Source organism: Ruegeria sp. CG3 (genome assembly GCF_056537205.1).
Genome location: NZ_JBQFRC010000001.1, coordinates 1,517,926 through 1,573,137, shown reverse-complemented (window position 1 = coordinate 1,573,137; position 55,212 = coordinate 1,517,926). Strand labels below are relative to the sequence as shown.

The 55,212-nt window shown below is 58.4% G+C and carries 55 protein-coding genes and 1 tRNA gene (1 of these 56 only partly in view); 36 read left to right on the top strand and 20 right to left on the bottom strand.

All coding sequences use genetic code 11. The features are described from left to right. The 16 genes from nuoF to ACR0NB_RS07715 form a co-directional block, all read left to right on the top strand. A protein-coding gene (nuoF, locus tag ACR0NB_RS07790) for an NADH-quinone oxidoreductase subunit NuoF (protein ID WP_093964909.1) crosses the window boundary here: on the top strand, nt 1-1,293 show its 3' portion. 6 nt of this gene lie to the left of the window's left edge; the window shows 1,293 of its 1,299 coding nt (coding positions 7-1,299); its start codon lies beyond the left edge, outside the window; it ends in the stop codon at nt 1,291-1,293. A gap of 5 nt (nt 1,294-1,298) precedes the next feature. After that, the gene (locus ACR0NB_RS07785; RefSeq protein WP_093964910.1) at nt 1,299-1,715 is read left to right on the top strand and encodes an MAPEG family protein; all 417 of its coding nucleotides are present in this window, start codon (nt 1,299-1,301) and stop codon (nt 1,713-1,715) included. Then, on the top strand, nt 1,715-2,092 hold the full coding sequence (locus ACR0NB_RS07780) for a hypothetical protein (RefSeq protein ID WP_480752873.1): 378 nt from the start codon (nt 1,715-1,717) through the stop codon (nt 2,090-2,092). The genes ACR0NB_RS07785 and ACR0NB_RS07780 overlap by 1 nt, the downstream gene beginning before the upstream one ends. 98 nt (nt 2,093-2,190) lie before the next feature. Then, nucleotides 2,191-2,595, top strand: a complete 405-nt coding sequence (locus ACR0NB_RS07775; RefSeq protein WP_170585849.1) for a DUF5333 domain-containing protein — start codon at nt 2,191-2,193, stop codon at nt 2,593-2,595. Between the two features lie 3 nt (nt 2,596-2,598). Continuing rightward, complete coding sequence (gene nuoG, locus ACR0NB_RS07770; protein WP_480775339.1) at nt 2,599-4,584, top strand: NADH-quinone oxidoreductase subunit NuoG; 1,986 nt, start codon at nt 2,599-2,601, stop codon at nt 4,582-4,584. A gap of 240 nt (nt 4,585-4,824) precedes the next feature. Further along, nucleotides 4,825-5,862 carry an NADH-quinone oxidoreductase subunit NuoH gene (gene nuoH / locus ACR0NB_RS07765; protein ID WP_170340401.1) on the top strand — a complete coding sequence of 346 codons (1,038 nt, stop codon included), beginning with the start codon at nt 4,825-4,827 and terminating at the stop codon, nt 5,860-5,862. A gap of 2 nt (nt 5,863-5,864) precedes the next feature. Then, entirely contained in the window at nt 5,865-6,359 is a 495-nt protein-coding gene (gene nuoI, locus ACR0NB_RS07760; protein WP_170341017.1) for an NADH-quinone oxidoreductase subunit NuoI, read from the top strand. Next, complete coding sequence (locus ACR0NB_RS07755) at nt 6,356-6,778, top strand: carboxymuconolactone decarboxylase family protein (RefSeq protein WP_480775338.1); 423 nt, start codon at nt 6,356-6,358, stop codon at nt 6,776-6,778. Before nuoI ends, ACR0NB_RS07755 begins: the two co-directional genes overlap by 4 nt. Further along, the gene (locus ACR0NB_RS07750; RefSeq protein WP_480775337.1) at nt 6,775-7,377 is read left to right on the top strand and encodes an NADH-quinone oxidoreductase subunit J; all 603 of its coding nucleotides are present in this window, start codon (nt 6,775-6,777) and stop codon (nt 7,375-7,377) included. The genes ACR0NB_RS07755 and ACR0NB_RS07750 overlap by 4 nt, the downstream gene beginning before the upstream one ends. A gap of 4 nt (nt 7,378-7,381) precedes the next feature. Then, the gene (gene nuoK, locus ACR0NB_RS07745) at nt 7,382-7,687 is read left to right on the top strand and encodes an NADH-quinone oxidoreductase subunit NuoK (RefSeq protein ID WP_005984024.1); all 306 of its coding nucleotides are present in this window, start codon (nt 7,382-7,384) and stop codon (nt 7,685-7,687) included. 6 nt (nt 7,688-7,693) lie between these two features. Then, on the top strand, nt 7,694-9,820 hold the full coding sequence (nuoL, locus tag ACR0NB_RS07740; RefSeq protein ID WP_480775336.1) for an NADH-quinone oxidoreductase subunit L: 2,127 nt from the start codon (nt 7,694-7,696) through the stop codon (nt 9,818-9,820). Further along, a complete protein-coding gene (locus tag ACR0NB_RS07735) occupies nt 9,820-11,361 on the top strand; it encodes an NADH-quinone oxidoreductase subunit M (RefSeq protein WP_170340407.1) in 1,542 nt (513 codons plus the stop codon). Before nuoL ends, ACR0NB_RS07735 begins: the two co-directional genes overlap by 1 nt. A gap of 15 nt (nt 11,362-11,376) precedes the next feature. Continuing rightward, nucleotides 11,377-12,819 (top strand): NADH-quinone oxidoreductase subunit NuoN, encoded by a 1,443-nt coding sequence (nuoN, locus tag ACR0NB_RS07730; protein ID WP_093964920.1) that lies wholly within the window; start codon nt 11,377-11,379, stop codon nt 12,817-12,819. A gap of 54 nt (nt 12,820-12,873) precedes the next feature. Further along, complete coding sequence (locus ACR0NB_RS07725) at nt 12,874-13,623, top strand: biotin--[acetyl-CoA-carboxylase] ligase (RefSeq protein WP_170434742.1); 750 nt, start codon at nt 12,874-12,876, stop codon at nt 13,621-13,623. Nucleotides 13,624-13,634: 11 nt separating this feature from the next. Then, nucleotides 13,635-14,414, top strand: coding sequence for a type III pantothenate kinase (locus ACR0NB_RS07720; protein WP_170434744.1), 780 nt, complete (start codon nt 13,635-13,637; stop codon nt 14,412-14,414). Then, nucleotides 14,411-16,078 (top strand): ribonuclease J, encoded by a 1,668-nt coding sequence (locus tag ACR0NB_RS07715; RefSeq protein WP_480775335.1) that lies wholly within the window; start codon nt 14,411-14,413, stop codon nt 16,076-16,078. Before ACR0NB_RS07720 ends, ACR0NB_RS07715 begins: the two co-directional genes overlap by 4 nt. 6 nt (nt 16,079-16,084) lie before the next feature. On the opposite strand, the gene ACR0NB_RS07710 is transcribed toward ACR0NB_RS07715, so the two are convergent. After that, nucleotides 16,085-16,786 (bottom strand): NUDIX hydrolase, encoded by a 702-nt coding sequence (locus tag ACR0NB_RS07710; protein WP_170341028.1) that lies wholly within the window; start codon nt 16,784-16,786, stop codon nt 16,085-16,087. Between the two features lie 24 nt (nt 16,787-16,810). Then, complete coding sequence (locus tag ACR0NB_RS07705) at nt 16,811-17,209, bottom strand: DUF983 domain-containing protein (RefSeq protein WP_170341030.1); 399 nt, start codon at nt 17,207-17,209, stop codon at nt 16,811-16,813. A 218-nt stretch (nt 17,210-17,427) separates the two neighbouring features. Between ACR0NB_RS07705 and ACR0NB_RS07700 the strand changes: the two genes are divergently transcribed. The 4 genes from ACR0NB_RS07700 to ACR0NB_RS07685 are packed head-to-tail and all read left to right on the top strand — an operon-like array spanning nt 17,428 to nt 19,329. After that, nucleotides 17,428-17,895: an EF-hand domain-containing protein gene (locus tag ACR0NB_RS07700; RefSeq protein ID WP_170340413.1), complete on the top strand. Its 468-nt coding sequence runs from the start codon at nt 17,428-17,430 to the stop codon at nt 17,893-17,895. 6 nt (nt 17,896-17,901) lie between these two features. Continuing rightward, nucleotides 17,902-18,516 carry an RNA polymerase sigma factor gene (locus tag ACR0NB_RS07695; RefSeq protein ID WP_480775334.1) on the top strand — a complete coding sequence of 205 codons (615 nt, stop codon included), beginning with the start codon at nt 17,902-17,904 and terminating at the stop codon, nt 18,514-18,516. Further along, nucleotides 18,509-18,862 (top strand): hypothetical protein, encoded by a 354-nt coding sequence (locus tag ACR0NB_RS07690; RefSeq protein ID WP_480775333.1) that lies wholly within the window; start codon nt 18,509-18,511, stop codon nt 18,860-18,862. The genes ACR0NB_RS07695 and ACR0NB_RS07690 overlap by 8 nt, the downstream gene beginning before the upstream one ends. Continuing rightward, nucleotides 18,859-19,329: a periplasmic heavy metal sensor gene (locus ACR0NB_RS07685; RefSeq protein WP_170341035.1), complete on the top strand. Its 471-nt coding sequence runs from the start codon at nt 18,859-18,861 to the stop codon at nt 19,327-19,329. The genes ACR0NB_RS07690 and ACR0NB_RS07685 overlap by 4 nt, the downstream gene beginning before the upstream one ends. A gap of 5 nt (nt 19,330-19,334) precedes the next feature. On the opposite strand, the gene ACR0NB_RS07680 is transcribed toward ACR0NB_RS07685, so the two are convergent. Further along, on the bottom strand, nt 19,335-20,735 hold the full coding sequence (locus ACR0NB_RS07680; protein ID WP_480775332.1) for a diguanylate cyclase: 1,401 nt from the start codon (nt 20,733-20,735) through the stop codon (nt 19,335-19,337). Between the two features lie 88 nt (nt 20,736-20,823). Here ACR0NB_RS07680 and ACR0NB_RS07675 point away from each other — a divergent pair, with 88 nt between their 5' ends. The 5 genes from ACR0NB_RS07675 (at nt 20,824) to ACR0NB_RS07655 (ending at nt 25,228) form a co-directional block, all read left to right on the top strand. Continuing rightward, complete coding sequence (locus tag ACR0NB_RS07675; RefSeq protein WP_093964931.1) at nt 20,824-21,108, top strand: DUF3572 domain-containing protein; 285 nt, start codon at nt 20,824-20,826, stop codon at nt 21,106-21,108. A gap of 26 nt (nt 21,109-21,134) precedes the next feature. Then, on the top strand, nt 21,135-21,827 hold the full coding sequence (locus ACR0NB_RS07670) for an HAD family hydrolase (protein ID WP_170341039.1): 693 nt from the start codon (nt 21,135-21,137) through the stop codon (nt 21,825-21,827). Between the two features lie 119 nt (nt 21,828-21,946). Then, nucleotides 21,947-23,506, top strand: coding sequence for a trimethylamine methyltransferase family protein (locus ACR0NB_RS07665; RefSeq protein ID WP_480775331.1), 1,560 nt, complete (start codon nt 21,947-21,949; stop codon nt 23,504-23,506). Nucleotides 23,507-23,651: 145 nt separating this feature from the next. Beyond that, nucleotides 23,652-24,236, top strand: coding sequence for a heme NO-binding domain-containing protein (locus ACR0NB_RS07660; RefSeq protein ID WP_480752887.1), 585 nt, complete (start codon nt 23,652-23,654; stop codon nt 24,234-24,236). Further along, nucleotides 24,236-25,228: a diguanylate cyclase domain-containing protein gene (locus ACR0NB_RS07655; RefSeq protein ID WP_480775330.1), complete on the top strand. Its 993-nt coding sequence runs from the start codon at nt 24,236-24,238 to the stop codon at nt 25,226-25,228. The genes ACR0NB_RS07660 and ACR0NB_RS07655 overlap by 1 nt, the downstream gene beginning before the upstream one ends. Before the next feature lie 29 nt (nt 25,229-25,257). Here ACR0NB_RS07655 and ACR0NB_RS07650 read toward each other — a convergent pair whose 3' ends face one another. From ACR0NB_RS07650 to ACR0NB_RS07615, 8 genes are all read right to left on the bottom strand, one after another. Then, nucleotides 25,258-25,953 (bottom strand): CbiX/SirB N-terminal domain-containing protein, encoded by a 696-nt coding sequence (locus ACR0NB_RS07650; RefSeq protein ID WP_480775329.1) that lies wholly within the window; start codon nt 25,951-25,953, stop codon nt 25,258-25,260. Nucleotides 25,954-26,016: 63 nt separating this feature from the next. Beyond that, nucleotides 26,017-26,949, bottom strand: a complete 933-nt coding sequence (locus ACR0NB_RS07645; RefSeq protein WP_480775328.1) for an AEC family transporter — start codon at nt 26,947-26,949, stop codon at nt 26,017-26,019. Between the two features lie 61 nt (nt 26,950-27,010). After that, complete coding sequence (locus ACR0NB_RS07640; protein WP_170434760.1) at nt 27,011-27,808, bottom strand: MBL fold metallo-hydrolase; 798 nt, start codon at nt 27,806-27,808, stop codon at nt 27,011-27,013. Beyond that, a complete protein-coding gene (locus ACR0NB_RS07635; protein WP_170368190.1) occupies nt 27,805-28,620 on the bottom strand; it encodes a TatD family hydrolase in 816 nt (271 codons plus the stop codon). Before ACR0NB_RS07635 ends, ACR0NB_RS07640 begins: the two co-directional genes overlap by 4 nt. Next, nucleotides 28,617-29,738: a DNA polymerase III subunit delta' gene (locus ACR0NB_RS07630; protein ID WP_170368191.1), complete on the bottom strand. Its 1,122-nt coding sequence runs from the start codon at nt 29,736-29,738 to the stop codon at nt 28,617-28,619. The genes ACR0NB_RS07635 and ACR0NB_RS07630 overlap by 4 nt, the downstream gene beginning before the upstream one ends. A 7-nt stretch (nt 29,739-29,745) precedes the next feature. Next, nucleotides 29,746-30,372: a dTMP kinase gene (gene tmk, locus ACR0NB_RS07625; RefSeq protein WP_170368192.1), complete on the bottom strand. Its 627-nt coding sequence runs from the start codon at nt 30,370-30,372 to the stop codon at nt 29,746-29,748. After that, a complete protein-coding gene (locus ACR0NB_RS07620; RefSeq protein WP_170364444.1) occupies nt 30,369-31,535 on the bottom strand; it encodes a D-alanyl-D-alanine carboxypeptidase family protein in 1,167 nt (388 codons plus the stop codon). The genes tmk and ACR0NB_RS07620 overlap by 4 nt, the downstream gene beginning before the upstream one ends. A gap of 13 nt (nt 31,536-31,548) precedes the next feature. Beyond that, the gene (locus tag ACR0NB_RS07615; RefSeq protein WP_480775327.1) at nt 31,549-32,712 is read right to left on the bottom strand and encodes an SPOR domain-containing protein; all 1,164 of its coding nucleotides are present in this window, start codon (nt 32,710-32,712) and stop codon (nt 31,549-31,551) included. A gap of 205 nt (nt 32,713-32,917) precedes the next feature. On the opposite strand from ACR0NB_RS07615, the gene ACR0NB_RS07610 reads away from it, so the two are divergent. Then, a tRNA-Ser gene (locus ACR0NB_RS07610) sits at nt 32,918-33,007 on the top strand. A gap of 375 nt (nt 33,008-33,382) precedes the next feature. Here the strand turns inward: ACR0NB_RS07610 and ACR0NB_RS07605 are convergent. From ACR0NB_RS07605 to ACR0NB_RS07595, 3 genes are read right to left on the bottom strand one after another with little or no spacing between them, the layout of a single operon-like run. Beyond that, nucleotides 33,383-35,062, bottom strand: a complete 1,680-nt coding sequence (locus ACR0NB_RS07605) for a recombinase family protein (protein ID WP_480775326.1) — start codon at nt 35,060-35,062, stop codon at nt 33,383-33,385. Then, a complete protein-coding gene (locus ACR0NB_RS07600; RefSeq protein WP_093964944.1) occupies nt 35,059-35,475 on the bottom strand; it encodes a DUF2924 domain-containing protein in 417 nt (138 codons plus the stop codon). Before ACR0NB_RS07600 ends, ACR0NB_RS07605 begins: the two co-directional genes overlap by 4 nt. Beyond that, entirely contained in the window at nt 35,472-35,702 is a 231-nt protein-coding gene (locus ACR0NB_RS07595; RefSeq protein ID WP_093964945.1) for a DUF3489 domain-containing protein, read from the bottom strand. The genes ACR0NB_RS07600 and ACR0NB_RS07595 overlap by 4 nt, the downstream gene beginning before the upstream one ends. 449 nt (nt 35,703-36,151) lie before the next feature. Between ACR0NB_RS07595 and ACR0NB_RS07590 the strand changes: the two genes are divergently transcribed. Genes ACR0NB_RS07590 through terL form a run of 3 tightly spaced genes read left to right on the top strand, consistent with a single transcriptional unit; the run spans nt 36,152 to nt 39,435 of the window. Next, nucleotides 36,152-37,546: a site-specific DNA-methyltransferase gene (locus ACR0NB_RS07590; RefSeq protein WP_480775325.1), complete on the top strand. Its 1,395-nt coding sequence runs from the start codon at nt 36,152-36,154 to the stop codon at nt 37,544-37,546. Continuing rightward, nucleotides 37,539-37,970, top strand: coding sequence for a DUF5681 domain-containing protein (locus ACR0NB_RS07585; protein WP_093964947.1), 432 nt, complete (start codon nt 37,539-37,541; stop codon nt 37,968-37,970). The genes ACR0NB_RS07590 and ACR0NB_RS07585 overlap by 8 nt, the downstream gene beginning before the upstream one ends. Next, nucleotides 37,957-39,435: a phage terminase large subunit gene (gene terL, locus ACR0NB_RS07580; protein WP_480775324.1), complete on the top strand. Its 1,479-nt coding sequence runs from the start codon at nt 37,957-37,959 to the stop codon at nt 39,433-39,435. The genes ACR0NB_RS07585 and terL overlap by 14 nt, the downstream gene beginning before the upstream one ends. A 270-nt stretch (nt 39,436-39,705) precedes the next feature. Here the strand turns inward: terL and ACR0NB_RS07575 are convergent, their stop codons facing one another. Continuing rightward, entirely contained in the window at nt 39,706-40,929 is a 1,224-nt protein-coding gene (locus ACR0NB_RS07575) for a tetratricopeptide repeat protein (RefSeq protein ID WP_480775323.1), read from the bottom strand. 251 nt (nt 40,930-41,180) lie between these two features. Between ACR0NB_RS07575 and ACR0NB_RS07570 the strand changes: the two genes are divergently transcribed. The 3 genes from ACR0NB_RS07570 (at nt 41,181) to ACR0NB_RS07560 (ending at nt 43,902) form a co-directional block, all read left to right on the top strand. Beyond that, a complete protein-coding gene (locus ACR0NB_RS07570; protein WP_170436799.1) occupies nt 41,181-41,423 on the top strand; it encodes a hypothetical protein in 243 nt (80 codons plus the stop codon). A gap of 35 nt (nt 41,424-41,458) precedes the next feature. Continuing rightward, nucleotides 41,459-43,087 carry a sulfatase-like hydrolase/transferase gene (locus tag ACR0NB_RS07565; protein ID WP_480775322.1) on the top strand — a complete coding sequence of 543 codons (1,629 nt, stop codon included), beginning with the start codon at nt 41,459-41,461 and terminating at the stop codon, nt 43,085-43,087. Nucleotides 43,088-43,155: 68 nt separating this feature from the next. After that, the gene (locus ACR0NB_RS07560; RefSeq protein ID WP_480752911.1) at nt 43,156-43,902 is read left to right on the top strand and encodes a hypothetical protein; all 747 of its coding nucleotides are present in this window, start codon (nt 43,156-43,158) and stop codon (nt 43,900-43,902) included. Between the two features lie 716 nt (nt 43,903-44,618). Here the strand turns inward: ACR0NB_RS07560 and ACR0NB_RS07555 are convergent. From ACR0NB_RS07555 to ACR0NB_RS07535, 5 genes are all read right to left on the bottom strand, one after another. Further along, on the bottom strand, nt 44,619-46,121 hold the full coding sequence (locus tag ACR0NB_RS07555) for a HoxN/HupN/NixA family nickel/cobalt transporter (RefSeq protein WP_480775321.1): 1,503 nt from the start codon (nt 46,119-46,121) through the stop codon (nt 44,619-44,621). A gap of 121 nt (nt 46,122-46,242) precedes the next feature. After that, entirely contained in the window at nt 46,243-46,389 is a 147-nt protein-coding gene (locus ACR0NB_RS07550) for a hypothetical protein (protein WP_170371463.1), read from the bottom strand. Between the two features lie 129 nt (nt 46,390-46,518). Next, nucleotides 46,519-47,913, bottom strand: a complete 1,395-nt coding sequence (locus ACR0NB_RS07545) for a metal-dependent hydrolase family protein (RefSeq protein ID WP_480775320.1) — start codon at nt 47,911-47,913, stop codon at nt 46,519-46,521. A 204-nt stretch (nt 47,914-48,117) separates the two neighbouring features. After that, complete coding sequence (locus ACR0NB_RS07540; protein WP_170369649.1) at nt 48,118-48,972, bottom strand: hypothetical protein; 855 nt, start codon at nt 48,970-48,972, stop codon at nt 48,118-48,120. A 932-nt stretch (nt 48,973-49,904) separates the two neighbouring features. After that, nucleotides 49,905-50,912 (bottom strand): helix-turn-helix domain-containing protein, encoded by a 1,008-nt coding sequence (locus ACR0NB_RS07535; RefSeq protein WP_170357373.1) that lies wholly within the window; start codon nt 50,910-50,912, stop codon nt 49,905-49,907. A gap of 132 nt (nt 50,913-51,044) precedes the next feature. Between ACR0NB_RS07535 and ACR0NB_RS07530 the strand changes: the two genes are divergently transcribed. The 4 genes from ACR0NB_RS07530 (at nt 51,045) to ACR0NB_RS07515 (ending at nt 54,903) form a co-directional block, all read left to right on the top strand. After that, nucleotides 51,045-52,442 (top strand): amidohydrolase family protein, encoded by a 1,398-nt coding sequence (locus ACR0NB_RS07530; RefSeq protein ID WP_170343535.1) that lies wholly within the window; start codon nt 51,045-51,047, stop codon nt 52,440-52,442. Nucleotides 52,443-52,468: 26 nt separating this feature from the next. After that, entirely contained in the window at nt 52,469-53,233 is a 765-nt protein-coding gene (locus tag ACR0NB_RS07525; protein WP_480775319.1) for a DUF3299 domain-containing protein, read from the top strand. Continuing rightward, nucleotides 53,230-54,408, top strand: a complete 1,179-nt coding sequence (locus ACR0NB_RS07520; protein ID WP_170357375.1) for a carbohydrate porin — start codon at nt 53,230-53,232, stop codon at nt 54,406-54,408. The genes ACR0NB_RS07525 and ACR0NB_RS07520 overlap by 4 nt, the downstream gene beginning before the upstream one ends. A 114-nt stretch (nt 54,409-54,522) precedes the next feature. Then, the gene (locus ACR0NB_RS07515) at nt 54,523-54,903 is read left to right on the top strand and encodes a hypothetical protein (protein WP_170337130.1); all 381 of its coding nucleotides are present in this window, start codon (nt 54,523-54,525) and stop codon (nt 54,901-54,903) included. Nucleotides 54,904-55,212 lie beyond the last annotated feature (309 nt).

The window sequence follows — 55,212 nt, the reverse complement described above, 5'->3', positions numbered from 1 at the left end:
AAGGATCAGGACCGGATCTTTACCAACATCTACGGGATGCACGAGCGCACCTTGAAGGGCGCTCAGGCCCGGGGGCATTGGGACGGCACTGCTGGCCTGATGGAGAAGGGTCGCGACTGGATCATCCAGACTATGAAAGACTCAGGGTTGCGCGGGCGCGGCGGTGCGGGCTTCCCGACCGGCCTGAAATGGTCGTTCATGCCGAAGGAAAGCGATGGCCGCCCGTCCTATCTGGTCGTAAACGCCGACGAATCCGAACCGGGCACCTGCAAGGACCGCGAGATCATGCGCCACGATCCGCACACGCTGATCGAAGGCTGCCTGATTGCGTCTTTCGCGATGAATGCGCACACCTGCTACATCTACCTGCGCGGCGAGTACATTCGTGAGCGCGAGGCGCTGCAGGCTGCAATCGACGAGGCCTATGATGCGGGCCTGCTGGGCAAGAACGCCGCTGGATCAGGATGGGATTTCGACCTGTTCCTGCATCACGGGGCAGGCGCCTATATCTGTGGCGAGGAAACCGCGCTCATTGAAAGCCTGGAAGGCAAGAAGGGCATGCCGCGCATGAAGCCGCCGTTCCCGGCGGGGGCGGGCCTGTATGGCTGCCCGACCACGGTGAACAACGTGGAATCCATCGCCGTCGTGCCCACGATCCTGCGCCGCGGTGCCGACTGGTTCGCCGGTTTTGGTCGCCAGAACAATGCGGGTACCAAGCTGTTTGCCGTCTCGGGTCACGTCAACACCCCCTGCGTCGTCGAAGAGGCGATGTCGATCAGCTTTGAAGAATTGATTGAGACCCATTGCGGTGGCATCCGCGGCGGGTGGGACAACCTGTTGGCCGTGATCCCCGGTGGCTCGTCCGTGCCTTGCGTGCGCGGCGAGAACATGCGCGACGCGATCATGGATTTCGACTATCTGCGCAACGATCTGGGCTCGGGGCTTGGCACGGCGGCGGTGATCGTGATGGACAAGTCCACCGACATCATCAAGGCGATCTGGCGCCTGTCGAAATTCTACAAGCACGAAAGCTGTGGCCAGTGCACGCCCTGCCGTGAAGGTACCGGCTGGATGATGCGTGTGATGGACCGCCTGGTGCGCGGCGAGGCCGAACTGGAAGAGATCGACATGCTGTTCGAGGTGACCAAGCAGGTCGAAGGCCATACGATCTGTGCGCTGGGTGACGCGGCCGCATGGCCGATTCAGGGCCTGATCCGCAACTTCCGCGAAGAAATCGAAGACCGCATCAAGGCTCAGAAATCGGGCCGTATGGGTGCGATGGCGGCGGAGTGACAATGATGGAAGCTTATGCAGAGTATTCCCACGCGATTGCGTCTTTGGTGATTTTCACACTGGTCGTTTTGTTCCTGTCGCCGTTTTCGGCACTGGCGAAACAGGGCAAAGGGCTGGCTCCCGGCGCGACCCCCGACCAGGACTATGCCGACAAGGCCTATCGCTTGAACCGTGCCTATCTGAACGGCACTGAGACTTTGCCCGCGTTTCTGACCGTTACTGTGGCGGCCATTCTGTTGGGCGCCAGCCCGTTCTGGGTGAACTGGCTGGCCGCGATTGCCTTGGTCGCGCGACTGGTGATGCTTGTCGTACACATTCAGGGCGTCGGCAAACCGCATAGCGGTATTCGTTCAGTCCTGTATGTGGTGGCTTGGGCCTGCATGTTCGTGCTTGGGATCCTTGCATTGGTGGCTGCATTCTGATGGCCGTCACACTTGTTGATATCACCGCGAACCTGCGTCGTCCGGCTTTCGGTGTGCTTGTTCTGCTGACGCTGCTTTCGGCCTGCGGGACAGCGCCAACAAGCGACCGGATTCTGTTTGACGGCAAGTCGTTTCGGGCGAAGGCAAAGCCGGTCGACAAGAAACGGTCGCCTGCGGATTTCACCGTGACGATCAAAGGTGTGTCGGCTTCGCTGGACGGCGCGCGCGAGGCTGGTCGGTACGAGGGCACCCGGTTCTGCATTCAGAATTTCGGTTCCTCCCGCATTGCGTGGAAGGTTGGTCCTGACACCGAACCGCAGAACCTGCGCGTCGAAAATGACAGCCTGACATTTGCCGGAGCCTGTCAACGACCATGAGCTTCGCTATTGCATATCCTGCGCTGATCGGACGGCTGTTATTGCATAACAGCCGTGCCGTGGGACGTCTTGGGGAACCCAAGACGAAAGGATATGTCATGAAACATGTGAAACTTGCCGCAATTGCCTGTGCGATGGCGTTGCCCGTCTCGGCGGACGCCAAACCGCCCTTGCGCGAAGTCAAGGAAATCGACAACGAACTCTACTACATCGCCATCGCAAATGAGATCTCGGAATACTGCCCGTCGATCAGTGGGCGGCGTATGAAGGCAATCGGCGTGATGTGGAGCCTGCGGTCCAAGGCCAACAGCCTGGGTTATTCGGACGGAGAGATCCGGGCCTATGTCGAGTCGGATTCCGAAAAGGCGCGGATGCGGGCCAAAGGCGAAAAATACCTCGCGCAGAACGGCGTGAGCTACGGAAAAGCTGAAACATTCTGTGCCCTGGGGCGCAAGGAAATCGAACGAAACAGCGCCATTGGCGTGTATTTGAGGGCGAACTAGACCATGTCTGACCTCCGCAAGATCGTAATCGACGACAAGGAAATCGAAGTCGATGGCGCGATGACCCTGATCCAGGCCTGCGAACAGGCCGGGGTCGAGGTGCCACGGTTCTGCTATCATGAGCGCCTGTCGATTGCCGGTAACTGCCGCATGTGCCTGGTCGAGGTCGTGGGCGGGCCGCCCAAGCCCGCCGCTTCGTGCGCGATGCAGGTCCGCGATCTGCGCCCTGGGCCGGAGGGTCAACCGCCCGTGGTCAAGACCAACTCTCCCATGGTCAAGAAGGCCCGGGAAGGCGTCATGGAGTTTCTGCTGATCAACCACCCCTTGGATTGCCCGATCTGTGACCAGGGCGGTGAATGCGATCTGCAGGACCAGGCAATGGCCTACGGTATGTCGGCCAGCCGGTTCAAAGAAGCCAAGCGGGCCGTGGATGATCTGGATCTGGGTCCGCTAGTTGGCACGGCGATGACCCGCTGTATCAGCTGCACCCGCTGTGTGCGTTTCACGACCGAGATCGCGGGTATCGACCAGATGGGCCAGACGGGCCGGGGCGAGGATGCGGAAATTACCTCGTACCTGAACCAGACGCTGGATTCGAACCTGCAGGGCAACATCATTGACCTGTGCCCGGTGGGGGCGCTGACTTCCAAGCCTTATGCCTTTACCGCACGCCCGTGGGAACTGACCAAGACCGAAACCATCGACGTGCTGGATGCGCTGGGATCGAATATTCGTGTCGATACCAAGGGCCGCGAAGTGATGCGCATTCTGCCGCGAAACCATGATAGCGTGAACGAAGAGTGGATCTCGGACAAGACGCGTTTTGTCTGGGACGGTTTGCGCCGTCAACGTCTGGACACGCCCTATATCCGTGAAAACGGTCGCCTGCGTGCTGCCAGCTGGCCCGAGGCTTTGGCCACCGCCGCAGCGGCGATGAAGGGCAAGAAGGTTGCAGGTCTGATCGGCGATCTGGTTCCTGTCGAAGCCGCCTTTGCGTTGAAGCAGATGATCGAGGGGCTGGGTGGCAAGGTCGAATGCCGAACCGACAATGCCCGCCTGCCTATCGGTAACCGTTCGGGCTATGTCGGCAATGTGACGATCGAGGAGATCGACACGGCGAAAGAGATCATCCTGATCGGCACCAACCCGCGGGACGAGGCCCCGGTGCTGAATGCGCGCATCCGCAAGGCGTGGCTGGCGGGCGCCGATGTCAAATTGATCGGCCCGGCCGTTGATCTGACTTATGACTACGAGCATCTTGGCACCGACCGCGATGCGCTGGCCAAGGCTAAGGCAAGCAGCGAAGCCGTTGTGATCGTCGGACAGGGCGCCGTGTCCGAGGCAGACGGTCTGGCCGTTTTGGCCGCTGCGCGCGCGCTGTCGGGTCGGATGCTTGTTCTGCACACTGCGGCGGCCCGCGTTGGTGCGATGGATGTGGGTGCAGCGACGGAGGGTGGCCTTGAGGCTGCAATCGACGGCGCCGAGGTGATCTTCAACCTTGGCGCGGACGAGGTCGATATCGATGCGGGTCCATTCGTCATTTACCAGGGCAGCCACGGTGACCGCGGCGCACACCGCGCCGACGTTATCCTGCCAAGCGCGGCCTATACCGAGGAAAACGGTCTGTTCGTCAACACCGAGGGTCGCCCTCAATTGGCGATGCGGGCCGGATTTGCACCGGGTGAAGCCAAGGAAAACTGGGCGATCCTGCGGGCGCTTTCGGCGGAGTTGGGCGAGAAACTTCCTTATGACACGTTGGCCCAGCTACGGCAAAAGCTGATCGAAGCAGTGCCGCATCTGGCCGGGATCGACCAAGTGCCCGAGAACGAAGAACAGGCAATCGAGGCCGGACCTTTGGGACAGGCCGATTTCCGGACCGTGATCAAGGACTTCTATCTGACCAACCCGATTGCACGTGCCTCACAGTTGATGGCCGAGCTTTCGGCGCTGGCCAAGGCGCGCGGTGACCAAAAGATTGCCGCGGAATGAGGCTTGCAACGACCATAAACCGCAAAGCGGGCGGAAGCCCGAGCTCGTTTTTCCCAGAGGAGATACGAGGGGCGTGGTCGTGTGTTTTGCCGAATGAAATGAAGGAAAAAGGTGGCGTGCGGGCAGCGGATGCTGTTTACACCAACTCGCCAAACCAATCGCGAGCGACGCGAGTCTCCGACCGGCCGGTCGGGCCTCGCGATGGCAGCGGAAAACGGAATACCCACGGTGTGAGGACCAATGGCTGAATTCTTTGACACCCCAGGCGGAATAGCCCTGATCATATTGGCGCAGGTGCTGGCCGTCGTGGCCTTCGTGATGATCTCGCTGCTGTTTCTGGTCTATGGCGACCGCAAGATCTGGGCCGCGGTCCAGATGCGTCGCGGTCCCAACGTGGTTGGCGTTTACGGCCTGCTGCAATCGGTGGCGGACGCGCTGAAATACGTCGTCAAAGAGGTGGTGATCCCTGCAGGCGCGGACCGGACTGTGTTCATCCTGGCGCCGCTGACGTCCTTCGTGCTGGCCATGATCGCCTGGGCGGTCATTCCGTTCAATGACGGCTGGGTCTTGTCTGACATCAACGTGGCCATCTTGTACGTGTTCGCAGTGTCCTCTCTCGAGGTTTACGGCGTGATCATGGGCGGATGGGCGTCGAACTCGAAATACCCGTTCCTGGGCTCGCTGCGCTCGGCCGCGCAGATGATTTCTTATGAGGTTTCGATCGGCCTGATCATCATTGGGGTGATCATTTCGACCGGGTCGATGAATTTTGGTGACATCGTGCGGGCGCAGGATGGCTCGTTCGGGTTCTTCAGCTGGTACTGGCTGCCGCATTTCCCGATGGTCTTCCTGTTCTTCATCTCGGCCCTGGCCGAGACCAACCGCCCGCCGTTCGACCTGCCCGAAGCGGAATCGGAACTGGTCGCCGGTTATCAAGTCGAATACTCGGCAACGCCCTTCCTGCTGTTCATGGCGGGCGAATACATCGCCATCTTCCTGATGTGCGCGCTGACCACGCTGTTGTTCTTCGGTGGCTGGCTGTCGCCGATCCCCGGCCTGCCCGATGGCGTGCTGTGGATGGTCGCCAAGATGGCGTTCTTCTTCTTCCTCTTCGCGATGGTCAAGGCGATCACGCCCCGCTACCGCTATGACCAGCTGATGCGGCTGGGCTGGAAAGTGTTCCTGCCGTTCAGCCTGGTGTGGGTGGTCTTCGTGGCCTTTGCGGCGAAGTTCGACTGGTTCTGGGGGGCATTCGCCCGTTGGAGCGTAGGAGGCTGACAATGGCAAATATCGACTATACCCGCGCGGCCAAATACTTCCTTCTGCAGGATTTCTGGGTCGGAATGAAGCTGGGGCTGAAGTATTTCTTCGCGCCCAAGGCCACCGTGAACTACCCGCACGAAAAGGGCCCGCTGTCGCCACGGTTCCGCGGTGAACACGCCCTGCGCCGTTACCCCAACGGCGAGGAGCGCTGCATCGCCTGCAAATTGTGCGAAGCTGTGTGCCCCGCGCAGGCCATCACAATCGACGCCGAACCGCGCCAGGACGGCAGCCGCCGTACCACGCGATATGACATCGACATGACCAAGTGCATCTACTGCGGCTTCTGCCAAGAGGCCTGCCCGGTCGATGCCATCGTCGAAGGACCTAATTTCGAATTCGCCACGGAAACCCGCGAAGAGCTGTTCTATGACAAGCAGAAGCTGCTGGACAACGGTGAACGCTGGGAAGCCGAGATCGCCCGCAATCTGGAACTGGACGCGCCCTACCGATGAGCGATCCGACGAAAAACCCATTCGAGCAGATGCTCAGACAGGCGCATGACATGGCCAAGGCGTTCAACCCGGCGCTGGAGAGCTATTCGCCCGTCGACGCGATGCGCGGCTTCGAGGCGCTGTGGCCGACCGTGCCCAAAGAGGTCATGGAGATGATGTTCGGCAACACCGTCAATCCGGGCGGACTGGATGCCAAGACCCGCCTGTTGCTGACGCTGGCCGGGCTGACCTGTCAGGGCGCACAGGCCGACACGGCCCTGCGCCAGACGGTACGCCATGCCATCGAGGCAGGGGCCAAGAAACAAGAGATCGTGGAAACGATCGGTCAGATGTCGGTCTTTGCCGGCATCCCGGCCATGACCCGGGCGCTGGAACTGGCGCAGGAGGCCATGGGCGAAAACGAGGAAGATGACCAATGAGCGTATTTGCCTTTTACCTCTTTGCCATCAGCGCCATCACCGGCGGGCTGTTCACCGTGATCAGCCGTCAGCCGGTGCATTCGGTGCTGTGGCTTATCCTGTCTTTCCTGTCCTCGGCTGGGCTGTTCGTACTGCTGGGGGCCGAGTTCGTGGCGATGCTGCTGATCATCGTCTACGTGGGTGCGGTCGCGGTGCTGTTCCTGTTCGTGGTGATGATGCTGGACGTGGACTTTGCCGAGCTCAAGGCCGAGATGGCGCGGTACATGCCTCTGGCCCTGCTGATAGGTCTGGTCATTCTGATGCAGTTCATCATGGCCTTTGGGGCTTGGGACAGCGCCCAAGGCATTGAGGTCAATCTGGCCCAACCGGTCCCGGCGGACCGCCACAACACCGAGGCGCTGGGTGTAATCCTTTACGATCAATACTTCCTTCTGTTCCAACTTGCGGGTCTGATCCTGCTGGTGGCCATGATCGGCGCCATCGTGCTGACGCTGCGCCACCGCAAGGACATCAAGCGTCAGGACATCGTCGGCCAGATGATGCGCGACCCGGCCAAGGCGATGGAGTTGAAGGACGTGAAACCGGGGCAGGGACTTTGAGAAGATGATCGGACTTGAACACTATCTTACAGTCGCGGCGACGCTGTTCGTCATCGGCATCTTTGGTCTCTTCCTGAACCGCAAGAATGTCATCATCCTGCTCATGAGCATCGAATTGATGCTGCTGGCGGTGAATATCAACCTTGTGGCGTTTTCCAGCTTCCTCGGCGATCTGGTCGGGCAGGTTTTCACGCTGTTCGTGCTGACCGTGGCCGCGGCCGAGGCTGCGATCGGGCTGGCCATTCTGGTCTGCTTCTTCCGCAACCGCGGCACCATCGCGGTTGAAGACGTTAACATGATGAAGGGGTAAGGGATCATGGAAACCACAATCCTCTTTGCCCCGCTCGTGGGCGCGCTGATCTGCGGCTTTGGCTGGAAGTTCATCGGCGAAAAGGCCGCGCTGTGGACGGCGACGGGCCTGCTGTTCCTAGCCTGTCTGCTGTCGTGGATCGTGTTCTTCAGCTTTGACGGACAGACCCAGCAGATCGAGATTATGCGCTGGATCGAGAGCGGCTCGCTGTCGACCTCGTGGGCCATTCGTCTGGACCGGCTGACCGCCATCATGTTGATCGTCGTCACCACGGTTTCGGCGCTCGTGCACCTTTATTCGTTCGGCTACATGGATCACGATCCACAGTGGCGCGAGGGCGAAAGCTACAAGCCGCGCTTCTTTGCCTATCTGTCCTTCTTCACCTTCGCCATGCTGATGCTGGTGACGGCCGACAATCTGGTGCAGATGTTCTTCGGCTGGGAAGGCGTGGGCGTCGCATCCTACCTGCTGATCGGGTTTTACTATCGCAAACCTTCGGCCAATGCGGCGGCGATGAAAGCGTTCATCGTCAACCGTGTGGGCGATTTCGGCTTTGCGCTGGGGATATTCGCGCTGTTCTTCCTGACCGACAGCATCAACTTCTCGGATATTTTTGCCGCTGCACCCCAGCTGGCAGAAACGCAACTGACCTTCCTGTGGGGCGAATGGACCGCGATCGAGGTCATCTGCGTGTTGCTGTTCATCGGTGCGATGGGTAAATCTGCGCAGCTGATCCTGCACACCTGGTTGCCGGACGCGATGGAGGGCCCGACGCCCGTGTCGGCGCTGATCCACGCGGCCACCATGGTGACGGCCGGTGTGTTCCTGGTTTGCCGCATGTCGCCGCTGATGGAGTTCGCGCCAGGAGCAACCGGGTTCGTCACCGTGCTGGGGGCTGCCACCGCTTTCTTTGCCGCGACCGTGGGCTTGGTCCAGACAGACATCAAGCGCGTGATCGCCTATTCGACCTGTTCGCAGCTGGGCTACATGTTCGTGGCCGCGGGCGTGGGCATGTATTCGGCGGCGATGTTCCACCTGTTCACGCATGCCTTCTTCAAGGCGCTCTTGTTTCTGGGGGCGGGCTCGGTGATCCACGCCATGCACCACGAACAGGACATGATGAACTATGGCAACCTGCGCAAGAAGATCCCCTATACCTTCTGGGCGATGATGATCGGCACGCTGGCCATCACCGGTGTCGGTATCCCGCTGACCACGATCGGCTTTGCCGGTTTCCTGTCCAAGGATGCCATCATCGAAAGCGCCTATGCCGGCGGATCGGCCTTCGGGTTCTGGGCGCTGGTGATCGCGGCCGCGATGACCTCGTTCTACAGCTGGCGCCTGATCTTCCTGACCTTCTTTGGCGAGGAGCGGGGCGACAAGCACACGCATGAGCACGCGCATGAAAGCCCGATGGTCATGCTGGTGCCGCTGGGTGTTCTGTCGCTGGGCGCCGTGTTCGCGGGCATGATCTGGTACAACAACTTCTTCGGTCACGCCGATCAGGTGGGCAAGTTCTATGGCATTCCGGTTGCCGAGGCGCATGCCGAGGCCGGTGACCATGCCAAGGCCGATGACCATGGCGACGACACGCATGCCACCGAATCCCATGGCGAAGAAGCTGCGCACGACGACAAGGCCAAAGGCGGAGATCACCACTATGCCTTTGTCGGCAAACCCGGCGAGGGCGCGCTGTACATCGCGCCGGACAACCATGTTCTGGACGACGCGCATGCGGCGCCGAAATGGGTCAAGGTCTCGCCGTTCATCGCTATGGTTCTGGGCTTTGGACTGGCTTACCTGTTCTACATCGTGAACCCGGCGCTGCCGGGCCGCTTGGCCGAGAACCAGCGTCCGCTGTACCTGTTCCTCATGAACAAGTGGTACTTTGACGAAATCTACGACGCGATCCTTGTCAAACCGACTGTGGCCCTTGGCCGGTTCCTGTGGAAGGGCGGTGACGGCAAGACGATCGACGGTTTCCTGAACGGAGTAGCAATGGGCGTCGTTCCCTTCTTCACCCGCCTCGCAGGCAAGGCGCAGACGGGCTACATCTTCACTTACGCCTTCTGGATGGTTCTGGGGATCGCCGCCCTGGTCACCTGGATGTCGATCGGCGGAGGCGCAAACTGATGGACAATATCCTATCCATTGTAACGTTCATTCCGGCCATTTCCGCCGGTCTGATGGCGCTGTTCCTGCATGGGAACGATGTGGCCGCACAGCGCAATGCCAAGTGGATCGCGCTGGTTGCGACCACAGTGACCTTCCTTGTTTCGATCGGAATCTATACCGAGTTCGACCCATCGAACACCGGCTTCCAGATGGTGGAAGAGGGTCAGTGGCTGCTGGGCCTGAAGTACAAGATGGGCGTGGATGGCATCAGCGTTCTGTTCGTGCTGCTGACCACCTTCATCATGCCGCTGACCATCTTGGCCAGCTGGAACGTGACCGACCGGGTCAAGGAATACATGATCGCCTTCCTGCTTCTGGAAACGCTGATGCTCGGCGTGTTCATGGCGCTGGATCTGGTGCTGTTCTACCTGTTCTTCGAAGCCGGGCTGATCCCGATGTTCCTGATCATCGGGATCTGGGGCGGCAAGGACCGGATCTACGCCAGCTTCAAGTTCTTCCTCTACACCTTCCTCGGCTCGGTTCTGATGCTGGTGGCGATGGTAGCGATGTATGCGGATGCAGGCACAACGGACATTGCCGCGCTCATGACGCACCAGTTCTCGTCCGAGAGCTTCAGCGTGCTGGGTGTCCACATTGTCGGCGGTATGCAGACGCTGATGTTCCTCGCGTTCTTTGCGTCCTTCGCGGTGAAGATGCCGATGTGGCCCGTGCACACCTGGTTGCCAGACGCGCACGTTCAGGCACCGACGGCGGGCTCGGTCGTGCTGGCGGCAATTCTGCTGAAGATGGGTGGCTATGGTTTCCTGCGTTTCAGCTTGCCCATGTTCCCTGTCGGGTCGGCCGTGATGACCGATCTGGTGCTGTGGCTGTCGGCAATCGCCGTGGTCTATACCTCGTTGGTGGCGCTGGTGCAGGAGGACATGAAAAAGCTGATCGCCTATTCTTCGGTCGCGCATATGGGTTTTGTGACCATGGGCATCTTTGCCGCCAACCAGCAGGGCATCGACGGGGCGATTTTCCAGATGCTCAGCCACGGGTTCATCTCGGCCGCGCTGTTCCTTTGTGTTGGCGTGATCTACGACCGGATGCACACCCGCGACATCGAGGCCTATGGCGGCCTGGTGATCCGGATGCCGGCCTATGCGTTGGTGTTCATGCTGTTCACCATGGCCAATGTGGGCCTGCCGGGCACCAGCGGGTTCATCGGCGAATTCCTGACGCTTATGGGCACCTTCCAGGTCAACACCTGGGTGACCGCAGTGGCGGCCAGCGGTGTGATCTTCTCGGCGGCTTATGCGCTTTGGTTGTATCGCCGCGTGGTCTTTGGCGACCTGATCAAGGAAAGCCTCAAGTCGATCACCGACATGAGCACACGCGAGCGTCTGATCTTTGCGCCGCTGATCGTCATGACCATCCTGCTGGGCGTCTATCCGTCGCTGGTCACCGACGTGATCGGCAATTCGACCGCCGCGCTGATTTCGAACTATGACACGGCTCTGGCCGCGGCCGAGGCCGCGACCCAGGTCGCCTCGCACTAAGGGAGCTTTGGAGACATGATCCAGGCTGATCTCACTGTAATTCTGCCGGAAATCATTCTGGCGATCTATGCGATGGCGGCGCTGATCGGAGCTGTCTACACCAGCAAGGATGCGCTGGCTCCGGTTCTGGTCTGGACGACGGCCGGACTGATGGCGGCGCTGTCGTTCTGGATCGCGTCGAACGGCTCGGGAACCAACGTGGCGTTCAACGGCATGTTCATCGACGACGGGTTCGCCCGATTTGCAAAGGTCGCAATTCTGCTATCTGCCGCAGCGGTTCTGGTTATGAGCCAGGAATACATGGCGCGCCGGAACCTGCTGCGTTTCGAGTATCCATTGCTGGTGGCTTTGGCAGCGGTCGGCATGATGATGATGGTCAGCGCCGGCGATCTGATGTCGCTCTATATGGGTCTCGAGCTGCAGTCGCTGTCTCTGTATGTCGTGGCGGCCCTGCGCCGTGACAGCGCCAAATCGACCGAGGCAGGGCTGAAGTATTTCGTTCTGGGTGCGCTCAGTTCGGGATTGCTGCTGTTCGGCGCATCTCTGGTCTATGGGTTCACCGGTACGACGCTGTTCTCGGGCATCATCAACACGGTGCATCACGGCGATGTCTCGGTTGGGCTTCTGTTTGGCCTTGTTCTGCTGATCTCGGGTTTGGCATTCAAGATTTCGGCGGTTCCGTTCCACATGTGGACACCGGACGTTTACGAGGGCTCGCCCACTCCGGTGACGGCTTTCTTTGCAACCGCACCCAAAGTTGCAGCGATGGCCTTGTTCGCGCGCGTTCTGCATGATGCGTTCGGCGGTGCCATCGCGGACTGGCAGCAGGTGATCGTGCTGCTTTCGGTCCTGTCGATGTTGCTGGGGGCCGTGGCTGCCATCGGGCAGCGCGACATCAAACGGCTGATGGCCTATTCGTCAATTGCACATATGGGGTACGCGCTGATCGGTCTGGCCGCAGGCACCGAATTGGGTGTCAAAGCGATGCTGATGTATCTGGCGATCTATGTGACCATGAATATCGGCACCTTCGCCTTCATCCTGATGATGGAGCGCGACGGCAAGCCGGTGACAGACATCGACGCCCTGCGCCAGTATTCCAAGCGGGACCCGGGCAAGGCGCTGGCCGTGCTGATCCTGATGTTCAGCCTTGCCGGCGTACCGCCAATGCTGGGGTTCTTCGCCAAGTTCGGCGTCTGGCAGGCCGGTGTGCAAGCTGACCTGATTGGGTTGGTTATTGCATCGGCAATCGCCTCGGTGATCGGTGCCTTCTACTACCTGCGGATCGTCTTCTACATGTATTTCGGCGACGAAAACGAAGATCCGATCGAAACCCGCTCGACCCCGGTATTGTGGGTTGCTCTGATGGGGTCGGCCGCATTGATGTTGATCGGTGTGGTCTACCAGTTCGGGATCGAGGGCGCAGCGGCAGCCGCGGCGACGACGCTTGTCAACTGACCGTTTCAACAAAATCTGGAAAGGGGCTCGGCCATCAGGCCGGGCCTTTTTGGCATGAGCACCTGGCCCCAAGGATACGGTCTGCATATCCTGCAGGAAGTTGACAGCACCCTGAATGAGGCCGCGCGGATCGCACCCACTGCAACAGGTCCGGTCTGGATCATGGCGCATCATCAAACCGCCGCGCGTGGCAGGCGCGGCCGGGCGTGGTCCAACCCCCAGGGCAACCTGGCAGCAACCTTGTTGCTGCGGCCCGAGGGCAATCCAGAGCAGGCAGCCCTTCGCAGCTTTGTTGCCGCGCTGGCGCTTTTTGATGCCTGTGTTTCGGTCACCGGTCGCGCACAGGGGTTCGCATTGAAATGGCCGAATGACGTGTTGTTGAACGGCGGGAAACTGGCCGGCATCCTGTTGGAAAGCACGGGGCAGGGGCGCGACGTATCCCACCTTGCGATCGGCATCGGGGTGAACCTCGCAGACGCGCCTGATCCTGAGACAGTTGAGCAGGGAGCTCTGCGGCCCGTTTCGTTGTTGTCGGAAACCGGGGCTCAGGTGTCCGCCGAGGATTTTCTGACTGAACTCGCCGATGCCTACGCGAAGCTCGAAAACCAGTTTGTTACCTACGGGTTTGAACCGATCCGCAAAGCGTGGCTGGCCCGGGCCGCGAAGCTGGGCGAGGTGATTACCGCGCGCACAGGTGCTTCGGAAACCGTCGGGACCTTTGAAACGGTGGACGCGGGCGGCAACCTTGTCCTAAACACCGCCAAGGGCCGCGTCAGCATTCCGGCGGCAGACGTCTATTTCTGAAAGGGGCGCATATGCTTCTGGCCATTGACTGCGGCAACACGAACACCGTTTTCTCGATCTGGGATGGCGAGAAATTCCTGTGTACGCTGCGCACCTCGACCCATCATGCCCGCACGGCCGATGCCTATTTCACCTGGTACTCGACACTGGTGAAACATTACGGGATCGAGGCTGACATCACCGACGTCATCATTGCCTCGACGGTGCCGCGGGTGGTGTTCAACCTGCGCGTCTTTGCCGACCGGTTCTTTGGATGCCGGCCGTTGGTGGTGGGCAAGCCCGATTGCGAGTTGCCGCTAGCGCCGCGCGTTGATGAAGGGACGATTCCCGGTCCGGACCGTCTGGCGAATGCGGCCGGTGCCTTTGATCGGCACGGCGGGAATGTCGTGGTGGTGGATTTCGGGACCGCCACGAATTTCGATGTGGTCGCCGCTGATGGCGCCTATGTCGGAGGAGTGATCGCCCCCGGCGTGAACCTCAGTCTCGAGGCCTTGCACCAGGGCGCTGCAGCTCTGCCGCATATCGACGTGACGCGTCCCGAGAAAGTCATCGGCACAAACACGGTTGGATGTATCCAGTCAGGTGTGTATTGGGGGTATTCCGGCCTCATCGAAGGTTTGATCGACAGGATCAAGGCGGAATACGGAATGCCCATGAAGGTCATAGGGACGGGCGGTCTTGCACCGCTGTTCGATCAGGCCGATGTGGGCTTTGATGCAATTGAAGACGATCTGACGATGCACGGGCTTACCGTGATCCATCGCTACAACAAGGATACTGGCTCGGCATGAGCAGCGAAAGACTGATCTACTTGCCGCTCGGCGGCGCGGGCGAAATCGGTATGAACGCCTATGTCTACGGCTATGGCAAACCCGGTCAGGAACGTCTGATCCTGGTCGATCTGGGCGTGACCTTTCCCGACATGGATACAACGCCGGGCGTCGATCTGATCTACGCCGACATTTCGTGGTTGAAGGAACGTGCGGATCGGCTTGAGGCGATCTTCGTCACCCATGCGCACGAGGATCACGTCGGCGCCGTGGCCCATTGTCATGAGGCCCTTGGCGCGCCGGTCTACGCGCGTGCTTTCACCGCAAATATCGCCCGCCGCAAAATGGAAGATGTCGGACATCCGCCCGAAGCCGTGCGCACCGTGTCCGCCTGGCCCGAGCAGATCAAGGCAGGTCCGTTTACGGTCGGATTCCTGCCCGTTTCGCATTCGATCCCCGAGAGTGCGGCGCTGGTGATCGACACGCCGGCTGGCCGTGTCGTGCATACCGGTGATTTCAAACTGGACACCAATCCGGTTGTGGGCGAACCGTTTGATCCCGATCTTTGGGCCGAAGTGGCCAAGTCTGGGGTCAAGGCGTTGGTTTGTGACAGCACCAACGTGTTTTCCTCGCATCCCGGTCGCTCGGAGTCGGAGGTTGGGCCGGCCATCACCCAATTGGTCGAGGACGCGACTGGTATGGTGGTTGCAACGACCTTTGCGTCGAATGTCGCGCGGGTCAAAACGCTGGCCGAGGCCGGGCATCGGGCGGGTCGTTCGGTGGTTCTGTTGGGCCGGGCCATGCGCCGCATGATCGAGGCTGCGACTGAAACCGGTATCCTGTCTGATTTTCCGCGCGTGATCAGCGCTGAGGAAGCCTTGGATCTGCCCCGCCAGAACCTGATGCTGATCGTCACCGGCAGCCAGGGTGAGCGCCGCGCGGCCAGCGCGCAGTTGGCGCGCGGCAAATACCGGGGGATCGAGCTGAAGGATGGCGACCTGTTCCTTTTCTCCTCGAAGACCATTCCGGGGAATGAACGCGGTGTGATCCGCATCATGAACCAACTGAGCGAAAAAGGCGTCGACGTGGTCGATGACAGCGCTGGCTTGTACCACGTTTCCGGCCACGCCAACCGCCCTGATCTTGAGCAGATGCATGCCTTGGTCGATCCTCAGATCGTCGTTCCAATGCACGGTGAACACAGGCATCTGCGGGAACACGCCAAGCTGGCCGAGGCCGCAGGTCGTGCCGGTGTCCTGGCGGTCAATGGCACGATGCTGGATCTGTCGGGGAACGCGCCCGAGGTCGTGGATTATGTCGAGACCGGCCGGACCTACCTGGACGGTTCCGTCAAGATTGGCGCGCTGGACGGTGTGGTGCGGGACCGTATCCGCATGGCTCTGAACGGGCACGTGACCGTAACTGTCATCCTGGACGAAGACGATGAGCCACTGGGCGAACCTTGGTGCGATACCATGGGGCTGCCGGAAACCGGCGTGTCGCGGGCCGGATTGATCGAGGTGCTGGAAGAGGACCTGAACCAGTTCCTGATGCGGGCTGAGGTCAAAACGCTGCGGGACGATGACAAGCTGGAAGAAGCCATGCGTCGCATCGTTCGACAAAGTGCACAGATCGAAATCGGCAAAAAGCCCGAAGTCACAGTTGTAATAAGCCGAATGAAATAAGGCGGCTCAGTCTGTTTCGGGCATCGGGTGGCCCTTGAGACGCTGGAACAGACTGGCTTCTTCGTTGTTCAGAAAGAACGGCACGGAGTCGGGGGGCGTTGTATCTGATACGCGCGCCTCGACTTCCGACAGAACAACCTCGGTGATGAAGGGCAAGTCGAACTCCCGCGCCTGTTCCAGCGGAATCCACTGTAGATGTGACAGTTCATCCGAGGCCTGGCTGAAATCGTCCAGATCACCGGCGATGGCATCTGCGTCCAAAAGAAAAAATCGGGCGTCGAACCGGCGTGGGCGTCCGGGCGGGGTAACCGCGCGGAACACGAACTGCAGCGCTTCGGCCGACGGAATGTAGCCTCTTTCCGCGAAGCCGGTCCAGGCTTGTGGAACCGGACCCGGCCAGGTGTCGCGGACACCGAGGATAAAGCCGGTCTCCTCCCACAACTCGCGAATTGCCGCTGCCGCCAGTGGCACATGCAGTCCGGCAGGAGCCTGATCGCTCAGCCTTTGTTGGCAAATCTCGGGTACCGGAGTGGCCAGCGGAACTTGCGCGTCCTCAGCATCCACGGCACCCCCCGGAAACACGAACTTGTTCGGCATGAAGGCCGCCGCGGCACCACGTTGGCCCATCAGAATCGACGGGCTTCGAAAACGGTCGCGCAAAACGATGATCGTCGCGGCATCGCGAATTGCGGATTTGTCCACGGTCATGAGAAGCTCAGCTGCATTGACGGGTCACTTGCCGTCGTCGAACCCGTGCATCTTCCGGGCCCATTGAAAGCCGACGACCGCTCCTTTGAGCCTGGGAAGAAGGAACAGCGACAGTGCAACGCAAGCTATCGAAAAGCCGATTGCCATGGCCCACGGAGACGGGCGCAGGCCGACGTAAGTGACATGCAGCGCCGGAGCCAAAAGGTGTCCGACCAGCAGAATGGTCAAGTAGGCCGGCCCGTCATCTGCCCTGTGGTGAAACAATTCCTGACCGCAGTCTGCGCAGGTATCATTCACCTTCAGGTAGCTGTGCAACAGCTTGCCTTTGCCGCAATTGGGGCATTTGCACCGGAACCCTTTCACGATGGCGGGCCACGTGGGGCGTTCCTCCTGAGAGAGGGTGTCGATGGTTTGATCTGTCATCTTGATACTCGCGCTCGGATTTCGGGGATATTGCGCTTGTTTCATCCCGCAGAAAAGGGGGGTGCGTCGCTTTGCACCGACCCTCTCGAAAATATTGCCCGAAAATGCAGGTTTCAATGCCGGAAAAAAATTCGCGGACAGCGACGGAAACTTTGCCGGGCTGCGTTTGAATGAATGTAAGCAGCGGCACAGGGCCGCGACAACAAAGGAAACGAGCAATGAAGAGCGCAAAATTTATCTCGGCCATCATTCTGTCTGCAGTTGCCGTCACCGGGACGGCTGCGCTGGCCAAAGGACCTCGCGACCGTGAACCGGTCAGCTTTCAGGAGCTGGATGCCAACGGGGACGGCCAGGTGACCAAGGCCGAGATGGAGGCCCATCGCCTGCAGAAGTTCACCTCGGCCGATACCGACGGTGACGGAAAGATCAGCGTCGAAGAAATGCAAGCCGAGGCCCAGAAGAAGGCAAACGACCGCGTTTCCGACATGTTCGAGCGTCATGATGCAGACAAAGACGGCTTTCTGACTGCGGACGAGTTGCCGAAACCGCGCCGGGCTGACAAGATGTTTGACCGCCTTGATGCGGATGGAAACGGATCTCTGTCCGAGCAGGAGTTCGCCAATGCACGGGATGGAATGGGTCGGCACCACAAGAAGGGTGGCCGCCCGGACCCAGACAACAACTGACGCAGGATGAAGGACGTGCCGTCCTCTGCGCATACTGTCCGCGGCGACACGGTCGCCGCGGATGCCTGCAGCGACGACGTGTTGCTGAAGCGGTTTGCCGAAGGCGACGCCCAGGCAGCACGCCTGTTGACCGATCGGTTGGGGCCGCGGTGCTATTCGGTTGCTCTGCGCATGTTGAACAACACGGCAGAGGCCGAAGACGTAACCCAGGAAGCGATGCTTCGGCTGTGGAAAGTGGCGGCGGACTGGGTTCCGGGGCAGGCCAAGATCTCGACCTGGTTGTACCGCGTGGTCTTGAACCTGTGTGTCGATCTGCGGCGGAAGAAAACGGCAGGCACATTGGACGATGTGCCAGAGCCTGAGGACGACCAGCCCAGTGTCGTGGACCGAATGCAGCAAAACGCCCGCGTGGATGCGTTGCAAGCGGCCTTGGCACAATTGCCGGAACGGCAGCGCGAAGCTGTCATTCTCAGGCATATCGAGGAGTTGTCCAATCCGGAAATCGCGGGAATCATGAGGATTTCCGTAGAAGCGGTAGAAAGTCTTGTTGCCCGCGGAAAGCGGTCGTTGACGGCCATACTGTCAGGCCGTCAGGAAGAGTTGGGGTATGACCATGTCTGACCAAGATACAGAACTGGATCTCTTGTTTGCCGAGGCACGGCAGGCGCATGTTGATCTGCCCGACGATTTGGCCGTTCGTATCCTGACGGATGCCGAGGCCATCCGGCTTGCGGCGACAAAAACAGCGAAACCCAAGTCACAAGTGTTTCTGGGCAATCTTGTTGCCGGTCTCGGGGGCTGGCAGGCGCTCAGTGGGCTTGCGGCGGCCAGCGTGGTTGGCGCATGGGTCGGCTTTGCCGCGCCGTCCTTTCTTCCGGACCCGGCAAATTACATAATGACCCAGGATGCATCCTACATGGTCGCCAATCTCGGTCTCGAGGCCGCGTTTCTGGAGGAAGCGGAATGAATGAAGACGTTAAACCCCCAAGGCGCTGGGTGCCTGTGCTATTGGTGGTATCCCTTGGCCTGAACCTGCTGGTCGCCGGGGTGATCATCGGGACTGCGCTGCGGTTTCACGGTGTGCGGGACGATGTTCCTCCCGGATTTGGGCCTGCCCTGTACCGCGCTCTTCCTGATCCGGAACGCAAGGCGTTGAGAGGCGATCTGGCCGACAAGCATCGGCGCGGGGCCGAGAAAAGGTCTCGTGATTTCAAGGCGCTTGGCAAAGCGCTGCGGGCCATTCCGTTCGACCGCGATGAAGTCCAGAACCTGCTGGAAGAACAAGCAAGGGCGAATGACGAAATCCAGGCGGCTCTGCAAGAGCAATGGCTGGCTCGGGTTTCGGCCATGTCCGACGAAGAACGAAAAGCTTATGCCGACCGCTTGGAAGACGTGTTGAAGCGGCGCCCGGATCCCAAGAAACGCAAGGACTGACCTGCTTAGGCCGCGTTCTGTTTCATCCACACTTGGTTCCGGCCGGCCTGTTTGGCCGCATAAAGCGCCTTGTCCGCGCATTTGATCAGGCTTTCGGCCGACAGTGAGCCGTCCGGAGGTGGGGAGAAGGGTGGCTCGCACACCTTCAGCCCGATGCTGACCGTCACCGGAAGGCGGGCAGGAATGTCCGGCAGGACGACCGGTACGCTGCTGACGCCGCTGCAGATATCGGCCGCCTTCCTGAGCGCCTTTTCGCGGGTCGCGTTTGGCAGTCCGAACAGGAATTCCTCTCCTCCGATGCGGGCGAGGAAGCCGTCAGGTCCGAAAGCGCGCTTCATCCGTTTTCCGGCCTCGACCAAAACCCTGTCACCGGCACTGTGGCCGTAACGGTCATTGATGGATTTGAAGTGGTCCAGGTCGGCCAGCATGATCGCAAAACCCCGCTGTTTGTGCACCGAACTGTGCAGCAATTGGTCCATCGCGGTCTGTGCGAAACGACGGTTGTTCAGGCCCGTCAGCGTGTCGATCCACGATTCCTCAAGCCCACGGCGCAACGAGTCGCGCATTTGCTCGTCATGCGCCTTGCGTGCAATCAACGCCTCGACCCGAAGCGATACTTCGTCAGGGCAGAACCCTCCGAGGCAAATCGCATCGGCGCCGCGATCCAGGGCCTCGGCGGCAAGAGTGGCGTTGTCATCGGGAATGATTCCGATCAGAGCGGTCCGCCGAGTGCCGGTGCGGGATTTGAGGTCGGCCAACATGTTCAGGCCGGATGGATCGCTGTTCAATTCGACAACAATCGCGTCAGGTATGGTGCCGGACAAGACTCCGCTGAGGTTGGGCAGGGTATGGCTGCACACCGAATGCTGCGTTCGTCCGTTCAGGGCCTTGTGCCACAGCGTGCGAGTACGTGCGGTGTGGGCCAAGACGGCGATCTGACCATGCCGCGCGGGCGTGATCATTGCAGCGGGGGCCTCGGCAAACCCCACGGATTGAGGGTTGCCACTGTTCTTCAGATCCTGAGTTTCCGCACGGGCGCGCAGCAGGCTTCGCACACGCGCCAGCAACAGCGTATCTTTGAACGGATAGGCCAGAACGTCATCCAGCCCCTCGGACAGGTTCCGCAGCCGGGCGGTCCGGTCGTTCCGAGGCGCAATCGCGACCACAGGGACATCCTGCAGGGCCGGAACGGACAGCATCAGTCTTTTGACGTCGCCCGCGTCTCCGTCGGGTAGTGTCTGGGCCGTCAGCACCAGATCCGGCCGGGTCCGCCGCAGCAACGCCCCAAGACCAGCCAGCTTCTCGCCCTGCACGACATGATACCACGCCGCCGTCAGCTGCACCTTCAGCATGATGCGATTGGTCGAGACCCCGTCGAGGACAAGGATGGTTCCCTGCACGGACATTGTTTTCACCGTAGATTGCATGCCTTGCCAAAGTGTTTATGAGTCTGGTTAACAAACCCTTTCCAAATCTTCGAACCGGGGCCTGATCATGCCGATCTCTGCCGAATTCGCCGAAACTCTGGCCTTGAAAGCGCTTGGGTGGCTTGTTGGGAACGATGAATTGTTGCCTGTTTTCCTTGGTTCGACCGGCGCCTCGACGGATGACCTGAGGGACCGCGCCACAGAGCCCGAGTTTCTTGCTTCGGTGCTGGAATTTCTGATGCTTGACGATTCGTGGGTGTTGGCCTTTTGTGACGCAAACGCTGTCCCCTACGATCAACCGGCCCAGGCCCGAAGCGTCCTGTCAGGCGGCGCGGATGTTCATTGGACCTGAACGGGTCCGCGCAGGAGCAAGAATGCATGTCGATTGATGCGCTGGTTTTTGACAAGGACGGAACCCTGTTTGATTTCGCCGCCACGTGGGGGGCGTTCGGCAAGGCGGTGCTGCTGCGTCTGAGCGAGGGCGACAATGCGCGTGCGTCCCTGCTTGGAAAGAGCATTGGCTTTGACTTCGCGACAGAGACCTATTCCGAGGACAGTATCGTGATCGCTGGCACCGTCGACGAGGTCGCAGACGCCTTGTTCCCAGACCTTGACGGCTGGTCCCGCGAGGATCTGGTTCAGACCTTGAATGCGGCTTCTGCCCATGCGCCTCAGGTCGAGGCCGTTGCGCTTGCACCTTTTCTGCAATCCCTGAAAGACGCCGGCAAGAAGCTGGGTGTTGCGACCAATGACGGCGAGATGCCGGCGAAACGGCACCTGGCCTCGGTCGGAATCGAGACCTATTTCGATTTCATTGCGGGGTATGACAGTGGCCACGGGTTCAAGCCTGGGCCCGGCCAGTTGTTGGCTTTTGCCCAACATGTTGGCGTCCCACCGGACCGGATCGCCATGGTCGGCGACAGTCTGCACGATCTGGAGGCCGGTCGCGCCGCCGGCATGACCACGATCGGTGTTCTGACTGGATTGGCAAAGGTTGAGGATCTTGCACCGATGGCTGATGTCGTTCTTCCCGATATCAGCCACATCCCCGGCTGGCTGAACCTTCGTTAAAGCGCCTTGCCTGAAAATCGGCGGTTCATGAGTTGAAACCGACCTTGGCTGTCGCAGACAGAGCGGCCAGAGGCCGGACTTCGGGTCTTGTTTGAGAGTAACAAACGCCGGAGGAACAGATGGCCGACACGAATACTCGCAAGCGCAGGGGTGGTGGACGCGCAGGCGCTGCAGCGCGCCGCGGTGCGGCAGTCATCGACCAGATGCCATGGAATCCGCCTATCAACATCGACCGGCCAACCGAACCGTTGGGCCCCGAGGGCGTCGAAGCCATCCATGACGGTGCCATGCGTATTCTCGAGGAAATCGGCATCGAGTTCTACAACCAAGAAGCCTTGGAGATCCTGCGTGAGGCCGGATGCATCGTCAATGGCGACAACGTGCGCATGGGCCGTGACTTCGTCATGGAAATGGTCGCCAAGGCGCCGTCGACCTTTACCATCACGCCGCGCAACCCGAACCACACGATCGAGATCGGCGGCAAGACGATGTTGTTCGGAAATGTCTCGTCACCGCCGAACTACTGGGACATGGAGATCAGCAAGAAGGTTCCCGGCAACCGGGAAATGTGCCGGAACCTGTTGAAGCTGACGCAGTATTTCAACTGCATCCACTTTGCCGGAGGCTACCCGGTCGAGCCGGTTGACCTGCATGCCAGCGTCCGGCACCTGGATGTCCTGTATGACAAACTCACGCTCACGGACAAGGCGATGCATGCCTATTCGCTGGGCAAAGAGCGCGTCGAGGACGTCATGGAAATGGTGCGCATCGCAGGCGGTCTCAGCCACGAGGAATTCGAGGCGTCGCCGCGCATGTACACCAACATCAACTCGACCTCGCCTCTGAAACACGATCACCCGATGATCGACGGGTGCCTGCGGCTGGCCCGGCGGGGGCAGGCCATCGTCGTCACGCCGTTCACTTTGGCGGGGGCGATGGCCCCGGTGACGATGGCCGGGGCCGTTGCGCAGTCGTTGGCCGAGGCGCTGTGTGCGATTGCCTTGTTCCAGTACGTACGGCCCGGCATCCCATGTGTCATCGGGACATTCACCTCGAATGTCGACATGAAGTCCGGTGCGCCGGCGTTTGGCACGCCTGAATACATCCGGTCGACCCAGATGACCGGCCAGATGGCGCGGTTCTATGGGCTGCCCTTGCGCTCGTCCGGTGTCTGCGCGGCCAATGTGCCGGACGGCCAGGCCGTCTGGGAGACGTCGAATTCACTCTGGGCGGCGGTGCAGTCGGGGACCAATATGGTCTATCACGCAGCCGGATGGCTGGAGGGCGGTCTGATCGCGAGTCCGGAGAAGTTCATCATGGACTGCGAGATATTGCAGCAAATTCAAAGGTATATGCAGCCTGAGATCTGCGCCACAGGCCCAGACGAAATCGCACTGGAAGCCATCCGCGCGGTCGGGAACGATGGGCACTTCTTTGGCATCCAACACACCCAGGATCGCTATACCACCGCGTTCTATCAACCCTTCCTGAGCGATTGGAAAAACTACGAGGGCTGGGAAGTCGCGGGTGGGATCTGGACAGCCGAACGGGCGCATCTGATGTTCAAGGAGATCATCAACAGTTTTGAGGCTCCGCCGATGGATGAAGCCATCCGAGAGGAACTGGCTGACTTCGTCGCACGGCGCAAAGCCGAAGGGGGCGCGCCGACCGATTTCTGATAGCGCCCCACCGGGCAGGCAGCTGGAACGGCAGGATGTCTCAGTCTGAGATTTTGGTTAATTTTCCCCATCTTGAACTTCCGCATTTGGCCTTTGTTAAGATCTTTGAGGTGGGATCGGGCATGAAACCTTTTTGAGGGCATTCATGCACGGATTGATCAACAAGGCAGTTCAATCGTTTGTATGCGCGACGTATGGGCGTGAGCGCTGGCTTCGGGCGACCGAGGCCGCTGAACTTGGGTTCGCCGAGTTCGAAGCGATGCTCGTATACGACCGGGAAAAGTCATATCGCCTGCTGGACGTGGTCTGCGATCAACTGAACCGTTCGCGGGACGAGTTCCTGGAGGATCTCGGAACCTATCTGGTCTCACACCCCAACATGGAAGGGTTGCGGCGCCTTCTGCGCTTTGGCGGCGTCACCTATGTCGAGTTTCTGCAGTCTTTGGATGATCTGGCCGATCGGGTCAAACTGGCGGTCTCTGACCTTGAGTTGCCTGCCCTGGAACTGCAGGAGCGCTCGCCCACCGAATTCGAACTGCACTGCCATCCCGGGCTGGATGGCTATGCCAATGTCATGATCGGGATTTTGCGAGCAATGGCGGACGACTATGGCGCGCTCGTGATTCTGACGCATGCCGGGCATCAAGGCGGGGTGGACGTCATCTCGATGGTTCTGGTCGAAAGCGCCTTTGCCGAGGGGCGTCACTTTGATCTGGGAGCGCGGAACTGATGATGGATCTGGATCAACTGGGCAGGATGTTGGAGACGTTGTGCCCAATGTTCACCTTGGTGGATCAGGATGGGCGTATCCTTCAGGTCGGGCCGACACTGCAAAAACTGCGCCCGGACCAGCCAATGGTTGGCAGCGATTTTCTGGAGATATTTGAACTGGTAAGGCCCAGAACCGTGACGACCCTGCCGGCATTAATGGCGACGGCAGGTACCAAGTTTCATCTCAAGTTTCACGATGAACCGCGCACAGCATTGAAGGGGTTGGTGGCACCGCTGCCTGACGATGCAGGTGCGGTTGTCAACCTGTCCTTCGGGATCTCGATCCTGGACGCCGTACGGGACTATGCCCTGACAAGCGCGGATTTCTCGGGAACCGATCTCGCGATTGAATTGCTTTACCTAGTCGAGGCCAAGTCTGCAGCGATGGAGGCTTCGAGGTCGTTGAACCTGCGGCTTCAGGGGGCAATGCTTGCGGCCGAGGAACAGGCCTATACCGATACTCTGACCGGCCTCAAGAACCGGCGCGCGATGGACCACATTCTCGAGCATTTGGTTTCAACGAAATCCACTTTTGCGTTGATGCATCTGGACCTGGATTTCTTCAAAGCCGTGAACGACGAATTGGGGCATGCCGCGGGCGACTATGTGCTGTCCCAGGCCGCCCGGATCATGCTGGAAGAAACCCGCAGCGACGACACGGTCGCCCGGATCGGCGGCGATGAATTTGTTCTGATATTCAAAAGCCTGTCGAGCAGGGCTCAGCTTGAACGGATCGCCAATCGCCTGATTGGCCGCCTTCAGAAACCGATGGTTTTCGAGGGCGAGACCTGCGCGATTTCGGCGAGCATCGGGACCGCACTTACGTCACAGTTTCTGTCCCCGAAACCGGCTGAGATTCTGCACGCGGCGGATTTGGCCCTTTACGAGGCCAAGCGAAACGGTCGGTCGTGCCATCGCTTCTATTCCGAAGAGGCGCGGGCACCGGAGTAGACCGGTGCGTCGGTAGGCTGGTTGCTTGACTACTCAGCGAAAGCCCCGTCCAATGTCCGCGCGATGTGCGACTGGATTTCATCCAACTCGCCGACCACAGGCAGCACCGGGCCACGAAATGCGGCCTTGCCCAGCTCGGCGGGAATATCATCCAACACGTGGCCCCCGGTGCAGGCAAAGAACGGCAGGCAGATCGCATGGTCCCCGGTCATTTGGGCGGCGTCGCTGATCGATGGGGGTTCTTCGACAAATCCGCAGCGGATTGATTTCAGCGATATCAAACCGGCCAAACGGTCAGCGAATTCGTGGGTGACAGCTGCCGGGTTGCGGCTGCGGCCTGAGCCGTGTGCGGCAATAAGCAGATCCGTGGACGTGGTGCTCCAACCTTGCTCGTCGATCAAGGGTTGCAGGGCGCGCGCCACCAGGTTGGGTAGCTGTGGGTCAACGCCCAGCGGGTCGAGTTGCCGAACTGTGCGCCCTTCAAGGCGCTTGGGAAGCGCAGAAGTCACGAACCACCCTTTCGCCATGAACAATGGATAAATCGCGCTGCCGTCTGGAATGTCATCAAGGACCTTTTCCAACGCGCCTGGCGCGGCGAGGGTCGCCGATCTGACTGTGACCCTATCCGTCAGTTGATCGATCCGAGCGGCCAGTCTGGCCAGGGATGCCTCGGCCGGGTCTGGGTCGGAGGGTTGGCCATGCGCTACGATGACGGCAGTCGGCATGCTGGGGCTTCCTTGTCCTGTTTCGGGATAGGTGTGGCGCCCTCCCGCAAAGTCAATTCGTCTTTATCCGAGCAACGTCAACCACATCCATACCGTAAGAATGGACACGCCTGTGCCAATCAACACCGAAGAGGCGGCAACTCGTTTGGCCCGGCCATACATGTTGGCGAAGATGTAGGCGTTGAAACCGGGCGCCATCGCCGCGTTCAGAACGCCCGAGCGGAAAAGATCTTGCGGCAGGGCGGTCGCTGTACCGAACACCCAGACCAGGCTTGGATGCAGAACAAGTGAAACGCAGCAAACATAACCGATTGTCCGCAGGTCGCCTTCGGGCCTGTACTTGACCAGAACTCCGCCCAGAGCGAATAGGGCGCCGGGCAGTGCTGCGCGGGTCACCAGGCTCAGGGCCTCGTCTGCCACAGCCGGAATTCCGACGCCCGTGAGATTGACGATGAAGCCCAGAGCGATACCGAGGATCAGCGCGTTCTTGAACATTGCCGAAAGCACCGATCGAGCCATGCGCATACCGCCATTGCCTCGGTTGCGGATGACCTCCATCACGGTTATGCCGACGCAGTAGCAGAACGGCGAGTGGAACGCGATGATCGCATAGTTTCCGGTCAGGTTGTCGGGCCCATAGGCGCGTTCGGTGATCGGCAGGCCCAGCAGGACCGAGTTCGAGAACAGACAGCAGAACCCGATTGCGACGCAGTCTTCCCATTCGCGCTTGAATATCAGGCGAGCGCCGAATACCCCCGCAAGGAAACACAAAGCTGCGGCGGTATAGAAACTGCCCAGAAGGCGCGGGTCAAAGCTGGCGCTCAGGTCCAGATGGGCGATGGCCAGAAACAGCAGGCAGGGGATCGCGAACCCCTGCGTGAACTTCATCAACCCATCGATATGAACTTCTTTGAAATAGCCCGTCAGCGTCGAGACATAACCAGCCCCAATCACAAGAAAGACCGGAAGGATGACGTCGATCAGGCTTTGCAACATCTCACGACCTCAATCCAGGCTGTTCGGTCAGAGCTGGGGGAAGCGCGTGCAATCCGATGTCCTACAATGGCTGCCGGATCACCATGCCGTCATAGGCAGGCTCGACATGGTCAGGGGTCTCGGCATCGACGGCTGCATAGTCCAGATCGATGTGCATATTGGTCAGAACCGCCCGAGCCGGCTTTAGCTGTTCGATCCAGCCAAGGGTCTTTTCCAGGTGGGCATGGGTCGGATGTGGGTTCCGGCGCAGCGCGTCGATCACGAGGCAGTCCAATCCCTGAAGCTCGGGCCAGGCATCATCGTAGATTTCCGCAACATCAGGCAGATAGGCCAGGTTGTTCATACGAAAACCAAGCGCATCGATCGATCCGTGGTTCACCTTGAACGGGCGAAACGGGATTGATCCTCCCGGACCGTCTATCTCGAACGGACCGTCAATTGTCTTCAGGTCGAGGATCGGTGGATAGGGTGAGCCTTCGGGTTGAATGAACGCGTAGCCGAACCGCCCCAGCAATGCGTTTTGCGTGTCGCCATCCGCCCAAACGGGCACCCGCGCGCGCATGTTGAAAACGATCATGCGCAGGTCGTCGATGCCGTGGACATGATCGGCATGCGAGTGTGTGTAGACAACGGCGTCGAGGCGTCCGGTTCTGGTGTCCAGCAGTTGGCTGCGCATGTCCGGGGTCGTGTCGATCAGAACCGAGGTCGTGCCGTCCGGCCCGTCCCGTTCAACCAGCATCGAGCACCGGCGGCGGATATTGCGCGGATTTTGCGGGTCACAATCTCCCCAATGCCCACCCAACCGGGGGACACCGCCAGAGGAGCCACAGCCCAGGATCGTGAACCGCAGCATGCTCATGCGGCAACCGGGTAGGCGGCCGCCTTCGCAAACAGTCGATCAAAATTCGCTTGGGTCTGCGCGGCGAAATCCGGGTAGTCCATGCCAAACAGTTCGGCGCCGACCCGGGCGGTGAAAGCGGTATAGCCGGGCTCGTTCCGCTTGCCCCGGTGCGGCGGCGGGGCTAGGTATGGTGCGTCGGTCTCTATCAGAATTCGATCGACAGGCGCTGCCGCAAAGATATCCCTCAGCTCTTGGCTTTTTGGAAAGGCCGCGATGCCGGACATGGAGAGGTAGAACCCCAAATCCAACGCTGCCCGTGCCAGTTCGGCCGAAGACGAGAAGCAATGCATCACACAGGAGTAAGGTGCGTTCCGAAACTCGTCCTGCAGGATCGCCGCCATGTCCTCGTCGGCTGCACGGGCGTGAATGATCAGCGGCAGGCCTGTACTTTGGGCGGCCTGAATGTGAACCCTCAACGAGCGTTTTTGTATTTCGGCGCTGTCGGCGGTGTAGTGATAGTCCAGCCCGGTTTCGCCGATGCCGACAAATTTCGGATGTCGGGACAATGCGACGAGTTCGTCGACGCTCGCCAGTGGCTCTTCGGACGCGCTCATGGGATGGGTGCCCGCAGCGTAGAAAACCGGGGCATGTGTTTCGGCGATCGCGCGCACGGTCGGCTCATTGCGCAGACGTGTGCAGATCGTCACCATGCGTGTCACGCCCGCTTCGACCGCACGAGCGATGATTGCGTCCAACTGGCCCTCGAAATCCGGGAAATCCAGATGGCAATGGCTGTCAGTGATTGCGGGAGGTTGGGGCGTGTCGCTCATCTGCTCGGACCGGCGGTTTCCTGAATCTTGAACACCGTATCTAGGACGACGGCGACAGGGTCAAGGTTCACCGCCTTCCCGTGCCGCGCACGGGCCGTGATGATGGATGCGGCCTCGGCCCAGCCCAAGGCTTGTGGGCGCGAGGATGACAGGCGCAATAGCACTTCGGCTTCGTTTGGCGCAGCTTCGGGCTGCGGAGGCGCGCCGGTCGCACCTGTCAGAGCAAGGCGAGACAGAGCGATGTCAATCAGATTCAAAAGCAGGTCATAGCGCTCGGCTGCTCCGCGCTGCGCGGCCGCTTCGGCCAAAGCCAGCGCGCGCTGGCGGTCGAGGCGGGGCAGGGTACCAAGTATCTGGATCAGCTCGGCATAGATCTCCATTCCGCCCAGATTGATCAGCCGTACCGCGTCGCCTACGGAACCGGCGGCCAAAGCCGCGAGGTGATCGGATTGCGGAGGCAACTCGGCCCCGGTCTGTGCCAGCGCCGATTTCATGTCCTCCGGCGACAGCGGTGACAGGCGCAGGGTACGGCACCGCGAGCGGATCGTCGGCAACAGCCGTGACGGCTGATGCGAAACCAGCAGCAGTGTCGTGCGGGCCGGGGGCTCTTCGAGCATTTTCAACAACGCGTTTGCGGCGCTGACATTCATTTCGTCCGCCGCATCCACGATAACCACGCGGCGCCCTCCGTCCGCTGAACTGAGGCCGAAGAAGCGCCCCAATTTTCGGATGTCATCGACAACGATCTCGTTACGCAGGCGGCCCTGATCATTCAGGGATCTGTTGATCGCGGCCAGACCGGGTTCGGCCCCGGCCAGCATCCTTGCTGCAACCGGGTGGTCCGGCGCGATGTCGAGTGTCGTCGGATCCTCGGGCGCACCGAACAGCCCGTCATCCTGTTGCGGCGGCGTGGCCAGCAGAAACCGCGCGATGCGCCATGCCAGGGTCGCTTTGCCCACGCCACGAGGGCCGGTCAGAAGCCAGGCGTGATGCAGCCGGTCAGACGCAAAGGCCGTCAGGAAAGCTTGCTCGGCCGCATCCTGTCCAAACAGCCTGCGTGTCTCGCGCGGGTGAAGCGCGCCGGGCGCCTGGTCCGGTGTGGGTGTGTCGTCGCTCATTCGTGAATTACCGCAGAACCTTCAGGACGGTTTCTCTCACATCCACGGCCACGCTGTCCACGTCGCGATTGCCATCGATTACACGGAACCGGTCCTTGAACTCGTCCGCCAGCGCAAGGAAACCCGAGCGCATACGTTTCTGAAGGGCCGGGCCAAAATCCTCGAACCGCTCTTCGGTGCCTTGCCGGCCTTTGGCGCGGGATAGCCCGATTTCCGGATCCATATCGATCAGCAAGGTCAGATCTGGCTCGCGGCCGATCATCAGGCCGTGGAGTTGGTCCACCAACGCGCGCAGATCTCCGCGCGACAGGCCCTGATACATTCGGGTGCTGTCGGCGAACCTATCGCAAATCACGATCTTACCCGCATTCAAGGCCGGTTCGATCGTGCGCTCCAAATGATCGCGTCGTGCGGCCGTGAACAGAAGAATTTCGGTTTCCGCCGACCACCTGTCGGGGTCGCCTTCGAGGACCAACCGGCGAATTTCCTCGGCCCCGGGCGAACCGCCCGGCTCACGCGTCAGAACAACGTCATGCCCGGCCGCCGCGAGGCTTTCTGCCAGCCTGCGGGCCTGCGTGGACTTGCCCGAACCGTCGATCCCCTCGAATGTCAGGAACAGACCGCGCGGGCTCACATCGACTCCAGCGGGGTGTTGATCATGTCTTTCAGGACGATGCCGCCCACGGTCATCAGCCGCACCAGGAACCCGCCCATCGCCACATCCTCGGCTGCGACCAGGGGCCGCCGGATTTCGGGCAAACCTTCGGGCTGGATCACAAGTTCGGCCAGTTGTTGGCCCTTGGCGATCGGAGCGTTGATCGGGCCTTGATACACAACTTCGGCCTGGACGTTCTGATCGCCCAGAACGGGGAACAGAAGGGTGAGGTCACCGTCGGGCACAAGCCCAACCGTCTTTTGCGCGCCCATCCACACTTTGGCCTGTGCTATCGGCGTCTCGGCGTTGGCAACTGTCCTCTCGATAAAATTTCGAAACGACCAGTTAACCACGGCCTCAGCCTCCTCTGCCCGGCGAGAGATGCTGTCGAGCCCGGAAAGAACGAAGACCACCCGGCGATCGCCTTGCTTGGCCGATCCGACAAGGCCATAGCCCGCCTCTTGCGTGTGGCCGGTCTTCAGGCCATCGGCACCGATATCCAGTTTCAGCAACGGGTTGCGGTTGTTCACGTTCGACGGGGCGCGGCCGTCAAATTCGAAGGTTTCCTCGGCAAACAGCGGATAGTATTCGGGAAAATCGGTGATCAGCCTGTCGGCCAGCACGGCCAGATCATGAACCGACATCATGTGACCTGCAGCAGGCCAGCCGTTCGAGTTGGTGAAGTTCGAGTGGTTCATGCCCATCTGCCTGGCGCGTTGGGTCATGTAGCGCGCAAAGCCGGCCTCGGTACCGTCCGGGCTAAGCGCTTCGGCGATCACGACACAGGCGTCATTGCCAGACAGGACGATTATGCCCCGCAGCAGGTCCTCGACCCGGACCCGGTCCTGCGTGTTCAGGAACATGGTCGAGCCGCCATAGCTCATGGCATGTTCCGAGACCGGAAGCGTTTCATCCAGCGTCAATCGACCGTCGCGCAGAGCTTCGAATGCCACGTAGAGCGTCATCAGCTTGGACATCGATGCCGGTGGAAGCGGTTCATCGGCATTCTTCGACAACAGCACAGTGCCTGTCGTTTGATCGATCACGTAGGCCGCGCGCGCGGACGTGTCGAAGGCGTGAACCGGCAGGGCCAGCAGGGCAAGGCCCGCGGCCAGAACAGCCGATTTGAATGAGGTCAGCATTGGACCCTCCTGTTCAGTTCTTCACGATAAAGGCATCGGTAAAGCCCAGGTCTTTCATATCTCCGAGGATCGCTTTGCGTTCGGCGCGGGTTGTGGCAGGGCCGACCAGTACGCGCCAGACCGACTTGCCCGCCGACTCCAGTTCCAGAACTTCGGCCGCCAATCCGTTCGTGCGGACCTTTTCGGCCGCGGCTTTCGCGTTCGCTTCAACTCCGAACGTTCCGATCTGAACATAGGGTTTGGTCAGGTTCGACGATGCGGCTGTGCCACTGGCCGCCGCAGCCGGCGTCGGCTCGGATGCGTCAATGGCGGCAGCGGCACCTGCGATCGGGTCCAATGGCGTCTCGGTAATTTCATTGGGATCTTTCTTCTGCCACCACTTGCGTTTTTTCTGGGCGGGTGGCGGTGCGACGACCGGATCCGTCAATGCAGCGGTCGCGGACGCATCTGCCGCTTCCTCAATCGCGGGCGCAGTTTCTTCGGCGGCGGCGCTTGCGGCCGCTCCGGCCGCGGCAGCACCGGCGACCACGGCACCGGTGTTTTCAGGTGTCTTTTTCTGCCACCATTTCCGCTTGGCCGGCTTTTCTTCGGCACTTTCGTCGGGTCCGGCCGCTGTGGCTTCTTCGGCTGCGGTTGCTTCGGCGGCGCTTGCAGTTTCTTCGGTCGGGGCTGCTTCGGGTTCCGGCGCAGGCTCCGGCTCGATCGTTTCGCGGCGGAGTGCAACCACCTGCAGACGGGCAGGAGCGCCGGCAAGCATTCCCAGTTTTTCAGCCGCTGCCGAGGACACCTGAAGGGCCGGCCCGGGCAGGTTTCGTTCCCGGCGGAACAAGGCGCCCGTTACGGTCTTGTTGTTGCTTGTGTTTTTGATGGCGACCCGCTCGGGCTGAGACGCGCTGGGGTGTGCCACCCAGATGCCACCCAACGAAGGACGCCCATCCCATAGCCCAGCCTCGGTCACTTCGAAGACGTCCGGCGCTTCAACATCGCGCTGAGAGCCGCTGGCGACTTCGGGGAACAGTTCCGTGGTGTTGCTTTGGGTCTGCCCATCGTCACTGGCTGCCTCCGAGGAAGACTTGCCTGCGTTCAAAGCTTCGTCGCATCCCGTCAGCGCAGTCATTGCAACAACCAGCACCGCCAACGGCCGCGGTCCAAAGCGTGTCTCTGTCGCTCGCTTCATATTGTGTTATCCCTTGCCTGTAGGGCCTTTGCGTGGCTGGCCCCAACCGCGGTTCGACCGGTTCTTTTGCCGGCCTCCTGCAGTCATTGCGCAAATCATAACCTGCGGGTTGTTTCAAGGAAAGACCGCGGGTCCGGCTTCGGCAAGAAATCCCTCTTTTGGACTTGCCACCAACCGATGTTCGTCCTAGACCGCTGCCAGCGCCGGGGAGGTGGCAGAGTGGTCGAATGCGGCGGTCTTGAAAACCGTTGGGCGTGAGAGCGTCCCCAGGGTTCGAATCCCTGTCTCCCCGCCACTCATACCTGTCTCACTTCAGTTGTATTTTCTGATCCGGAATTGTTACGCAATTCCCGCGCGTTGGCGCATGCGCTTTCAATCAGAGACGAAGCAAACCGTACATTCAGAGGACAATTCAGGCGCGAGTCTCAGTGTCGCATTTTAGCGGGGTCGCTTTGGGCTGGATTTCCCTGATAACCTGCAATTTACAGGGAATATTCGCAAACCGGGACTGACTTCCGTCATTTCTTCTATCAGAACTGTATGTTTCTCAGAGGTTTATGTTGCAAATTCCCTAAAAGGTGGAACAGGGAATTTCCTCGTGCGAACAGGGAATTGTTCCGCCGGATCAGGGAGGGCGAAGTCTGTATCAGGGACGCAGGAGCTGGAGATGTCAGAAGCCGAACAGGCGTTCCTGTTCGGACCATTCAAGTGGGTGGGTCACGCTGACCAGACGCTTGAGTGTGAGTTCGGGCGGCTGGCTCCCGTCGAGAATCGCCGTTTGAATCTTTGGTGAGAGAAAGGCGAGCTGAGCACGGGTGCGGATGAAGGCGTCAGGGACGCTTTCGCGGCGGGCAATCTCCATCAGTTGAACTCCGGCCTTCAGATCACGGGCCCAGCCATGGGCGCGGATCAGCATGGACCGGAGGTGGGGATCAGGTTGGGGTGCCATGTCTCCGGCGATGACCTTGGCCTCGACGCCGCGGCGGCACAGATCGAAAGATGCGGTGACGTGGGTGAGATCCGGGTGCAGATGATCGGCCGCGATGCCAAGTGCGCTTGCCAGAGTTTTGGGGTTAAATTCGAGGTCGATCTGTCCTCGTGCAAGTCTGCCTTTGGCCAGAAGAGCAGCGCCGATCTGACAGCCATGGCCTAGAAGCCGGGTTACTAAATCCGCAACTGAAGTCTGAACTGCCTCGGCTGACCCGGCCTCCGGCTGCGCCAGTACTTGGTGCGCCGCGGCGGCGTCTTGCAAATGTCTGACGATGACATCAATGACCGCGTTTTCCAGCGCTGGGCCGGGCAGTCGCCAGCCAGAGATATCCTTGCCGCCTGAGATCAGTCGATTGGAGATATAGTAGCGCAACCGTCGGCCTTTGCGCGTGGTGTGGGTCGGCGTCAACCGATCACCAGTTTCGTCATACAGCAGACCGGTGAGCCAGGCCCCGGGGTCAGTGGAGTGTTGGCGCGCATCGGAGTCGCCGCGTGCCCGCGAGCGGTTGGAGGCCTGTCGCATTTTTTCCTGCACCCGGTCCCAGATGTCCTGATCGATGATCGCCGGATGTTGTCCGTCCCAGATCTTATCCTTGTGGCGGATTTTTCCGAGATAGACCGGATTGCGCAGCAGGTAATAGATTTGACCCCGTGACAGCGGACAATCCCCCTTCACACTGCCATCTGTCCGAACAACCCGTTTTGACCGCAGGTCTTCTGCCGTTGCCCGTTCTTCTACTGTGCGCAGGCAACCAAGCTCGTCATAAAGCCCAAAGAGATGCCGGACCGTTCTGGCCTCCTCTTCATTCACCACCAGCGTTCTTGCCTTCGGATCGGGGTGGCGATCATAGCCCAGAGGCAGGTTGCCACCCATCCAAAGCCCCTTCTTCTTCGACGCTGCAATCTTGTCGCGAATACGTTCGGCGGTGACTTCCCGTTCAAACTGAGCAAAGGACAACAGCACATTCAGCGTTAACCGGCCCATGGAAGATGAGGTATTGAAGGCCTGCGTGACGGACACAAAAGAACAGTTTGCCTGTTCCAGCCGGTCGACCAGCTTAGAGAAGTCGGCAAGCGACCGGGTCAGCCGGTCAATCTTGTAGACCACCACCATGTCAATACGCCCGGCATCGATCTCTTCAAGAAGGCGCTGAAGGGCGGGTCGCTCTAGGGTGCCGCCCGACAGGCCACCGTCATCGTAGCGCCCGGACAACAGGGTCCAGCCTTCATGTCGCTGGCTTGCGACATAGGCCGCGCAGGCCTCATATTGCGCATCCAGCGAATTGAAGTCCTGATCCAGACCATCTTCTGAGGACTTGCGCGTGTAGATGGCGCATCGGATTTTACGGCGCGGGCTCATTTGGCCGCCTTGCCGGTGAGCCCAAAGAAACGCGGCCCTGACCAATGCGCGCCGGTAATCTCTCGGGCGATGGCCGAGAGTGAGCGATAGGACCGACCGTTCCAAGTGAAGCCGTCTTCTGTAACGTCGACTACATGGGTCACACTATTCCACTCGCGTAGCAGGCGCCCGCCGGGTTTTAGGGCAGGGCATGTAGGCCGGGGTTTCTTCCCAGAGCCCTTTTCCAGCGTGGCTTTGACCTGGCGGGGTAGCCTGCCATGACGGCGGGACTGCATCTCAAAGGCGATAAAGCGGCGCAGAAAGGGTTGGCTGAGCATGGCGGGGGCGGGTTGATCAAACAGTTGCTGCCAAAGCGTGACCAGATCCGATCGACCCATGGCGGCGAGATCGGCGACATCGCTCGTCTTGGTCATGACGCTTCTCCAGTTCCCGCCGCCAGATGATATGTGGATGGTCCATTTGGTTTGTCGGATGTCCGCCGTTCAATTGTGACGCCTTTTTTCCGCAGACCGCTTAGAGCTGCTCGGACCGAATGAGGCTGCCATCCCGTTGCTTTGCAGAGCGCCTCAAGGCTGGCGCCGCTCGGGCGGCGCAACAAGTGTTGCACTTTGTCAATTTTGGTTTGCTTCCGCTTGGACATGTATTGTCTCCTCTGATTTGGGGCTGGCTAGATGCCGAACCCCGGTACCGAGGAGCGCCCGAATGGCTCGGGCGTGGGTTCAGTGATGCGTGGTTGACGGCAACAGTCCAGCTCTTTCTGAAGCGATTACTTGAGGCGTGTGTTTTGAAGGGCGTTGCTGGCGTACCCCCGATTATTCGTCAACAATCTTAATTGGTTACTTTTAGTTTGGGGGGGTTGCGTCTCGTATTGATGGCACCTACATTCGACCTAATCGCCCGGACTATCAGGGCGGGAAACTGCTCCCGCAGGCAGCACTCATTGGAAACACAGGTTTCCGCAGAGAGCATTCAAAGGAGCAACGTCTCGGATCGATTGGTCCGGGGAGTTGCGATTTGTGCTCTCTCCGATTTTCCAGCGCGATCCCTCCATCTCGACGTCCGCGCGGCGTCACGCAAAAGGAGGCGGTTATGCCTGCCAAAAACACACACAGCGACGTTCGGGCGTCCAATACGCCTATCTGGATGGCCGAAAAAGTTATCCAATCCCAGATCAGCCAGATCAAGCCCTACGCCAACAACAACCGCGTGCACGCGGCCAAGAATGTCGACAAACTGAAAGCATCGGTGGCCCAGTTTGGCTTTGTCACTCCGATCCTGTTGGATGGTTCGGGCACAATCATCGCGGGTCATGGCCGCTATGAGGCCGCTAAGGCCCTGGGGTTGAATTCCGTACCGACTGTTGTCGCGGATCATTTGTCAGAAGCGGAAGTGCGCACTCTGCGCATTGCGGACAATAAGCTGGCGGAATTGTCGGACTGGAATGAAGCGGCGTTGCAGATCGAATTTGCCGAGCTGATGGACCTCAGCCTTGATGGCGAGTTGAACTTTGATCTGGACATCACAGGGTTCGAAACACCGGAGATCGACATCATTATCGACAGCGTCGGTGAGGTGACGGTATCTGTAGCGGAAACTGTTGAGACGCCGGACCCTGCGGCACCCGTAGTCACGGAGCCGGGCGACCTCTGGGTTCTCGGAGATCATCGCATTTTCTGCGGGGACGCCCTTCAAGCCCAGAGCTACGACACCTTGCTGGAAGGCGAGACCCCGCAGATAGTCTTCACCGATCCGCCTTACAACGTTCCTGTCAATGGGCATGTGCGGTCCGGCAATAGCGCCGAACACCGCGAGTTTGCCATGGCGTCGGGAGAAATGACGGATAGCGAGTTCCGCGGCTTTCTTTCAGGCGCGATCAGGCAGTTGTTTGACTGCCTGCCGAACGGAGGCATCGCGATGATCTGCATGGACTGGCGTCATATCGAAGAACTGATTACGGCGGGCAAAGCAGCTGGATTGGACCTCATCAATCTCTGCGTCTGGAACAAGACGAACGGAGGCATGGGCAGCCTTTATCGCTCAAAGCATGAGCTGATTTGCATTTTCAAGAAGCCTGGTGCGCCGCACATCAACAACGTCGAGCTGGGCAAACACGGGCGCAACCGGACCAACGTCTGGGATTACGCCGGTGTGAACAGCTTTGGGGCAGGGCGCGAGGCGGATCTCGCGGATCATCCCACGGTGAAGCCGACAGCTCTGGTTGCAGATGCCATCATGGATGTGAGCCACCGCGGCGATGTCGTGCTGGACGCCTTTGGCGGGTCCGGCGCGACTCTGCTGGCAGCTGAGAAAACCGGGCGCCAAGCGCGGCTTATTGAGCTCGACCCGGCTTATGTCGATGTGGCCATCCGCCGTTGGCAGGAGATGACCGGTGATAGCGCCGTGCACGCGGTAACAGGCCAGACGTTCGATGCGCGTTTTGCGGCCAACGATACCACTTCAGAACAGGAGGTGGGTCATGTCTGACGATACGAAAGAGTATGAGGTCGGCTACGGCAAACCGCCCAAAGCGACCCAATTCAAAAAAGGCCGATCCGGCAATCCGAAAGGGCGGCCGAAAGGTGCCAAGGGGGTGAATGCCAGCTTGAAACGTGAATTGGAAACCAAGATTACGGTTCGCGAAGGCAGCCACGAAATCCGGATTTCCAAGGCTGAGGCAATTGCCAAGCGGTTCACGGCAGGCGCGTTGAAGGGCGACACGAAATTGTTGATGGCGCTGCTTAAGCTGGACACAGATCTGTTCAACGCAAGTGAATTGGACGCGCAAGAAAGCGTCCGTACGGTTGAGCCCGACGCTGTCGACTACGACATCCTCCGGGATTTCTTTTCCAGCCAACTGGACGGTGACGGTGATCTGGAAAACGAGGAGGCGGAAGATGACGACTCCTGATCCAAAAAACGTCGTGCAAGCCGCTCGCGAGGTTTGCCGGGACAATTTCTTTCCCTTCGTTTGGCGTGTGTTTGGCACGCTGCACCAGGGAACTGACCGCAGCTTTGATCCGGCCTGGCATGTGCGGGCCATGTGCCATGAGTTGGACAATGTCCGTCGAGGCGAAAACAAGCGACTGATCATCAACATCCCGCCACGTTGCCTGAAATCGGTCACCGTGGCCGTTGCATATGTCGCTTATCTTCTCGGTCATAACCCCAGCGCCAAGATCATCGTTGCCAGCTATGGGTTGGATCTGGCGCGCAAACATTCCGAAGATTGTCGTCGGATCATGTCTGCGCGCTGGTACCGGGAAATGTTCCCTGAAACGGTCTTGGCTAAAAAGGGCAACACCTCAGAAGAAATCCGCACCACAAAGGGAGGCAGCCGTAAGGCTGTCTCCATTGGAAGTTCTGTCACCGGTCATGGCGCCGATTACATCATCATCGATGACCTGCTGAAAGCCGGAGATGCCGGCTCCGAAGCCGAGCTGGTCAAGGCGCAGGAGTTCATTGAGGGGACCTTGTTGTCGCGCTTCGACAATCCGGCCGAAGGGCGTGTGGTTATGGTTGCGCAACGGTTGCACGAGATGGATCCGCCGGGTTATATGCTCGAACGCGGGACCTACCGGCATCTGAATCTGCCTGCCATCGCAGAAGGCTATGAGGTGGTTCCTCTTGGGCGTGGAAGGGTCATGCGCCGCAAACCGGGTGATCTCCTGTGCCCGTCCCGTTTGGATCAGCAAACGCTGGATACCAAGCGTCGCGAAATGGGCGCGGCCGTGTTCAATTGCCAGTATCAGCAGAACCCCATTGCTCCCGACGGGTCGCCCTTGCGCTGGGAGTGGTTTGGCACCTACGAGACCATCGAAGATCGCCGCTGGTTCCAACTGGTGGTTCAGAGCTGGGATACGGGCATGTCGGCAGACCCCCGGTCTGATTTCTCTGTCTGTACAACCTGGGGGTTCCGCGAAAATGCGTGGCATCTTATCGACGTCTGGCGCGGGCAGGTAGACTACCCAGACCTGAAAGCCAAGGCACTGCAACTTGTCGGCCGTTGGGATCCCGATCGTGTCCTGATCGAAGATGCGGCCTCCGGCAAACCTCTTTTGGACGAATTGTTTCGTGATGACCGTCGGCGCTACGAACGCATTAAACCCGACAAGGACAAGGAAACCCGGTTCCAGTCCGCTTGCGGTCCTGTCGAAGAGGGCAAGGTTTATCTGCCTGCAGATGCACCCTGGCTGCCGGTATTCAAACGGGAGCTTCAGTCCTTTCCACGCGGACGCAACGACGATCAGGTCGACAGCTTTGCCCACTTTCTGAACTGGTCCAAGGGACCGGGCTTCTACCGGGCATTGGGCCGCGACCACCGGATCAACATCGAACGTCGGGAGCGTAATCGAGAGAGGGTCAGGCGACGGTAGGATCTCGGAGTTGAGCTTGAAAACTCGTTGAATAGTACTGGGAGGGCCGATGTCGGACCAATCCTGAGAGCGGCCCCAATGACCGCTCGCAACCACAAACCGGTCTAATCGCTAATGCCGTCGGATGACGGCTTTGAGCCCATTTTGACCAACGCTGCGTAATGTTCGAATGGCAGGAATTCGAATGAAGCGGACATGGTGCTATTACTGAGCATTCGGTCTCAATGCCGTTGATAGAAACTCAAGCGGTCGCAATGCGAAATCACACTCCTAATTTGGTGGAATCCAATTGGCTTGTCTCATGGCGTCACCGAGGTCTTGCCCATATTTCGGATTTGCAAAAAGTTTCTTAAACAGTGCATCCACGCGACTGTCCGGCCACTCGCGTGACAGTTGTTCTGATAGAGACTGAGCTTGAGCCTTATTCCCCAACATCTGATGTGACGCCATTAGGTAAGCAACGGAGACAGGTCCGACAGGGCCGCCTTTCTCCGTTACTTGTTCAAAGGCTGACACAGCACCTTCATAGTCCTTCAGATGGAATTTTGCTGACCCCATCGCATTCTGAAACACATAAGCCCGTTCTAGCTCAATTTTTGAGAGTGCGTCCTCGCTAATTGCTATGACTTGTTTGAATGAACCAGAATAAAGCAGGACCAGCGACACGAACTCCAACACATGTACGTCGTGTGGTGCCAAACGTTGCGCTCTTTGTGCAAATTCTATTGCCTCAGGCCAGTTTCCCTTGGCAAAGTTGACCCAGGCCATTGCGGATTGGCTCCAACCCGTTTCCGGAGCCAACTCGATGGCCCGTTTGGCTTGAGCATCGGCATAGTTCAACATGTCCTGAGCCAAGTCGGTATCGGATGTAAGTACAGCAATTGTCGCAGCGACCTGAGCAGTACCTGCATAGCCGCCGAAATAGCTGTCGTCGTTTTCAATTGCCCCCTTGAAGATGGTCAGGGCCGCTTCAAGACGCGCAGGTTCCAAAGCCGGAAAGATCAGGTCTCGACCAGTATTGGCTAGATTTACAGCCTGTAGACGCATTGGGGATGCGCCAAAAATTGCGCTGCGCTCGTCACGGCTCAGGCCATCTACGGATAAATCAGTCGGAAGATCCTGCTTTGTCGAGCTCATCCAAAAAGCAACAGCAACATAGCCTAAAATGATAATCCCGATAATCCCAACACCTGGCCGAGCCCATGCGCGCGCACTGGTTTCCAGCTCTGAGAATTCGGGCTGTGCCGGTTCGAAGCCGCTTCTCAAAATCCGAGGTGCGTAACCACCCTTTGGGAGTTCAAACACCGTTTTCTCGTCCTGCCCGTCGGCAGCGTAATATTCAGCAAGCTTTCGGCGCAGGCGACCAGCATCGACCCGAACCACGTTTTCACGGCGCGACATCTCTGACAGGGTCCCACCATAAACATCCATTGCGATGGTCTTGGCACGAATATCATCGGCCCGACCATTGAGCGACTCTTCAACCACATACACCAGAAAGTCCTGCAAGCGCTGCGAGCCCGTGAAAGTCGAAGACCTGATAAGCCGCTGAAGTGCCGCCCGAACATCTTTTGCAGCAGGTGACCCGCTCTCATTCAGTGGAGAAGATGTGTTTTTGGTTAAACCCATATTTTCAGTAAGTTACGCATCTGATTACACCGTATTATGCCCCGATATACCTATTGTTAAAAGTGAATTCGTCCAACACTCCCCTAAACCAGTTGATCCATTGAACGAGCTCCGAAATGAAAGGCATCGCCCTTGATATCCTGTTTCCCAACCATCGGGCCGCGATTGCGGACCTAAGGCGGGCGGACACAGTTTTCGATGAAATCTGCCGAGACTATCAGCTTCTAAGTGACGAGTACCTCTCCGTGAACACTGAGCCGAGAAGTCGGTCGTACACGATTGCCCGCGACATCCGCGAATCTTTGGATGGTCTTCGGGATGAAATTGCTGAATCGCTGCGGCGTGCAGGGAAGATATAATTCAAATAGGGGAAGGGAAACCGATGAGATCAAAATTGAAACATGCCACAGCCATGGTGCTGATTTCTGGCGCGGGTTTTGCCCAAGAAGCGCCTATCATACACGACGGCGAGTTCGAGTTTCTCCGCGCGCAGTTTGGCGAGCAATGGGATGCTCAGGATGCGGAGGTAGAAGTTAAGCTTGCCGAGATCCGTGGCGCGAATGGAGGACAACCACCCAACATTCTCTACATTCTGATTGACGATGTGAGTTTCGGTCAAATGGGCAACCGGACGATGAACTATGTCACCGGTTTCGATACGCCCAACATCAATGACTTTGCCACAGAAGGCATGTCTTTGATGCGAATGTACACGGAGCCATCCTGCACACCGACTCGAACGGCGATGTTGACCGGTCGACATCCGGTGCGCGCGGGCGTGGAAGAGGTCAAGGTCGCCCTGGTCGGCGAAGGTCTTGCGTCCGAGGAAATCACCATCGCCGAAATCCTCAAGGAAGTAGGGTACAACACCGCGCACGTCGGGAAATGGCACCAAGGCGATATTGAACAGGCCTATCCGCACAATCAGGGCTTCGACTGGGCGGCTTTTCCCTTGCATCAGCAGGTTCAGCTGAGCTTGATGACACGTGATGCGATGGTCGCCAACAATATGCTTGGTTACCATTGGTCAGGGCAGTCCAACCAATTTCAATTGGACGAGCGGTTCAAACCCTATGGCCTTGTGACCGGCGTAGAAGGTGAAGCGGGTGGTCTGGCTCGCGAAGTCGAAATGGAGCCCGGCGAAGAATGGACCCAAGCGAAATACGAGGAAATGAACTTGCGCTATCAGCTTCAAGCATTGGAGCAGCTGGAGCGGCTGGCTTCGCAGGACGCGCCATTCTTTATGCAATACTGGCCACTCTATCCGCTGAACTTTGCTTATCCTGAGCAGGCCGTATCTCGCAACGGCGGCTTCCATGCGGACAAATTGCAGGTTCTAGACGGTTGGATCGGCGAGGTTTTGGCCAAGCTGGATGAAACCGGCAAGGCGGATAACACCGTCGTCATGATCATGGCTGACAATGGCTTGATGTATCATTATGAGGGGACTTCCGGCCTAAACCAACTGATCTATCGCGGTGGAAAGACACAGCACCTTGAAGGCGGTGTGAGAACTGATGCGTTCATCCGGTGGCCCGGTGCAATCGAAGCGGGCAGTGCGGCAGGTGACATCGTTCATGTCTCGGATTTGTTTTCTACATTTGCCCGGATCGCAGGCGCGACAGACCACATTCCACGCGACCGGGTGATTGATGGCATCGATCAGACGGCATTGTTGCTCGAGGGAGAAGGCAATTCGCGCCGCGATTACGTCTATGTGTACGAAGGGCCAGTATTGCGTTCGGTGGTGAAGCAAGAGTTCAAGATGCATCTGCCAGCCCCCGGTCAGCCAGGCGCGGCGGCCCCTGTCTTCAATGTCTATCGCGATCCCCGTGAAGAACATCCGCTTGTCGGGTATTCACTGTGGTCCGGGGCGTCTTTCCAAGACATGGTAAAGCGCCATCAGAAAACCATCGTGAAGCACCCTCACAAACCGCTCGGCAAGGGTGTCCCTTATGAAGGAATTGAAAATCTCAGGCCCGAAAGCGAATTGGCCCGAGAAGTCTTTTCAAGCTGGCAATGACGAACTTGAGACGGCGGTGCCGATACACCGCCGTCTGACTGGTCGCATGTTTTTTTCCAAGGTGTACTATGACCCGCATCACCTTTCATCTGGCAGTCTTATCCTTGGCGATGCTCGTAGTGGCTTCTACCACCAAAGCTGAGGAAAACGCGTCAAATCCACTGGCGGCGGTTAACAACACGGACACTCGCTATCAGTATTTCGATCTGGAAGGGGGGGCAGACCGTCAGGACATGTTCATCGATGGTGCATACATGCTGCGCCCCGATCTGAAGCTAAAATACGAACTACATTACAATTCAACGAATGTGACGGGACAGAGGTTCAATGGGTTCGAGAAGACCAGCTTCAAGCTGATCTACTTCCCTTCCCAAAACCTCTTGCATGACACATGGGCTGTAAAATCCGCGCTTGGTTTTGAATGGATACTTGATTTTGGCGACCCCGATGAAGGCATAGGCACCGGGTCTGATCAAATTGCTCCGTTCGGAGGCTTCGCTTTTGCAAACACAAAAAGTGGGCTGACACTGATCCCGCTGGTCCAGCATTTCGCATCTTACAATGGACCGACCGATGTCAACCAAACCGCGATGCGCCTAATTGCACTTCAGCCATTTGGTGAGGGGTATTGGATCAAAGCGGATATCAAAGCGCCCTATGATTGGGAGAATGACGCCTGGCCCGCGACCGCAGAATTCCAGATCGGAAAGAACCTGAGCCCCGGAATGGCCCTCTATGCAGATGTGCTGATCGGGATTGGTGCTGATCGACCCTATGACCAAGCCGCCGGGATCGGTCTTAGATTCAATTATTAAGTCGCAATTTCCTTATGACAGCAGTCACTCGCTGCACCGCATCACAAAATGCCATGGTACTTGAGACAAGCCTTATGGCTTTGCCAGTGTTCGTACCAGTTCAATCACTACCAGCATCTGGTCAAAACGAAACCGGTTGACGTTATGGAGCGTCTTTCTATTTTTTATCCCTCTATCCTGCGCGACTCGCAAATATCCAAGGGATGTGAAGTGTCAATCTTTCGAGTTCTGTGAAACGTCGGAAAGCGTTGTCAGCTTTGAGTAGCTTGCTGTCCTTGGTGGACAGATGAGTCGCGGCAGCTTTGTCCGCACAGCGGTTGCTCATGGCGAATGCAACAAATGACAGCTACGAGCCCAGAGCCGCCGGATTGAAATCGCGCCCTTCGCTCATGCAGCAAAAAAGTTGCCTTGATTGATCCAAGCGCTGCGCTGCAACGCAGCCTTAAAAGCGGCCATTCGTTGTGGGCGCAGCAAAGCTTGGAGGGTCTATGACCGAGTTGCGGACAAATCCGCCGCTCCCATTGCCGAGAACGATGGAGGCAATCAGCCCAAAGCGGTCATGCTTGATCAGCACGTTGGGCGGAAAGTGTGAATTCGCGGCCGTGCAGCGTGTAACAGATGAGATCGCAAAAGGGGACCTTCATTCCCGCGACCTGCGGCCCGTCCTGCCCAGAGATAGTGCGTACAAGGCACACCCAGAAAGGCCTTCTCGGCTTTCAATCCCTAAGCGCGGACAAAGTCTTTTCTTGTGGTTTCTCCACCGGGCCCGTCTGGGATGCGAGCGGTTGAACGGGCGCACTCCATGACGTGACGAACAATAGCACTCCGACCACGGTCACACAGGTCGCACCGGCGACTTGGGCAACGCTTTCAAAGCGTTGGTGGGTGGCTGCATTCGAACCGATCCGCTGCGCAACCTTTGCGCGCCCCCAGATGGCCGCTACGCCGATCAGAGACATGGAGATCGCCATGCCCAGCGAGATCGCGCTCACCATGGTGAGCGCCGGCCACACAAGGTCATTTGCAAATCCAACCAGCATTACGATCAGCGCGCCGGTACAGGGCACAATACCCACCGCTGTCGCAAGCCATCCGTCAGTTCCTCTGGACGATTTTTTGGCAGTTGCGCAGGCAGCGCAGCCGCTGTGGGTATTGTCGTCATTCGGGTGCCTGTGATGCGGCCCGTGTTCATGGGCTGTTGACGCCGTTCTTCGGAGGTCATGAATTGTCCGAAGGCTTTTCCAAAGCATCCAAAGGCCAATGGCAATGATCAGCGCATAGCTGCCCATCCGGATGAGCCGGTAATCGGAGGGTGCGCCGCCGGTGGTTTGCCGGATCGCAAGGTCGAGCAGGAATACAGCCGCAACGGCCGAGAACACGTGCACGATGGCGATACGTACCCCCATTCCGATACCGCGGCGCAGACCGCCCCCTTCACCGACGAAATAGGAAATCACGACGGCTTTTCCGTGCCCGGGCCCGAGCGTGTGCAGGACACCGTAGAGAAACGCGACGAAAAGAGCGAACGCTACCGTCGCCAGCGACTTACCCTGATCCATCGATGTCATTGATGTCGTGAAGAGATTGCTGATCCAGGCCTGTGTCCGGACGACAATATTACCCTGAACAGGCGCAGCGGCAGACGCCTTGATTTCACCCGGTACGCCCCAAACCTGTGCCTCTTTCAATGAGTAGGATGCTTCGACCATCCTCTGCCCGTCGACGAGGAACAGATTGCTGACAGACGGTTCATGTTCCAGAACGCCGCGCAGCCGAATTGCGTGAAACGCTTCGTCTATTTCAATGCCTTCCGGTACATCGACACGGACCATCTGGTTGGGCGGCGGCGGGGGAGTGTGAATGCAGGCCCCCACCCACGGCACCAGCAGAAAACTGAAGACGCGCCCGTTGTCCCCGCGCAGCGGCAGGACGTATCCATCAAGCGAAACTTCGCGCCCGAGATACTGCCCGGTTACGCCGGTCGCCTCTTCGCGCCGTTTCTCCATCACCACAAGGCGCTGGGTCAAAAGCTCGTCCGCGTCATAGCCTTGGTCGCGCAGCCGCACACGGGCCTCCTCTGCCCGCTGGCCGAGATCGGTGTCATCCACGCGGCGCGCGGCATCCAGGATCGTCCGCAGATCATCCTTTTGCTTGTAGGACATCTCGAGGAACGGATCGTCATAAGGCGCCGTTGACGGCGCCAGATCATCCCAGACCACATGCGCTGGCGCATCGGCCAGCGCGGTCGAAGGGTGCAGCCCCAGCACAAGCAACAGCAAGAGCACCATACGCCCGAAAAAGGTGATGACTTGTTGCGCGTCCATAGCAGGCCTTTCCATGTCACACCGCGTTCTTGAATTTGACGCTGCCCATCATGATCAGATCAATGTTTCCCCACGGGTTGGCGGCCAGTCTCAAATCCTCGAGAGGGTTGACGACAACCAGGATCAGGCCTCCGTCGGTGACGAAACTGGTGACGTCGATCATCTCCGCGGACAACCCGTCAAGGACATTAGTGTGTGTATTGTTAATAGGACAGGGGGCGTCCCGCGCCCCCGCGACCGAAGCCGCGAGGACGAAAGCAAAGGTAGTCAGCTTTCGGCCACGCATGACCGGTCACTCCATGTCGAACTTGTAGATGGTGCCGTCCTTCATGATCATGCCGAAGTTCGCCTTGGCATCGCCGATCAACTGCAGATCCTCCAGAGGATTGCCGTTGACGAGGATCATGTCCGCATAGGCGCCTTCCTCGATCACTCCGAGCGGGCCCAGTGGGTAGGGCGTCAGGTCGCCCGACATCTTCAGCAGCTCGGCGTTGTCACAGGTTGCCATTTTCAGCGTTTCATACGGCGTGAACCAACGTTCCATCTTGGCCAGCACCGCGCCCTGGCGTTTCGCGAGGTCCGCGCTGAACAGCGTATCGGTGCCGAAGGCGATCTTCATACCCAGTTCCTTGGCGGTCTTGTAGACGAAGTCGGTGCCATCGGTGACAAACTTGTACTTGGCCTTCTGGAACTCGTTCAGAGCCGGTGCGTCTTCATCATCCATGAACGGCTGCATGCTGAGCCAGACGTCCTTGTCCTTCATCATCTGCAGGGTCTCACGGGTGGCCATGTGGCCGTGTTCGACGCTGCGCGCGCCATTCTCGATCGAATGCCGAACCGCTTCATCATTGATCGCATGGGTCGTCACATAGGTGCCCCAGGCTTCGGTCGCCTCGACGGCGGCCTGGAATTCCTCGTCGGTGAACTGGATGACATGGATCGGGTCATAGGACGATGTCACGCCGCCACCTGCCATCAATTTGATATGGGTGGCCCCCTGCATCAGGTTTTCCCTGACGCGCTTCAGAACCGCCGGAACGCCATCCGCGAGATAGAACATGTTGCCTTCTTCGAAAGAGTGCAACTCACCCAGCGGAGTTGGCACGTCCCGGGTGATGCGGAAATCCTGGTGGCCGGCGGTGATTGACAAGGCTGGCCCGGATGGAAAGACCCGCGGCCCGTCGATCAGCCCCTCGTTGGTTGCGCGCGCAATGTCGAACATCGGTCCGGCCACGTCACGCACTGTTGTGAACCCGCGCGACAGCGCGTTGTTCTGGGCCTTGGCGGCCAGAAGGTTCCAGTAGCCCTCGCCCGTCAGGGCCAGTTGCGCAATCGTCGCTTCAGCAAAGACCCCATGCCAATGCGCGTCGATCAGGCCGGGGATCAGCGTGTAGCCCTCGGCATCGATCTCGAAAGCGCCTTCGGGTGCCTCAAGATCGGAACCAATGGCAGAGATCAACTGACCGGAAACCAGAACGTCAACATCCGCGAGCTCTTCGTCACACCCGTTGAAGACCTGTGCCCCCCTGATCAGCACATTGTCGAATTTCATCTTTACGTTGGTGGTTTCAATTTCACCGACGACACCGGCCGGGACGACCTCATGGTTGGCCTCATGCGCCAGAACGCTGACTGGAGTTGCGGCGAGCGTCGTGCAGAGCAGATAGGTGAGCGTTCTGTTGGTCATGATGTACATCCTCATTTTCAACCGATGAATGAATTTGGTTTTGGTCGCGCAAAACTGTTTTTGGTTGCGCAGCCTGGGTTTTCAAAAATTGCGGATCGCGGTGAGTGGACCCGCTGGGCTTTCTTGTGCTTCCGTGGCACTGAAATGTTCAGTCACATGAGGGCGTGAGCAGACCCAAGAAGTCAACAGTGACATCGCCCCGCATCAGAAGTTCAGCACCTTATATCCAACCTGGACAGACCACTCTGCCGGCCTGTCGCCGCCAAACAGAATGCCAGGCTTGATGAACACTTGACCGTCACCGCCAAATGCCTTGCCCGTCAGCATGCCCGCGGTCACCTGTAGGCTGCCGAACGTCGCGTCCGTTTCCCAATCGTGGATGATGGCCGGGTCGAAGGTCAGGTAGAAACGCGGATTTTTCAGCTTGGGAACATAGTAGAAGTCGATCGTGGTAGTGTTCACATTCTGACCTTGATCATTTCCGCCCTCCAGTCCGAATGTCTGAACCCAGGCCGGGGCGAAAATTGCTCCGTTGTTGAGAAACCACGCGTAGAAGGCCGAGGTTTCACCGGCAAATTGACCATAGCCGGCGGCTTCGGTTTCTGCTGTGTCCAGAAACAGTTCAAAAGTGAAAGCGGCCCCGTTTTTCTCGGTAAGGTAAAAAACGTCAATGTAGGTAACGCTGATGTCGCCCAGCGTGAATTCAACCCCTGGCTTTCCGCCGAAGATGGGGTTTGCGTTGAACGGGCTGTCCGATCCGGGCACGGTGATCCGGAAGGCCCGTTTCCCACCCTCACCAAAAGGCTGCGTATAGAAGGCCTCGAACAGACCGGTGTTCAGGTCGGAATTGATCTGGTTGAACTGATACTGAAGCCCAAACTGCGTCGTGAGCAGCGTTGGATTTGTTCCGTTGTTGATCTCGCTGAGGTCTTCCTGAGCTTTGGCAGGTGGTGCAATGGTGGCTGCAAAGAGAGCTACCATTGCAGGTAATCTGCGCAGCTTCGGTGCAAGCGATGTGCCCGAGGCTCGATACAAGGATTTGATTTCGACGGTGTCCACTCGGCTGTTCCCCATCTCGAGTTGGTGCTGATCTCGTCAGCCTTTCGACACGCGCTGACACTCTCGCATGAGACAAGCCCAGATCTCGAATTGCAACCTGCAAAAATTTTCATACACCATGAGGGATCATGAGGGATGATGTGCTACCCAACGCGTCCTCGACCGTTGTCAGATTTTCTGCCGATCTGGCCGGAGGTTTCTGTTCCATTGATCTATGCTGCCAGTTCGGCCACCATACTCAAGTCCGTTTCGACGACCTTGGCTGTGAGAATGGTCCTATTGATGGGTTTTAATTGGACACGGCTATCCAAAGCCGGCCTTCACCCATAGCCGGGCACCGGCGGTTGGGTCCGCACTGTGTAATTCGCCAATCCGCAGATTTAGCCGTTGCAGCGAATATCAGGTTCGGCGGGCCGCACCGCAGCATGCCGTGCTACGAGTGAACGGCAGGTCTGGGCCGTCCTCAAACTATGCAATGGTCCCTATCCTGCGCATTGCTGTAATTGGGGGATCGCGCAGCATCGGTCAAAGTGGGCTCAGTGTTGCCGTTCTCCGCAGCAAGCATGATTGGCTGGTCCCAGCCTGAAGCAAGCATTCACAATCACGCTTTTCAGTTTTGCACCAAGCCATTGACTAGGACATGCGCGACGTTCAGGAAATCATGTTGTCTGCTGTAGACGACTGAATTGGGCTCGGTGCCATCGTTGTCTGCTGTTAGCATGATTGGCCGCACGCAGCCCGAAGCGGACCTTCGCAACCAAGCTTTGCTAACTCCGAAATACACAACGAAACGGCCAGTTGCAGAGGTTGTATCGGCGGTGGCAACCAACCATTCATGTCGTCGACTAACCTGTTCAACGTCGCACTACAACTTCTCCGAACTGATCCCACGAGGACCTAATCTTCGAAGCGTTCATTTGGCTCGACCACATTTACTTGCTTCGGAACTTGGTCGGTGTCATTCCGGTCTGACCTCGGAAAAAGCGAGTGAAATGGGACTTGTCAGAATAGCCGAGCATCAGTCCGATCTCTGCAATTGTCATCTGGTTTTGTTTGAGGTGCTCCTTGGCGACATCGATACGCAGCCGTTTGATTTCGCGCGGTAGCGTTGTGCCTTGTTTTTGAAGCGCTTTCAGAAACCGTTCCGGTTGTATTCCCAGCATTCCAGCCACCATCTCTGGTCCCAAATCGGTTTCATCCAGTTTGTCGCGTAAGACAGATCGCAAAGCTGCCACCACGGTTACTTCTTCATCTTGTCGAAGTGATGCTATGGGCTTGGCAGAACCCTCAGAGACGTGGTGCAAAAACAACCATTCCACAGGAAAACTAATTTGCATTCCGGGATCAGTCCCAAGGCCAACCTCGATCCCTTTGTAGTCGATAGGCAGCCCATTGATGTATCTGCTTTCCCATCGCACACGGGAAGAGTCCCAGGACTCTCCGACGACGGTCTGCAATAGGCGTACATAGATTGCGGCACCAAAACCGGTCACCTGAATGGGTGGGACGGTTGGTTCCTGTTGCCTCTCGATACGATAAGTCGCTTTGTCTGCTTCAATGACAAGGCTGTGCCGCACAGAATTGGACTCCTGCGGCACGAGCTCAACAAAGCGGGTAAAAAACTCGAACAGCGTTTTTGTAGATTGCAAGGCTTGAGCGAAGGGCGGCCATCCTTGTAGGTCAAACGCTTCCCCTACATTCAGTCCTAGGTATCGATCCCCTGATACTTCTGAGAAAGCATTTACCAAGCCGTAAACCAACTCGGAGTGAACGAACACGGATGGGTTAGTCATCAGTTCAGCTTTCAAGCCGACCTGATCCAATGCTGGTTGCGGATTGATCTTACGTTCGGTGAGATATTGCAGAAAGGGAGCGGCTAAAGAGAGGCGAACAAAGCCCTCGCTATGCTCTCGGGAGGTGGAGTTGAAAGGCAAGCTCATAACCCTTGTTGGATTAGCTTTAAGAAGTGGCCATTTTTGCAGTCACATTCGTACATCCTAATTCAAAAGGGGCAACCGAGCCAATGAATTCCAGACTATAGTTGGCAAAACATGAATATGAAGGGAGTACTTATGTCCGGCTTACGAATGTCTCTTTGCTCGACGGCAATTGTCGCGGCAGTTCTTTCTTTTTCGGCGACCGCGCAGGCTCAGGATCAAGAAGAACCCCAAACGCTGTTTACCAACGTGCATGTCTTCGACGGTGTGAATGAACAGCGGATCGAAAATGCAAGCGTTCTGGTTGAGGGCAACCTTATCAAGGTCGTCTCAACTGATGCGATCGATGCCCCCAATGCGGAGGTGATCGATGGCGGCGGTAGGACACTCACACCGGGCTTCATTGAGCTTCACGCACACCTCATGCTCATGGGACCGTCTATCGCTTCCATGGAAACGAACTCGACCTGGGAGGATTTTGGCATCCATGGAACCAGGATGGCCGAGATGTACCTGATGCAAGGATTTACGACTGTAAGAGATGCTGGCGGCGCCAACGGCGGTCTGCGGAGGGCCATCGACGCCGGACAGATCGTCGGTCCACGTCACTATGCGTCAGGCGCGTTCCTCGGGACACGCGGCGGCCACGCTGACTTCGCATCCTTCACCTCGCCGCCGGGCGGACAGACCAACTTCGGTAATCTGAACATGGCGCAACAAGTCAGCGGTGTCGATGATGTCTACCTGTATGGTCGTAATAACATGCGCATGGGGGCGACACAGCTGAAATTCATGCAGTCGGGTGGGGTGATCTCGGCGTTTGACCCATGGCAGTTGCTCGCCGGCTCCAAGGAAGAAATCGAAGCTGCCGTTCAGGTTGCCAACGAATACGGCACCTATGTCATGGCGCATTCTTACCGCAAGGAAGCAATCATGAACGCCCTTGAGGCCGGTGTAATGTCCATTGAACACGGCTTCTCCTTCGATTGCGAGATTGCCGAGATTATGAACGAGAAAGGGGCTTACATAACGACTAACCTCACGGCTTTTGATCCGGGTTTGTTGGATATCCCATCGGTCAAGAACGAGCCCAAGAGCCTCGCGAAAGCGATATCGGCGTCCGCGACTTTCGCGAACTACATTCCGAATATGAAGGAATGCCCGGTAAAACGCGGCTTTCAGACCGATTGCGTGGGATCAGTGGAAGCATGCAACATCCAGATTGCTTATGAAAAACATCTCAATAACGAGTTCTTCGGACCGTACCAGTCGATGGTGACACTTACGTCAATCGGCGGTGAGGTCGTAGCTTTGTCAGGCGATTTTTCGAACCCTTACACGGCTGGCAAGCTCGGTGTGATCGAGGAAGGCGCCTATGCGGATATCCTGCTGATCGACGGTAATCCGCTCGAAGATTTCTCGGTGGTTGGTACGGGTGATCAATGGTTTGGGGCCGACCCGAGGCCTGAAAGCCCAGAAACAATCCGCCTGATCATGAAGGACGGTGTGATCTACAAAAACACACTGGATTGACCAGATAAGGCAGCCGGAGAGCATTCATGCGAAATTGGTTTTGCTCCGCAGTATTCGCAGGGTTGGTTTTGTGCGGTTATGATGCTGCGGCGACGCCTGGAACCGCGTTGGACTGGGCAGACCTGCTAGATCCGTCTGCGCAGGTCTTTGATGACCCCTATCGTGATCTCAGCCCTGAACAGTTCGACGATGTTCTTTTCGTTGTGCGTATACGCGGCAGGTTGCAGCAGGAGGTTGGCAGCGCCGAAGAACGGCAGAAATGGCGATTGCTTTTAGCAGAGACCGAAGACGCCTTGGTGTCAGACGGAATTGACGTCGACTGGTTACTCGATCAGCGCGAGGTTGTGACTGAACGTCGAAGAAAGGCTGGAACGAGCGGAAACCCGCAATTCGACGGCCGAACAATCACACTCGCGGGCTTTGCCATTCCTGCTCCGAGCGATCCGGACGGCCGGCCTGTGGCGTATTTGGTGCCAGAAAGAGGGATGTGCAGCCACATGCCTCCACCTCCGCCTAACCAGATGATCCGTGTGCGGTTGAACGGGGACTGGGCGCCTAGCTATTTCCACGAACCCGTTCGGCTGACAGGCACGCTGACTATCGATCCTTCCGTTCATAATATGATGGTTGTGGATGGCCTCATGCCTATGAATGCGACTTTCCAGCTAGAGGCGGAACGTGTCGAAACTCTGGAAACCGAGGCAGACAGGTTGGAATGGAAGCAGCGTGCTGCTGATCGCATCCGCGCGGCAGGAAATCGCAAGACCGGTGGGGCACAGGCGTCAAAATGATAAGACTTCTGGTTGCCGCATTGAGCCTTGCATTTGCTGGCGCAGCGTCGGCTCAGGGACTATCCGGGCCATCTTCAGTCGAAGCCGATCTTGCGCCCGGAGACGGGCTCACCGATCCGCAATATCGTTCCGATTTTCCACGCAACATCGCACCGGGTTGGTTTCAGTGGAAAGACCGACTGGCTGAGGGTGGTTTTCGGTTCAACATTGACTACCTGGCATTGGGCCAAACCACGGATGCTGATCTGGGAACCGGCGAAGCAGCCAGCGGAATTGCGCGGTTCTACGGCAGTTGGCAGGCAACTGAACGGGGGTCTCTGACATTCAAGATCGAAGACAGGCACAGTTATACTGACGTTGCTCCGCAATTTCTCGGGCTGGATGGCGGAGCCCTTTCAATCACGGGAACAGCCTTCAATGACAACGGTTTGCTTCTGACCAATTTGTTCTGGACCCAAAGGGCTGAGAATGGGTCGTGGGCGCTGCAAGTCGGCCAGATTGATGTAACGGACTTTGTGGATATCTACGGGTTGGTAAGCCCCTACAGTGGTTTTCAAAACCTGTCTTTCAATACCAACCCGACAATCAACACGCCCAACCAAGGCCTTGGTATTGCCGGTGGGGTAAAGCTGAGCGAGAACCTCTACGCCGTTGCCAGCGTATCAGACGCAAACGCCGACCCGTCCGATCCAAACTTTGATGTGTTTAGCGACGGCAATCTCTTCAAGTCGCTCGAACTTGGGTACACGTCCGGCTTTGATCGCATCTACTTCGACAATATCCATCTGACCCTCTGGCATGCGGATGCGGCTGACGATGGCAGTCGAGCAGAAGATTACGGCGCAGCGTTTTCCGCCGCATGGTTTGTTGACAATAAATGGATGCCGTTCTTCCGTGCAGGGGCCTCGAAGGGAACCGCAGCGCTTTATGAACGGTCGATTTCTGCCGGTCTCGGTTACTATGGTCGCAACACCGATTTGGCCGGTCTGGGCCTAAACTGGGCCGAAGCAAGAGGCATAGATGGCGATCAGTTCACGCTTGAAGCTTTCTACCGCTTTTCAATCTCACCTGGACTGCAGATCACGCCATCGGTACAATTCATTTCCGACCCGCTTCTAAATCCCGATCAGGACCGGATTACCCTGTTCGGTCTAAGAACCCGGATCGTTTTCTAATGCGGGGTGAAGGCAGTCACTAAGGGGTGTGCCAAAGGGCAACTAAGAGAGATCAAGCGCGTGCCGGAATTTTCAACGCCGGTCGAATGAAGTTGGGAAGCAAAGGAACAATCTATGAAGATTGCATACGGAATTCTTGCAGCCTTAGCAGTTGTGTTTTTCATCCTTGGAGGCAGCGATGCCCATGCCAAAGACAACAAGGGTAAAAAGCCGAACAAGGGGGGCAAGAACGGTGATGTCAGCATTCAGATAGAAGACAAACCCGGCAAAGGCCCAAAAGCTGTACCACCTGGACAGATCAAGCGCTACACGCGCGGTGCCAAGCTCCCATCTGACCTGGAGTTCGAGGATATTGGGGACCTTTCCAAATGGAAGCTTGGGGAGCCGGGCAAAGGAAACCGCTACATTCTGGTCGATGACGAAGTCCTCGAAGTTACGAATGACCTGTCTACCGTGGTCGATGCCGTCGGCATCGTCGGTGATCTTCTAAATTAGGCGAAAGTACGATGTTTCAGGGCAAGAACTACCTCGTTTGCCCTGACGCTGGCCGGGGCGATCATTTGTGAACCCCCGCCCAAGTTCAAAACCCGGATCCGAGGCGCTACGATGATAAAGGCCCTTCTTGTTCTTTTTGCGCTTGCTACCTTTTCGTCAGAACGCGCCCTACTCGCTCAGGAAAACGGTGCAACTGAAGTCCCGCAAACAATACGCTTTGAGGGCTATGTATAGCCCAGTCGCGAAGCAGAACTGTCGCCTTTGGTGGACAATGTGGTCAACCGGACTTTGCATAGTCTGCTTTCTGCG

What these genes read in the sequence shown, in the direction of transcription:
- ACR0NB_RS07600 (WP_093964944.1), bottom strand. Translation starts at nt 35,475, where the DNA reads ATGACCAAGACGAGCGATGTCGCCGATCTCGCCGCCATGGGTCGATCG.
- ACR0NB_RS07750 (WP_480775337.1), top strand. Translation starts at nt 6,775, where the DNA reads ATGAGCGTATTTGCCTTTTACCTCTTTGCCATCAGCGCCATCACCGGC.
- ACR0NB_RS07675 (WP_093964931.1), top strand. Translation starts at nt 20,824, where the DNA reads ATGCCGATCTCTGCCGAATTCGCCGAAACTCTGGCCTTGAAAGCGCTT.
- ACR0NB_RS07695 (WP_480775334.1), top strand. Translation starts at nt 17,902, where the DNA reads ATGAAGGACGTGCCGTCCTCTGCGCATACTGTCCGCGGCGACACGGTC.
- ACR0NB_RS07535 (WP_170357373.1), bottom strand. Translation starts at nt 50,912, where the DNA reads ATGAGCTTGCCTTTCAACTCCACCTCCCGAGAGCATAGCGAGGGCTTT.
- terL (WP_480775324.1), top strand. Translation starts at nt 37,957, where the DNA reads ATGACGACTCCTGATCCAAAAAACGTCGTGCAAGCCGCTCGCGAGGTT.
- ACR0NB_RS07515 (WP_170337130.1), top strand. Translation starts at nt 54,523, where the DNA reads ATGAAGATTGCATACGGAATTCTTGCAGCCTTAGCAGTTGTGTTTTTC.
- ACR0NB_RS07705 (WP_170341030.1), bottom strand. Translation starts at nt 17,209, where the DNA reads ATGACAGATCAAACCATCGACACCCTCTCTCAGGAGGAACGCCCCACG.
- ACR0NB_RS07700 (WP_170340413.1), top strand. Translation starts at nt 17,428, where the DNA reads ATGAAGAGCGCAAAATTTATCTCGGCCATCATTCTGTCTGCAGTTGCC.
- ACR0NB_RS07655 (WP_480775330.1), top strand. Translation starts at nt 24,236, where the DNA reads ATGATGGATCTGGATCAACTGGGCAGGATGTTGGAGACGTTGTGCCCA.
- nuoH (WP_170340401.1), top strand. Translation starts at nt 4,825, where the DNA reads ATGGCTGAATTCTTTGACACCCCAGGCGGAATAGCCCTGATCATATTG.
- ACR0NB_RS07690 (WP_480775333.1), top strand. Translation starts at nt 18,509, where the DNA reads ATGTCTGACCAAGATACAGAACTGGATCTCTTGTTTGCCGAGGCACGG.
- ACR0NB_RS07780 (WP_480752873.1), top strand. Translation starts at nt 1,715, where the DNA reads ATGGCCGTCACACTTGTTGATATCACCGCGAACCTGCGTCGTCCGGCT.
- ACR0NB_RS07615 (WP_480775327.1), bottom strand. Translation starts at nt 32,712, where the DNA reads ATGAAGCGAGCGACAGAGACACGCTTTGGACCGCGGCCGTTGGCGGTG.
- nuoN (WP_093964920.1), top strand. Translation starts at nt 11,377, where the DNA reads ATGATCCAGGCTGATCTCACTGTAATTCTGCCGGAAATCATTCTGGCG.
- ACR0NB_RS07710 (WP_170341028.1), bottom strand. Translation starts at nt 16,786, where the DNA reads ATGACCGTGGACAAATCCGCAATTCGCGATGCCGCGACGATCATCGTT.
- ACR0NB_RS07525 (WP_480775319.1), top strand. Translation starts at nt 52,469, where the DNA reads ATGCGAAATTGGTTTTGCTCCGCAGTATTCGCAGGGTTGGTTTTGTGC.
- ACR0NB_RS07640 (WP_170434760.1), bottom strand. Translation starts at nt 27,808, where the DNA reads ATGAGCATGCTGCGGTTCACGATCCTGGGCTGTGGCTCCTCTGGCGGT.
- ACR0NB_RS07570 (WP_170436799.1), top strand. Translation starts at nt 41,181, where the DNA reads ATGAAAGGCATCGCCCTTGATATCCTGTTTCCCAACCATCGGGCCGCG.
- ACR0NB_RS07630 (WP_170368191.1), bottom strand. Translation starts at nt 29,738, where the DNA reads ATGAGCGACGACACACCCACACCGGACCAGGCGCCCGGCGCGCTTCAC.
- ACR0NB_RS07660 (WP_480752887.1), top strand. Translation starts at nt 23,652, where the DNA reads ATGCACGGATTGATCAACAAGGCAGTTCAATCGTTTGTATGCGCGACG.
- ACR0NB_RS07520 (WP_170357375.1), top strand. Translation starts at nt 53,230, where the DNA reads ATGATAAGACTTCTGGTTGCCGCATTGAGCCTTGCATTTGCTGGCGCA.
- ACR0NB_RS07560 (WP_480752911.1), top strand. Translation starts at nt 43,156, where the DNA reads ATGACCCGCATCACCTTTCATCTGGCAGTCTTATCCTTGGCGATGCTC.
- ACR0NB_RS07735 (WP_170340407.1), top strand. Translation starts at nt 9,820, where the DNA reads ATGGACAATATCCTATCCATTGTAACGTTCATTCCGGCCATTTCCGCC.
- ACR0NB_RS07585 (WP_093964947.1), top strand. Translation starts at nt 37,539, where the DNA reads ATGTCTGACGATACGAAAGAGTATGAGGTCGGCTACGGCAAACCGCCC.
- ACR0NB_RS07680 (WP_480775332.1), bottom strand. Translation starts at nt 20,735, where the DNA reads ATGTCCGTGCAGGGAACCATCCTTGTCCTCGACGGGGTCTCGACCAAT.
- ACR0NB_RS07550 (WP_170371463.1), bottom strand. Translation starts at nt 46,389, where the DNA reads ATGATCGACGTCACCAGTTTCGTCACCGACGGAGGCCTGATCCTGGTT.
- ACR0NB_RS07725 (WP_170434742.1), top strand. Translation starts at nt 12,874, where the DNA reads ATGAGCACCTGGCCCCAAGGATACGGTCTGCATATCCTGCAGGAAGTT.
- ACR0NB_RS07665 (WP_480775331.1), top strand. Translation starts at nt 21,947, where the DNA reads ATGGCCGACACGAATACTCGCAAGCGCAGGGGTGGTGGACGCGCAGGC.
- ACR0NB_RS07685 (WP_170341035.1), top strand. Translation starts at nt 18,859, where the DNA reads ATGAATGAAGACGTTAAACCCCCAAGGCGCTGGGTGCCTGTGCTATTG.
- ACR0NB_RS07755 (WP_480775338.1), top strand. Translation starts at nt 6,356, where the DNA reads ATGAGCGATCCGACGAAAAACCCATTCGAGCAGATGCTCAGACAGGCG.
- ACR0NB_RS07620 (WP_170364444.1), bottom strand. Translation starts at nt 31,535, where the DNA reads ATGCTGACCTCATTCAAATCGGCTGTTCTGGCCGCGGGCCTTGCCCTG.
- ACR0NB_RS07645 (WP_480775328.1), bottom strand. Translation starts at nt 26,949, where the DNA reads ATGTTGCAAAGCCTGATCGACGTCATCCTTCCGGTCTTTCTTGTGATT.
- ACR0NB_RS07720 (WP_170434744.1), top strand. Translation starts at nt 13,635, where the DNA reads ATGCTTCTGGCCATTGACTGCGGCAACACGAACACCGTTTTCTCGATC.
- nuoI (WP_170341017.1), top strand. Translation starts at nt 5,865, where the DNA reads ATGGCAAATATCGACTATACCCGCGCGGCCAAATACTTCCTTCTGCAG.
- ACR0NB_RS07650 (WP_480775329.1), bottom strand. Translation starts at nt 25,953, where the DNA reads ATGCCGACTGCCGTCATCGTAGCGCATGGCCAACCCTCCGACCCAGAC.
- ACR0NB_RS07590 (WP_480775325.1), top strand. Translation starts at nt 36,152, where the DNA reads ATGCCTGCCAAAAACACACACAGCGACGTTCGGGCGTCCAATACGCCT.
- nuoK (WP_005984024.1), top strand. Translation starts at nt 7,382, where the DNA reads ATGATCGGACTTGAACACTATCTTACAGTCGCGGCGACGCTGTTCGTC.
- ACR0NB_RS07775 (WP_170585849.1), top strand. Translation starts at nt 2,191, where the DNA reads ATGAAACATGTGAAACTTGCCGCAATTGCCTGTGCGATGGCGTTGCCC.
- ACR0NB_RS07545 (WP_480775320.1), bottom strand. Translation starts at nt 47,913, where the DNA reads ATGACCAACAGAACGCTCACCTATCTGCTCTGCACGACGCTCGCCGCA.
- nuoL (WP_480775336.1), top strand. Translation starts at nt 7,694, where the DNA reads ATGGAAACCACAATCCTCTTTGCCCCGCTCGTGGGCGCGCTGATCTGC.
- ACR0NB_RS07605 (WP_480775326.1), bottom strand. Translation starts at nt 35,062, where the DNA reads ATGAGCCCGCGCCGTAAAATCCGATGCGCCATCTACACGCGCAAGTCC.
- ACR0NB_RS07785 (WP_093964910.1), top strand. Translation starts at nt 1,299, where the DNA reads ATGGAAGCTTATGCAGAGTATTCCCACGCGATTGCGTCTTTGGTGATT.
- ACR0NB_RS07715 (WP_480775335.1), top strand. Translation starts at nt 14,411, where the DNA reads ATGAGCAGCGAAAGACTGATCTACTTGCCGCTCGGCGGCGCGGGCGAA.
- ACR0NB_RS07595 (WP_093964945.1), bottom strand. Translation starts at nt 35,702, where the DNA reads ATGTCCAAGCGGAAGCAAACCAAAATTGACAAAGTGCAACACTTGTTG.
- ACR0NB_RS07670 (WP_170341039.1), top strand. Translation starts at nt 21,135, where the DNA reads ATGTCGATTGATGCGCTGGTTTTTGACAAGGACGGAACCCTGTTTGAT.
- nuoG (WP_480775339.1), top strand. Translation starts at nt 2,599, where the DNA reads ATGTCTGACCTCCGCAAGATCGTAATCGACGACAAGGAAATCGAAGTC.
- ACR0NB_RS07530 (WP_170343535.1), top strand. Translation starts at nt 51,045, where the DNA reads ATGTCCGGCTTACGAATGTCTCTTTGCTCGACGGCAATTGTCGCGGCA.
- ACR0NB_RS07635 (WP_170368190.1), bottom strand. Translation starts at nt 28,620, where the DNA reads ATGAGCGACACGCCCCAACCTCCCGCAATCACTGACAGCCATTGCCAT.